The 46021-nt window shown below is 57.9% G+C and carries 51 protein-coding genes and 1 pseudogene (1 of these 52 only partly in view); 32 read left to right on the forward strand and 20 right to left on the reverse strand.

Annotated elements, in window-relative coordinates; all coding sequences use genetic code 11:
- From HGP17_RS32285 to repA, 6 genes are all read right to left on the reverse strand, one after another.
- Positions 1 to 152 carry the beginning of a hypothetical protein gene (locus HGP17_RS32285; RefSeq protein ID WP_168815911.1) on the reverse strand. 472 nt of this gene lie to the left of the window's left edge, so only the first 152 of its 624 coding nucleotides appear in the window; the start codon lies at positions 150 to 152; its stop codon lies beyond the left edge, outside the window.
- A gap of 166 nt (positions 153 to 318) precedes the next feature.
- Positions 319 to 1410 (reverse strand): bifunctional DNA-binding transcriptional regulator/O6-methylguanine-DNA methyltransferase Ada, encoded by a 1092-nt coding sequence (gene ada, locus HGP17_RS32290; protein ID WP_168816015.1) that lies wholly within the window; start codon positions 1408 to 1410, stop codon positions 319 to 321.
- 148 nt (positions 1411 to 1558) lie between these two features.
- Complete coding sequence (locus tag HGP17_RS32295; RefSeq protein ID WP_168815913.1) at positions 1559 to 2008, reverse strand: ester cyclase; 450 nt, start codon at positions 2006 to 2008, stop codon at positions 1559 to 1561.
- A gap of 157 nt (positions 2009 to 2165) precedes the next feature.
- Complete coding sequence (gene repC, locus HGP17_RS32300) at positions 2166 to 3389, reverse strand: plasmid replication protein RepC (RefSeq protein ID WP_168815915.1); 1224 nt, start codon at positions 3387 to 3389, stop codon at positions 2166 to 2168.
- Positions 3390 to 3587: 198 nt separating this feature from the next.
- Positions 3588 to 4631: a plasmid partitioning protein RepB gene (gene repB, locus HGP17_RS32305; protein WP_168815917.1), complete on the reverse strand. Its 1044-nt coding sequence runs from the start codon at positions 4629 to 4631 to the stop codon at positions 3588 to 3590.
- A complete protein-coding gene (repA, locus tag HGP17_RS32310; RefSeq protein WP_168816017.1) occupies positions 4628 to 5851 on the reverse strand; it encodes a plasmid partitioning protein RepA in 1224 nt (407 codons plus the stop codon). Before repA ends, repB begins: the two co-directional genes overlap by 4 nt.
- 462 nt (positions 5852 to 6313) lie before the next feature.
- Here repA and HGP17_RS32315 point away from each other — a divergent pair, with 462 nt between their 5' ends.
- On the forward strand, positions 6314 to 6493 hold the full coding sequence (locus tag HGP17_RS32315; protein ID WP_168815919.1) for a hypothetical protein: 180 nt from the start codon (positions 6314 to 6316) through the stop codon (positions 6491 to 6493).
- A gap of 64 nt (positions 6494 to 6557) precedes the next feature.
- Here HGP17_RS32315 and HGP17_RS32320 read toward each other — a convergent pair whose 3' ends face one another.
- Positions 6558 to 7247, reverse strand: coding sequence for a metalloregulator ArsR/SmtB family transcription factor (locus HGP17_RS32320; protein WP_168815921.1), 690 nt, complete (start codon positions 7245 to 7247; stop codon positions 6558 to 6560).
- 105 nt (positions 7248 to 7352) lie between these two features.
- Between HGP17_RS32320 and HGP17_RS32325 the strand changes: the two genes are divergently transcribed.
- Positions 7353 to 7673 (forward strand): tetratricopeptide repeat protein, encoded by a 321-nt coding sequence (locus tag HGP17_RS32325; protein WP_168815922.1) that lies wholly within the window; start codon positions 7353 to 7355, stop codon positions 7671 to 7673.
- Positions 7674 to 7755: 82 nt separating this feature from the next.
- On the opposite strand, the gene HGP17_RS32330 is transcribed toward HGP17_RS32325, so the two are convergent.
- A complete protein-coding gene (locus HGP17_RS32330) occupies positions 7756 to 8661 on the reverse strand; it encodes a LysR family transcriptional regulator (RefSeq protein ID WP_168815924.1) in 906 nt (301 codons plus the stop codon).
- A gap of 119 nt (positions 8662 to 8780) precedes the next feature.
- Between HGP17_RS32330 and HGP17_RS32335 the strand changes: the two genes are divergently transcribed.
- From HGP17_RS32335 to HGP17_RS32355, 5 genes are all read left to right on the forward strand, one after another.
- The gene (locus HGP17_RS32335; protein WP_168815926.1) at positions 8781 to 9269 is read left to right on the forward strand and encodes a DoxX family protein; all 489 of its coding nucleotides are present in this window, start codon (positions 8781 to 8783) and stop codon (positions 9267 to 9269) included.
- A 210-nt stretch (positions 9270 to 9479) separates the two neighbouring features.
- Complete coding sequence (locus HGP17_RS32340) at positions 9480 to 9887, forward strand: DUF2946 family protein (protein ID WP_205926229.1); 408 nt, start codon at positions 9480 to 9482, stop codon at positions 9885 to 9887.
- An 88-nt stretch (positions 9888 to 9975) separates the two neighbouring features.
- On the forward strand, positions 9976 to 10602 hold the full coding sequence (locus HGP17_RS32345; RefSeq protein ID WP_246704312.1) for a copper chaperone PCu(A)C: 627 nt from the start codon (positions 9976 to 9978) through the stop codon (positions 10600 to 10602).
- Positions 10599 to 11201, forward strand: a complete 603-nt coding sequence (locus tag HGP17_RS32350; protein WP_168815928.1) for an SCO family protein — start codon at positions 10599 to 10601, stop codon at positions 11199 to 11201. The genes HGP17_RS32345 and HGP17_RS32350 overlap by 4 nt, the downstream gene beginning before the upstream one ends.
- A gap of 2 nt (positions 11202 to 11203) precedes the next feature.
- Positions 11204 to 11971, forward strand: coding sequence for a DJ-1/PfpI family protein (locus HGP17_RS32355; RefSeq protein ID WP_246704313.1), 768 nt, complete (start codon positions 11204 to 11206; stop codon positions 11969 to 11971).
- A gap of 140 nt (positions 11972 to 12111) precedes the next feature.
- Here the strand turns inward: HGP17_RS32355 and HGP17_RS32360 are convergent, their stop codons facing one another.
- On the reverse strand, positions 12112 to 12693 hold the full coding sequence (locus HGP17_RS32360; RefSeq protein ID WP_168815932.1) for a protein-tyrosine-phosphatase: 582 nt from the start codon (positions 12691 to 12693) through the stop codon (positions 12112 to 12114).
- A 235-nt stretch (positions 12694 to 12928) separates the two neighbouring features.
- Positions 12929 to 13837 carry a LysR family transcriptional regulator gene (locus HGP17_RS32365; RefSeq protein WP_205926227.1) on the reverse strand — a complete coding sequence of 303 codons (909 nt, stop codon included), beginning with the start codon at positions 13835 to 13837 and terminating at the stop codon, positions 12929 to 12931.
- Between the two features lie 144 nt (positions 13838 to 13981).
- Here HGP17_RS32365 and HGP17_RS32370 point away from each other — a divergent pair, with 144 nt between their 5' ends.
- The 7 genes from HGP17_RS32370 to HGP17_RS32400 all read left to right on the forward strand — a co-directional run bounded on the left by HGP17_RS32370 (position 13982) and on the right by HGP17_RS32400 (position 19925).
- A complete protein-coding gene (locus HGP17_RS32370) occupies positions 13982 to 15070 on the forward strand; it encodes an NADH:flavin oxidoreductase (protein ID WP_168815933.1) in 1089 nt (362 codons plus the stop codon).
- 178 nt (positions 15071 to 15248) lie between these two features.
- On the forward strand, positions 15249 to 16115 hold the full coding sequence (gene yghU, locus HGP17_RS32375; protein ID WP_168815935.1) for a glutathione-dependent disulfide-bond oxidoreductase: 867 nt from the start codon (positions 15249 to 15251) through the stop codon (positions 16113 to 16115).
- An 83-nt stretch (positions 16116 to 16198) separates the two neighbouring features.
- Positions 16199 to 16810, forward strand: coding sequence for a glutathione transferase GstA (gene gstA / locus HGP17_RS32380; RefSeq protein ID WP_168815937.1), 612 nt, complete (start codon positions 16199 to 16201; stop codon positions 16808 to 16810).
- Between the two features lie 120 nt (positions 16811 to 16930).
- Positions 16931 to 17269, forward strand: a complete 339-nt coding sequence (locus HGP17_RS32385; RefSeq protein WP_168816025.1) for a carboxymuconolactone decarboxylase family protein — start codon at positions 16931 to 16933, stop codon at positions 17267 to 17269.
- A gap of 166 nt (positions 17270 to 17435) precedes the next feature.
- On the forward strand, positions 17436 to 17984 hold the full coding sequence (locus tag HGP17_RS32390) for a TetR/AcrR family transcriptional regulator (RefSeq protein ID WP_168815939.1): 549 nt from the start codon (positions 17436 to 17438) through the stop codon (positions 17982 to 17984).
- A 3-nt stretch (positions 17985 to 17987) separates the two neighbouring features.
- Positions 17988 to 19355 carry a nitrilase-related carbon-nitrogen hydrolase gene (locus HGP17_RS32395; protein ID WP_168815941.1) on the forward strand — a complete coding sequence of 456 codons (1368 nt, stop codon included), beginning with the start codon at positions 17988 to 17990 and terminating at the stop codon, positions 19353 to 19355.
- A gap of 78 nt (positions 19356 to 19433) precedes the next feature.
- Complete coding sequence (locus tag HGP17_RS32400) at positions 19434 to 19925, forward strand: copper chaperone PCu(A)C (RefSeq protein ID WP_168815943.1); 492 nt, start codon at positions 19434 to 19436, stop codon at positions 19923 to 19925.
- 90 nt (positions 19926 to 20015) lie between these two features.
- On the opposite strand, the gene HGP17_RS32405 is transcribed toward HGP17_RS32400, so the two are convergent.
- Together HGP17_RS32405 and HGP17_RS32410 are read right to left on the reverse strand one after the other, a co-directional pair.
- Positions 20016 to 20510 (reverse strand): hypothetical protein, encoded by a 495-nt coding sequence (locus HGP17_RS32405; protein ID WP_168815945.1) that lies wholly within the window; start codon positions 20508 to 20510, stop codon positions 20016 to 20018.
- Between the two features lie 162 nt (positions 20511 to 20672).
- Positions 20673 to 20915 carry a hypothetical protein gene (locus HGP17_RS32410; RefSeq protein ID WP_168815947.1) on the reverse strand — a complete coding sequence of 81 codons (243 nt, stop codon included), beginning with the start codon at positions 20913 to 20915 and terminating at the stop codon, positions 20673 to 20675.
- Positions 20916 to 21015: 100 nt separating this feature from the next.
- On the opposite strand from HGP17_RS32410, the gene HGP17_RS32415 reads away from it, so the two are divergent.
- From HGP17_RS32415 to HGP17_RS32450, 8 genes are read left to right on the forward strand one after another with little or no spacing between them, the layout of a single operon-like run.
- Positions 21016 to 22050 (forward strand): ABC transporter substrate-binding protein, encoded by a 1035-nt coding sequence (locus tag HGP17_RS32415; protein ID WP_168815949.1) that lies wholly within the window; start codon positions 21016 to 21018, stop codon positions 22048 to 22050.
- 5 nt (positions 22051 to 22055) lie between these two features.
- The gene (locus tag HGP17_RS32420) at positions 22056 to 22874 is read left to right on the forward strand and encodes an ABC transporter ATP-binding protein (protein WP_168815951.1); all 819 of its coding nucleotides are present in this window, start codon (positions 22056 to 22058) and stop codon (positions 22872 to 22874) included.
- Positions 22871 to 23704 (forward strand): ABC transporter permease, encoded by an 834-nt coding sequence (locus HGP17_RS32425; RefSeq protein WP_168815953.1) that lies wholly within the window; start codon positions 22871 to 22873, stop codon positions 23702 to 23704. The genes HGP17_RS32420 and HGP17_RS32425 overlap by 4 nt, the downstream gene beginning before the upstream one ends.
- A 27-nt stretch (positions 23705 to 23731) precedes the next feature.
- Positions 23732 to 25090, forward strand: a complete 1359-nt coding sequence (locus HGP17_RS32430) for an FAD-dependent oxidoreductase (RefSeq protein WP_168815955.1) — start codon at positions 23732 to 23734, stop codon at positions 25088 to 25090.
- On the forward strand, positions 25087 to 26244 hold the full coding sequence (locus HGP17_RS32435) for a CoA transferase (protein ID WP_168815958.1): 1158 nt from the start codon (positions 25087 to 25089) through the stop codon (positions 26242 to 26244). Before HGP17_RS32430 ends, HGP17_RS32435 begins: the two co-directional genes overlap by 4 nt.
- Positions 26241 to 27017 carry an enoyl-CoA hydratase-related protein gene (locus HGP17_RS32440; RefSeq protein ID WP_168815960.1) on the forward strand — a complete coding sequence of 259 codons (777 nt, stop codon included), beginning with the start codon at positions 26241 to 26243 and terminating at the stop codon, positions 27015 to 27017. The genes HGP17_RS32435 and HGP17_RS32440 overlap by 4 nt, the downstream gene beginning before the upstream one ends.
- A gap of 35 nt (positions 27018 to 27052) precedes the next feature.
- Positions 27053 to 27976 (forward strand): LysR family transcriptional regulator, encoded by a 924-nt coding sequence (locus HGP17_RS32445; protein WP_168815962.1) that lies wholly within the window; start codon positions 27053 to 27055, stop codon positions 27974 to 27976.
- Positions 27977 to 27983: 7 nt separating this feature from the next.
- Positions 27984 to 29381 carry an amidohydrolase family protein gene (locus tag HGP17_RS32450; RefSeq protein ID WP_168815971.1) on the forward strand — a complete coding sequence of 466 codons (1398 nt, stop codon included), beginning with the start codon at positions 27984 to 27986 and terminating at the stop codon, positions 29379 to 29381.
- A 17-nt stretch (positions 29382 to 29398) separates the two neighbouring features.
- Here the strand turns inward: HGP17_RS32450 and HGP17_RS32455 are convergent, their stop codons facing one another.
- The 3 genes from HGP17_RS32455 to HGP17_RS32465 all read right to left on the reverse strand — a co-directional run bounded on the left by HGP17_RS32455 (position 29399) and on the right by HGP17_RS32465 (position 32176).
- Positions 29399 to 30289, reverse strand: coding sequence for a dihydrodipicolinate synthase family protein (locus tag HGP17_RS32455; RefSeq protein WP_168815973.1), 891 nt, complete (start codon positions 30287 to 30289; stop codon positions 29399 to 29401).
- Between the two features lie 19 nt (positions 30290 to 30308).
- Complete coding sequence (gene fdxA / locus HGP17_RS32460) at positions 30309 to 30653, reverse strand: ferredoxin (protein ID WP_168815975.1); 345 nt, start codon at positions 30651 to 30653, stop codon at positions 30309 to 30311.
- A gap of 188 nt (positions 30654 to 30841) precedes the next feature.
- Positions 30842 to 32176: an O-antigen ligase family protein gene (locus HGP17_RS32465; protein ID WP_168815977.1), complete on the reverse strand. Its 1335-nt coding sequence runs from the start codon at positions 32174 to 32176 to the stop codon at positions 30842 to 30844.
- A 344-nt stretch (positions 32177 to 32520) separates the two neighbouring features.
- Here HGP17_RS32465 and HGP17_RS32470 point away from each other — a divergent pair, with 344 nt between their 5' ends.
- Both HGP17_RS32470 and HGP17_RS32475 read left to right on the forward strand, forming a co-directional pair.
- Positions 32521 to 32775 (forward strand): hypothetical protein, encoded by a 255-nt coding sequence (locus tag HGP17_RS32470; protein ID WP_168815979.1) that lies wholly within the window; start codon positions 32521 to 32523, stop codon positions 32773 to 32775.
- 36 nt (positions 32776 to 32811) lie between these two features.
- Positions 32812 to 33609 (forward strand): hypothetical protein, encoded by a 798-nt coding sequence (locus HGP17_RS32475; protein ID WP_168815981.1) that lies wholly within the window; start codon positions 32812 to 32814, stop codon positions 33607 to 33609.
- A 465-nt stretch (positions 33610 to 34074) separates the two neighbouring features.
- Here the strand turns inward: HGP17_RS32475 and HGP17_RS32480 are convergent, their stop codons facing one another.
- Together HGP17_RS32480 and HGP17_RS32485 are read right to left on the reverse strand one after the other, a co-directional pair.
- Complete coding sequence (locus HGP17_RS32480) at positions 34075 to 34452, reverse strand: hypothetical protein (RefSeq protein WP_168815983.1); 378 nt, start codon at positions 34450 to 34452, stop codon at positions 34075 to 34077.
- 174 nt (positions 34453 to 34626) lie between these two features.
- Complete coding sequence (locus HGP17_RS32485; RefSeq protein ID WP_168815985.1) at positions 34627 to 35169, reverse strand: phosphatase PAP2 family protein; 543 nt, start codon at positions 35167 to 35169, stop codon at positions 34627 to 34629.
- Positions 35170 to 35384: 215 nt separating this feature from the next.
- On the opposite strand from HGP17_RS32485, the gene HGP17_RS32490 reads away from it, so the two are divergent.
- From HGP17_RS32490 to HGP17_RS32520, 7 genes are all read left to right on the forward strand, one after another.
- A complete protein-coding gene (locus HGP17_RS32490) occupies positions 35385 to 35564 on the forward strand; it encodes a hypothetical protein (RefSeq protein WP_168815987.1) in 180 nt (59 codons plus the stop codon).
- A 492-nt stretch (positions 35565 to 36056) separates the two neighbouring features.
- Positions 36057 to 36716, forward strand: a complete 660-nt coding sequence (locus HGP17_RS32495; RefSeq protein ID WP_168815989.1) for a response regulator transcription factor — start codon at positions 36057 to 36059, stop codon at positions 36714 to 36716.
- Positions 36713 to 38014 (forward strand): ATP-binding protein, encoded by a 1302-nt coding sequence (locus HGP17_RS32500; RefSeq protein WP_168815991.1) that lies wholly within the window; start codon positions 36713 to 36715, stop codon positions 38012 to 38014. The genes HGP17_RS32495 and HGP17_RS32500 overlap by 4 nt, the downstream gene beginning before the upstream one ends.
- 105 nt (positions 38015 to 38119) lie before the next feature.
- Positions 38120 to 38509, forward strand: a complete 390-nt coding sequence (locus HGP17_RS32505) for a response regulator (protein WP_168815993.1) — start codon at positions 38120 to 38122, stop codon at positions 38507 to 38509.
- 103 nt (positions 38510 to 38612) lie between these two features.
- Entirely contained in the window at positions 38613 to 39218 is a 606-nt protein-coding gene (locus HGP17_RS32510; protein WP_168815995.1) for a dual specificity protein phosphatase family protein, read from the forward strand.
- Between the two features lie 588 nt (positions 39219 to 39806).
- Entirely contained in the window at positions 39807 to 41336 is a 1530-nt protein-coding gene (locus HGP17_RS32515; RefSeq protein WP_168815997.1) for a glycosyltransferase family 39 protein, read from the forward strand.
- A 197-nt stretch (positions 41337 to 41533) separates the two neighbouring features.
- On the forward strand, positions 41534 to 42754 hold the full coding sequence (locus tag HGP17_RS32520; RefSeq protein WP_348649015.1) for a glycosyltransferase family 2 protein: 1221 nt from the start codon (positions 41534 to 41536) through the stop codon (positions 42752 to 42754).
- A 79-nt stretch (positions 42755 to 42833) separates the two neighbouring features.
- Here the strand turns inward: HGP17_RS32520 and HGP17_RS32525 are convergent, their stop codons facing one another.
- Both HGP17_RS32525 and HGP17_RS32530 read right to left on the reverse strand, forming a co-directional pair.
- Positions 42834 to 44246, reverse strand: a complete 1413-nt coding sequence (locus tag HGP17_RS32525; RefSeq protein WP_168815999.1) for a HAMP domain-containing sensor histidine kinase — start codon at positions 44244 to 44246, stop codon at positions 42834 to 42836.
- Positions 44233 to 44910, reverse strand: coding sequence for a response regulator transcription factor (locus HGP17_RS32530; protein WP_168816001.1), 678 nt, complete (start codon positions 44908 to 44910; stop codon positions 44233 to 44235). Before HGP17_RS32530 ends, HGP17_RS32525 begins: the two co-directional genes overlap by 14 nt.
- Positions 44911 to 45200: 290 nt before the next feature.
- On the opposite strand from HGP17_RS32530, the gene HGP17_RS32535 reads away from it, so the two are divergent.
- The gene (locus HGP17_RS32535) at positions 45201 to 45794 is read left to right on the forward strand and encodes a YqaA family protein (RefSeq protein WP_168816003.1); all 594 of its coding nucleotides are present in this window, start codon (positions 45201 to 45203) and stop codon (positions 45792 to 45794) included.
- A gap of 72 nt (positions 45795 to 45866) precedes the next feature.
- Here HGP17_RS32535 and HGP17_RS33865 read toward each other — a convergent pair.
- Positions 45867 to 46021 (reverse strand): annotated as a pseudogene (locus tag HGP17_RS33865) (iron ABC transporter substrate-binding protein); the annotation flags it as partial.

Below are 46021 nucleotides of genomic sequence, written 5' to 3' on the forward strand. Positions count from 1 at the left end.
TCGCAGACAAGCCATGCCTTGGACGACCAGCGCCGCGTCAGCAGGGTTTTTGTTTTCGGATCGTGGATAATGCCGCGATTGCCGGTAAACAGGCCTCGCTGTGAAATGGAAACGATATCGCCGAACGGCGTGACGCGATTTTGCAGAGGCATGGTTCTTGTCCCTCGAGACAATGGGTCGATCGGCCTTTGCGCCGAACCGTCATTCGGGGATGACGCATGATCGCAATATCGCCGTCGGTTGGCCCTTGTGCAACAGGGGCGATGGTGTGCAAGATGATCGTAGAACTCGATGATGAGGCAAGTATCCGCCGCTCATCTAGGCGTTCCTTTTTGCTTCTCGATCGAGAAGCTCCTGTTTGCGATCGATACCCCACGCATAACCCGAAACCGCACCATCGTTGCGAACCACTCGGTGGCAGGGGATTGCCACGGCATGCCTGTTTGCGGCGCAGGCTCCGGCAACAGCTCTTGTGGCGGAGGGCAAACCGATCCTATGGGCAATTTTAGAATAGGACATGCGCTCGCCGGCCGGAATATTCTGTAATGCCAGCCATACGCGGCGCTGAAATACCGTGCCTCTGGCATCGAGAGGCAGATCAAGCCCGATGCCGGGATTTTCGACGAGGCCGACCACCCGCGATATGAGCGCCTCATAATCGCGATCGGCGCCGATAAGTCGAGCCTTTGGAAAGCGATCCTGAAGATCGCGCAGGAGGGTCTCCGGCTCGTCGCCAAGAAGGATCGCGGCGATGCCCTTTGCGCTCGAGGCGACCAGGATCGAACCCAGCGATGTTTGGCCGGCCGCAAATCGTATTTCCTCCTTGTCCCCGCCACGACGATACTGCGTTGGGGTCATGCCAAGCATCTCGGTCGATTTCTCATAGAAGCGGCTGCTTGAATTGAAGCCGGCATCATAGATCGCTGCCGTAACGCTGGTGCCGTCATCGAGATTTTGGCGCACCCTCCTGGCGCGATGGGCTGCCGCATAGGCTTTCGGCGTCAAACCAGTTGCGGCCTTGAACAGGCGATGAAAATAACTGGGGCTGCGGCCGATCGCGTCCGCCAAATCCTCCAGCGAGGGCGATGTTTCGCTTTCCTCGATGATCCGGCAGGCCTTTGCCGCCAGAGCTGCGTTTTCATGCTGCAGAGAAACCCTCTCAGGATGGCAGCGTCTGCATGATCGAAAGCCGGTGGCACGAGCGGTTTCCAACGTGTCATGTAGGGTCACATTCACCGGATTGGCCAATCGTGACGGACAGGACGGCCGGCAATAGACTCCCGTCGTCGAAACAGAATACCAAAAGTCACCATCTGCCGCTTTGTCTCGAGAGAGAAGGGCGATCCAGCGTGGATCTGTCGTGCCGAGATCCTGATACAGATCAGGAATGGAAGCGCGCTTTGATCTCATCATTCCAACCTTTCGGTTTTCCGGGTTATTCGAGCCTGCAACCAAAGCGGTTCGATGCCCACCCGGTTCTTGCCGCAGGACCTTCGAATGACGGATGAAGGGCTCGCGACGGTATTCGTCGCAAGCCCGTTTCTTCCGTTAGATCGGATCAGGCGACTTTGATCAGACCGAGTTGAGTGAGCGCGGTCACGCCGTCATCAAGACCGATTTCCTCGACGATTTTTCCATCGATCACTTTCAGGACGGTGGTTCCGGTGAAGTGCATCTTGCGACCCGTGCCGACTGGAAGACCACCGATCAGGAAGTCGTTGAAAGCCGGGCCTGTATGGGTTCCGCCGCCTTCCCATTGGCCGACGACGTAATCGCCTTCCGCCAGAAGGTCTGCGGTGCCCCAAAAACCGAGGTCCGGAAATGCAGCCCGGAAGTCGACCATGAAAGCCTTGATATCTTCGCGACCACGGCGTGGCTCATGGAGCGAATACTTCAGAAGCATATCAGGTGCCGCGATCTCGTCGATGACGGACAGATCTACTGTCTTGCCCCAGAACTCGGTGAACCAGCGACCGACTATCGCCTTGTTGTCGTCTTCTTTGCTCATTGAAACAATCCTCATATTCCATCTCAGGGATCATCGAACCGATCGATGTCCTGGAAATAGTCCTATTGGAGTGTTCCCTTGCTCAAACTCCGGTTCTTGCCTTCAAAACCGAGATTGGGTGCCAACCGATATCAGAGATTGCCAATATCGAAGACGCCTAGGATGCCTTTCTGACATTAAGGTTGTTTGGGCTGTTGGCTCGCAGCAGCGCCATCAAAACCGGGCCAAGCGAAAATTCGCCACGTGCTGCTTTCATTGTCAGATCTCGGAGATAACCGCCGGCTGAATTGATATGTCCAGCCCGCTCTAGGATGCAGGCAATAGTCGCGGCCGCATTTTCAGGCCCCATCACGTCACAGGCATCCTGATAGGCCGATGGGCTGACGTTCAAGATCGAGCGTACGACAATCGCCGCCGACATCATCTCGCGCCAATTGTCGATCGTGCCTTTCGGGCCATACGCCACGATGTCCGGGCAGGCCTTCAACACAAGCGCAAGTGGGAACACCCGCATGGTTTCCCCACGAGGGTCGTTCTTTTTCTCCGTAATTGCTCCCCGCTCTTTTTCAGAGCCTGGTTCAAGTTCATAGAAAGATTCGGATTCTGAACTCTGTTTGTGGTGCTCACTATGAGCATCATTGGTGCTCGAATTTTCGGTTTCATCCTGCATTTCCAACAGGTTGACGACTTCGCTGCGCAGGAGCTCCATTTCGTCCAAAATCAGGTCGATGGTTCTGATGGTCGGGCTACGGGGAATGCGGTCGACGAGGCTCTCATAAAGGCTTTCGATAATCGACCAGTTGCCTGGAATGCCGTCCTCGATTGCCGCGGCAACAAGCTTGCGGACGTCTCGACGGCAAATTGTCAGATTTTCCTTGGCCCGGCGGAGCGCAATCCGATCGGCTGCGACTTGCTGCGCCATGGCGGCAAGTTCTTCATAACGTGCCAGAAGCGGCGAAATGTCGAAACCGAAGGCATTCTCGATCTCGCCTGTCCTGTTCTTGCGGGCGTAACGCTTGCCGTTGGCGCTGTCCTTTCGAAGGATCAGGCCGGCGTCGACCAGCAAGGCCAGGTGCCGTCGCAAGGTAGCGCCCGCGATGCCATGGGCTCGCAAGCTCAATTGTGCGTTCGAAGGAAAGACGATGAGCTGCGCGTCCTGGCGTAGCTCGTTTTCAGGATAGAAGCTCAGCAGCGCATCGAGAACGGCAAGACTGCGGTCTTGAAGACCGAGCAATTCCCTTGCTTCCGATGCGTCCCTGAAGATTTTCCATTTATCAGCTGATTTGCCGGGCGCGATCTCGGCCGCAGCAACATGCTGCCGCACCAAGGCAAGCGAAGCCGGCCGGCGCCCAAATGGCGTCGTCACAGTTCCAATCTGCATTTTCCCTCACCTACAAGAGGGCAAAAAAAATCCGCTCACCAAAAACGGTGCCAAAAACTCTTGACTGGGATTCGTGAAAATGCGATTCTTCAGTTGCTACATTGAAGAGAAGGCTTCCACGACGGCAACGTTTGGGGGCCTTTTTTCTTTTGCCAGACTTCCTTTCTCTGAAATCTGCCGACAGTCCCCAAGGGACGATCATGCGTTCCTATTGTTTCTTTGACGTGTGAAACGCTCGACAAGGTCGGGCATTTCGTTCTCAACGAATTTCAAGAATTCAAGGCCGAGCGGCCCGTCGGCGGAAATGCGAACATCTCTTGCCGACTTCAAAAGAGTGACGAGCTTGTCTCCAGCCGCATCGGCGATCGATGTCAGGGAAACCTGCGGTTCGGATGCCGGCTTTACAGCACCAAGCGCCCGCTGGAATCGTTCGTTCGATGACGCAGGCGCCTTATCGGTTGTCTTCAATGCATTGCGCGCGGCCTCAAGCGCACCTGGCGTGGATGAAATCGTCTTGGCGAAATCAATCCAGCGAGGCCGCCCGATCTTCGGAGCGCGGCCAATCGCTTCAATCACATCGGCGGGAACCGAGCGATAGACACTGCGCATGCGGGCGAGTTCCGTGTGCTCGATGGAAAGCGCGGCATAGATATCCCGCGCCTTGATGCCGGCATCGTCCATGCGCGAGGCGAACAACACCCGCTCGATCCAGGTGAGATCCTGTCTGCTGGCATTTTCGATGCCCTGGGCCACGACCAGATCGAGATCCGATATCTCCACCTCGATGGAGCGTACCGGTCGGCCCAGTTCGAGTGCTGCCCGCCATCTGCGATGACCGTAAACGACTTGGTATCGGCCCTCTGCCGAAGGATGGCGCCGAACCTGAATTGGAACCTTCTGGCCTTCCGTCTCAATCGAGCGCTTGAAGCTGTCGAAGTCCTTCGGATCATCATCCGGCAGCCGATCGGGGTAGGGGGACGGATCGATCGTCTTCGGATCGAGATCGTGGATTGAGCCTTCACCGGATTCGATAATGGCTCGCAGACGATCGCGCTCAGCACGGATGTCGCCTATTGCGCGATGAGCGGCACCGATCACGCCGGCACCGACACGCGTTGTTTGAGGTGGCTGTGCTTGAGAAGGATCAGATGCAGCCGGAGCGACCTCGGCATCACTATTCTCGAGCGAAGCTGACAGCAGGCCGAAACTGGCAACGATAGATTTGCGAGGGTTTTTGCTCATCCGCGACCCCAACTCGTATTGATCAGTTCTATGATGGCCTCGTTGACGGCATCGACCGCTTCGCGCGCACGCTTGTGCGTATCGCGCCCGATCTGTCCCCATTCCAGTTCATAGACCGAACGCTTGGCGAGGCCAGCGGCTTCGACCGCCGTGCTCTCAATTGCCGTCGGCAGGAGAACGTCAGAGCCAAACAGATGGCGCAGCATCGCGACCACTTGGGACTGCGGCCCGTCATTCGGATCGTGACGGGTCACCAGATAGCGAATGAAATCCTGATCGAGCTGCGCACCGCTCTCATTCAGCACGCTGATAAGGTCGCCCATCATCAGCAGAAACTGGCTCATCGATGCGACATCGAGCATGGCCGGATGCACGGTGATGATCATGCTGGTTGCGGCGTAGATCGCGCTGAGAGTGAGGAAGCCGAGCGAAGGCGGCGTATCGAGAATGACCACGTCATAGTCATCGTCGACTTCGGCAAGCACCAGTTTGAGGCGCTCGAAGAAGATCGCGCCGGATCCGGATCTGTTGGCCAGGACCCGGGGTGTTTCGTGCTCGTATTCCATGACCTCCAGATTGCCGGGAATCAGATCCACGCCATCAAAGTAGGTCTTGCGAATGATATCGCGGATAGGCCGGCGTTCTGCTTCGTCGTAGCGCAGCGCGGCATAGATGGTTTCGTTGGCACCGACATCGATCTCCGGCTGTGCACCGAACATGGCGGACAACGATGCCTGCGGATCGAGATCGAGGGCAAGCACGCGATAACCCTGGAGAGCGAGATAATGCGCGAGATGGACGCATGTTGTCGTCTTGGCGCTGCCGCCCTTGAAATTGGCGATCGCCAGAATCTGCATGGGCTCGCCCGGCCGGCGACGCGGCAGAAAGCGCAAAGCCTCCGAAGGCTTTTGCTTGGCGAATAGTTCGCGCAGCTCATTGACCTGAGCCAAGGTATAGACCCGATGATTGTTCTCAAGGCGGCTTGGAACAGGGCCTCGGCCTTCACTCGACATCAGCTTCAGGGTCGAATCCGGAATCGAGGTCAGCTTGGATACTTCGTTGGTCAGGAATTGCCGCAGGGCCTTTTCAGACCTCGGCGGATACATGCGCGTTCTCAGCTGCTGAAGCTGGCTCGACAATAGGCTTGCATGGCGCGTAATCTTGCTGCCTGCATCTTCCTTGGACGGCATTGCCGTCTGTGTTTGTTGCGCTATCGCCATCTGTCCCTCTTGGCGGCTGATCACCGGCTTGCCGGCCTTTGCCCGCCAAAGATAGAACACGATTCTATCTTTGCGTCCAGAGAATAACGGTTAACGCCCCGTTAACGTTGAGAGAAAAAGAAGCCGACTAATATTCTCTAAGTCGTTATTTTTATGTCATATTTCGAACAGTGCGTAATCCTGGTGAATTGCGGTTTCCCACACCTTCTCCAACACTTCCGCCGTCCATGTGACCAGATGGTGCCCGCAAAATGCATGGGGAGAGGAGAATCACCGACTCACTTTTGACAAATTGAAGGCACCGCCGCTGGTTCGGCGCGACGTCGATGGGCGCTTTTATCATCTCTTGGTGAAGCGCTCTGGCCTGGCGCCCACGAGAACTGCAGGGTAAGCGTGTGCAGGCAGTTGCGTCCGCTTATCAACCGGCTATCGTCACACTGCGATTCGCTACCTGGAGGATTTATGCGTCAGCAGACAAAGCCGTTTATTGTCGAAATCAAGCAGTCTCGGAAATCGAAGCCGACGGATCGCAAGACGTCGATTTGGGGAAAGCTGGAGTTGACGCTCGATCAGGATATCGAGAGGGAAGCGCCTGCGGCGCCGACGGCTGCGGAAGACAATACGCAGCTCCAATCGCGCTAAATGATTTTGGCTTGAGTCTTTGACTGGCAGTCTGGGTCGTCCCAAGCGGTGTGATGACCTGCCGTTATTGTGACATCGACCGCTGAGAAGATCCGCTGTCATGCGCAGGTCTCACGCGATAGGCACAACGACGCGCTCCCGCGAGGATATGTTCATCGCGCTCGACGGAGACATCCTGACCCAGGATGTCTCGAAAGATGGATAGTTCGGCCCGGCAGAAACCTTGGCAGAGTTCTGCGGCAGCGCAGATCGGACAGTGGTTTTCCACGAAGAGCCAGCCATCGCCGTCTTCGGCCTTCGTCCATTCCGCCATATAGCCTTCACGAGACCGGATATCTCTCAGGCTCGACAGCCGTTCCTCGATGGACTGGGCACCTGATACCGCTTGTTCGTAGAGCTTGCGGGTTTCCGTCTCACGCGCGCCGATGACCCTGTCCAGCGCGTCTTCACCCAGCAGATCCCGAATGCCCTTGATCAGCCCGAGTGTCAGATCTGCATGGGCATCCGGAAAATGCGACCTCGATGCGGGCGTGAGATGCCAGACCTGCCTGGGCCGTCCGACACCCACCGAAACGCTTTGAGCCGTCACAAGGCCATCGTCGCCAAGCTTGAGCAGCAATTGGCGCGCATTTTCTCCGGTGGTGCCGAGGCGCTGCCCCAGTTGCGCCGCTGTCTGAGGGCCGCGCATCTTGATCTCAAGAAGCACCCGCTCACCTGCAAGGCCGCTTTGTTTCTCCAGGCTATGGCTTGACATCGTCTCCGCCGGTCATATTTTCAAAGTCATTGCTTTGTAAATAGCTCAGGAAAGCTATTCTAACAAGTATGAGATGCACATGTCGCTACTCTGGTTCCATCCGCTATGTCGCCTTTGATTGACAGACTAAACGAGCGACTTGATCAAGGGTTTGATGATGCGCTCCTGCGCTTTGCTCTCGGCAAGGCCCTTTTCGATGCAAAGGATGTGGAGCGCGCCGCCTCGCATCTGCGCGAAGCTGTTTTGAAAGCTCCTGATTTTTCTGCCGCATGGGCGCAGCTCGGCCGCTGCGAGTTGGCGCTTGGGCACGAAGCGGCCGCGCTCGATGCGTGGGAAAAGGGCTGCGTGGCTGCCCGATTGCGAGGCGAAATCCAGGCCGAGCGGCAGATGTCTGTCTGGCTGAAGCGCGCCCGAAAGGGAACGTGACTGCAAGGCGGCCAGGTTTGTGAGCAGGAACAGCATCGCAACGGATAGCGCTGCGCAGCCGCCGGTGGCGGGAGTGCGCGCGTCAGCTTTTGCTATCGGTTGCTTCCGACTGGAACACCTGGGTAAGCCAGTCGATGAAGACTCTGACGCGCGGCGCGAGCTGGCGGTTTTGTGTGTAAAGGACCGAGGCCTCCATCGGCGGCACCGTCCAATCGGCGAGTACGGGCAGGAAGTGCCCGGATGCCAGCTGATGGGCCACGCGATAACGGGGGACCTGGATCAATCCCAACCCCGCCAGCCCGGCAGCCGTATAGATCTCGGCGCCCCTTACCAGAACGTCACTCGGCAGGCTGACCTGTATTGATTGTCCATCGCGCTCGAACTCGAGCGGATAGGCTTGGCCGGTGGCCGACGCGCTGTAGCCGACCATCCGGTGTCCCTCCAAATGCTCCGCCGACGCGGGCAATCCGTAGCGCTCGATGTAGGAAGGGCTTGCCAGGGTGATTTGCTCGAACATGCCGATACGTCGACCAATCAGCGACGAGTCGGGCAGCGTGCCGGCGCGCACCACACAGTCGACGCCTTCCCTTATGAGGTCGACCATGCGGTCTCCCTCGCTCAGATTCAAACCGATCTGCGGGTAGCGCGCGACGAAGCTAGGCAAGGCCGGCATGATGAAAAATCGCGCCATCGTCCCCTGCATGTCAACGCGCAAAGGCCCTCGGGGCTCGCTGTCGCGAAACGCATTTTCGAGTTCGTCGAAATCGGCCAGCAATCGAATGCAGCGCTCACGATAGATGGCGCCGTCACGCGTCGGCTGCACGTTCCTGGTGGTGCGCTCGAGAAGCCGCACCCCCAATTCCGTCTCCAGCTTCTGAATGGCATGGGTAACCGTCGGGCGGGGGACGTTGAGATCCCTTGCCGCCTGGGCAAAGCTTCCCCGTTCGACAATTCGCACGAAGAGACGCATTGAGTCGATACGATCCATAGATCGGTCCTTTAGTCGATCGTTATGATTTTTGAAATGATGAAGTTGAAATCCGCTCTCTTCAGCGAAAAAGATGAACGACCTATCCTTCCAATCATCACGGATGGAAGGAACGCAGCATGTCGAAACCAGCAGACCACAGCTCTGTCGAGACTTCGCTTTTCATTCCGGGCCTCGCGGGATTTTACCGATGGGCCAGGCCGGTATCCTACGCGCTTCTGCGGCTTGCGTTCGGCCTGACGATCGTCACGCATGGACTGCCGAAAATCATGCGCGCAGCGCACGGCACCATGGCCGATCCGATGCAGGGATCGATCAACATCATCACCAACAGCCTGCATCTGCCTTTCGCCTCCGAGTTGGCGACGGTGGTCACTCTTCTCGAAACCTTTGGTGGCCTTGCGGTCGCAGTCGGCTTGTTCACCCGCCTGTTCGCGCCGATGCTGGCTGTCGAAATGGCCTTCATCAGCATCGCCATGGGGCCGACATGGCCCTGGATTGATCGCGGCATCGAGTATCCCGTCATGCTCGGATTTATGGCGCTACTCATCTCAATTCATGGCGGCGGCCCGGTATCGCTCGACGCGCGCATCGGGCGCGAGCTGTAACGGATATTCGACCTTTAAGTCCTCCAGACACGTGAAGCCGCCCAAAGCGCGTCGGCGCATTCCAGGGCCAGATCCACAGGGCCTAGAGGAATGGAGCCCGTGTGGCAAACACCGGCCAGAATGGCGCGTTTCGGGTGCGCGGATTGCCGCATTGAGGTCGAGGAGAAATGCCGATATCACACGCTGGACGCCTTTTCGGCGGGGGATCAATTGCAGCGTGTGAAAAACCAGATCGGGCAGTGGGCGGTGCGCATCTTGTGTGCGATCGCGCTGGTGTTCGTCGGTTACGCGCATCAGGTTCCTGCTTTGGCGGCAAGCGAGCTGTCACCGGCCGAGCTTGCGCAATATGTCCTGCCCGACGGCACTCTTCCCACCCTATGCGTCACCGTTGACGACGGCTCCGGCAAAGAGCACGGCAAGATAGCCCATCTGAACGGCTGTGAGGCATGCCGCATCAGTGCGTCGGTCGTCTTGCCGACGCCAGCCGACGTGGTTGGCGCTCGTGTTGGCTTCGTCACAACCGTCGAATTGCCGCTGCGTGCCGAGGTCTTCTACCGCCAGCTTTTTCCTCCAAACACAGGCCCCAGAGCGCCACCCTCCAATCCTATCCTTGCTTGAACCCGCGTTGCGGCAGGCGCCGTAGCGCGCCTTACAGCGTCGGCCCGACTGCCTTTGCACAGTTGGCCGCGGATCAGGATTGTTTTTCATGTTTATCATCACTGCCACAGAAGTTGCGGAGCGCAACGCAATGGGCGTCTCTTTTGTTCGTGCCAAACCTGAGGGCAAAGTCCTCGATGTGGTTCGATCTACCAACAAGTTCAGCCGCTCGGGATCGTGGGTTGCGGCGAGCATCTTCGCCGCCGTCTTTCTGCTGATTGCAACGGTTGCAGCGGCGCAGGACAAGCCTGCCGGCAACATCCGGATCGATCGCGCCGCGTCGCATTCCATGGTGCCCGGCGCCAAGGTCGGTGATGGCTACCTGACCATCACCAACACGGGCAGCGAGCCGGACCGGCTGATCGGTGCTCGTTCAGAGCGCGCAAAGACCGTGCAGCTGCATCAGATGAGCATGGACAACGGCATTATGACCATGCGCGAATTGAAGGGCGGTCTTACCATTCCGGCTGGCGAGACAATCCGGCTGGAGCCGAATTACCATCTGATGTTCCAGGATATCGCGAAGCCATTCAAGCAGGGTGAGACGGTCAAAACGGTGCTCGTCTTCGAAAAGGCCGGCGACGTCGAAGCCGATTTTGTCGTCGGCAAGATTGCCGGGCCGCTTGATGACGTCGGTGCTGCGATGCACGGCGGCCATGAGGGTCACGCACAATGAAGCAGAAGACCATTGCGATCGTGGCCATGTCTTCGGCCACGCTGTTCGTCGCTGCCCTCCTGGCGCTGATGTTCTCGATCTATGCCGAGACACGACGGGCCGTCCCGTTCGATGCCAATTTCTCCTTGATCGATGATCAGGGGCATCCCGTGGATCAGTCGATCTTCAAGGGGCATCCGGCGCTCGTCTACTTCGGCTATACACATTGCCCGGAGGCTTGCCCCACGACCCTTTTCGAGGTCGCCGATTGGATGAATGCCCTCGGAGACCAGGGCAAGGCCTTAAGGGCTTATTTCTTCTCCATCGATCCCGAGCGCGATACGCGAGAGGTCATGCACGAGTACGTCAATGCGTTCAGCAACCGTATCACCGGCATTACCGGCAAGCCCGAGGAAATGAAGAAGGTTTCGGATGGCTGGATCATCCATGCGGAAAAGCTGCCGAGCGTGGACGGCAATTATCACATGGACCACACCGTTTCGCTGCTGCTGATCGGCCCGGATGGGCGGCTGAAGGGGTTGATACCTTACGGTATGGATCGCGCCCAGGCGCTCGCCAAGATTCGCGATGTCCTCCTTAAGCCTTCCCAGGGAGCATGAAAATGGATCGCAGACAATTCAACTCTCTGGTTGCCCTGACTTCGCTTGGACTTGTTGCTGGCGCAACGAGTGCCTTCGGCGAAACCGAAAAGCGTCTCAGTGTCATTGCGCTGGTGCATCCAGGCATGATTCTGCTCGACCTTGCGGGACCATTGACATGCTTCAACATGATGATGGCTGACGTTCATCTTGTCTGGAAGACCATGGATCCGGTTAGGACGGACACCGGCATTACGATTGCGCCAACCAGTACGTTTGCGCAATGCCCCGAAGAGGCCGATGTGCTGTTCGTACCCGGTGGCCTCGGCGGTACGACGGCGATGATGGACGATGACGCGGTGGTCGGCTTCCTTCGTGATCGCAGCGGCCGTTCGCGTTTCGTCACCAGCGTCTGCACGGGATCTCTGCTGCTCGGCGCGGCCGGCCTGTTGAAAGGTAAACGTGCCACCTCGCACTGGTACACGCGCGATCTCCTGCCCCAGTTCGGAGCGACGCCGGACTCAAGGCGGGTTGTCGAGGACGGCAATGTGATTACCGGTGGCGGCGTCACTGCCGGGATCGACTTTGGCCTGACGCTTGCGGCACGGCTTCGTGACGAGAAGACCGCAAAGTTCATCCAATTGCTGCTTGAATACGACCCGCAGCCACCCTTCGATGCCGGATCACCCGCAAAGGGTGGCCCGGCGCTTGCCGCATCCGTTCTCAGCCGCCGTTCTTCCGCTCTCGAGGCGGCAAAGGCGGCTGTCGAACGTGCGGCAAGGAAGATATAAAAGGAGCGCGGGCTTGGTCTTTCCAATTCGGATGCACCGAGCCTGCGCTTTCCGATCCTTGCCTGAACCGTCCTTCCTCGAGCTGTGGCGGGCGTCAACGCAGGCGGCATTCAACGCTGAGCCGAGGACAGTGGCTGGATTTACAGGATGGCCATATCCACTTCGGCCTTGCGACCAAGTGATGTGATCCAGTCGCCATATTCCGGTTTGCTCTTCAGCTGTCGGCCATAGTGGCGCGCCAGCTCTCTGCGGAGAGTGCCCTTTCGGCCGAGCTGCTCGTCGGCAAAGGCGATCATTTGGGAATTGGGCCACGCCTGCGGCCGGATGATCGCCAAACGCTCGAACAAGGTCTCGGCCGAAGCGTCAGGGTTGGCCTGTGCCATCAGGGTCATCATCGCGGCCGTCGAGCGGGATACGCCCATGTGGCAGTGAACGAGGATATGGCTCGGCACGCCCAGATCCTTGCGATCATGGAAATACTGCCCGAAATTCAAGATTTTCTCGACATGCTCTGGCGTCGGCATAATCTGTCCCGGCACCGGACTGATGATGTCATGAAAGCGAAGAGTGGTGCGGACATGATCGCCATAGGTCGAAAAGGCGGTTAGCTCGGCGCGATCGGGGTCGATGATCGAAAGGACATGGGTGACCTGACGCGAGCTTTGAGCCGGCAGCTCCTCAATCCCACATATCGTCAATTCGGGGGCGAGCATCATTTCCATCTTGCTTCACTTCCATATGCGGTTTGCTGTCTCAAATCCGAGATCGACCGCCCGGTCCCGGATCGCCATCTTTCTGCGCCCACTTGTCCAGCAGGTCAACGCGCTCCGTCCCCAACGCCGACGAACCGTCGGAGCGATTGCCGTTCCTTTTGTTGTATAGCCGTGCAAGCGAGCAAACCGATATGACTGCCGCACGGCGTGGCACGTTGTGATTTCCCAGCCGATAGTCGCCTGTTCACTCACCATGGTCCTGCAAGACGCCTTTCACGGATTCCGTCATGAATTTCACGAAGGCCGAGAGCTTCGGTAGAGGGGCCTTGCTGCGGGGCCAAAGCAGGCGGAATGCGCGGCTTCGCTTCTCGGAATTTGGAAGCACTTCATAAAGCTTCCCGCTTCTGATCCGGTCGGCCACAGCGAAATAGGGTAGCCAAGCAATGCCGTGGCCTGCTTCTGCCAAGCGGATGAGTGGTTCCAGGGATGTCGCCGCCAGAGCCACCGGCAGGACCATGCCTTCGGGGACGATCGGGTCCCAGCTACCCAGCTTTCCGGTTTCGTAGAAGCGGTGATGCAGCAGGCGGTGCTTCATCAGATCCGAGGGGATGTGGGGCGCGCCCGCACGGGCCAGATAGCTGGGGGCGGCAACCAGAAGGTTCGAGAAATCGCCTAGCTTCACATGCATGAGACGGCTGTCGCTGACTTCGCCGGAACGGATCACGACGTCGAAGCCATCGTCGATGACGTCGACCATGCGGTCGTTGAAGTCGAGGTCAAGCTCGACCTCAGGATATTTTTCCATGAATTGACCGAACAATGGCGTGAGAAGGTCGAGCGTGAAGGGTACGCCGACGCGAAGCCGTCCGCGTGGAGCCGCCGTCGTGTGCGCCAGTTCCGCGTCGGCTGCCTCCAGCTCGGACAGGACGTTGCGGCAACGAGCCAGGAACATCTCGCCCTCGGCGGTCAGCCTGATGGCGCGCGTCGATCGGTGGAAAAGCCGGACACCCAATTGATCCTCCAGCTTGGCGATGATCTTGCCGACGGCTGACGAGGATATTCCGAATTGCTGCCCGGCAAGCTTGAAGCTTCGCAGCTCCGCTGCCTGCACAAAGGCCGACATCGCGCTAACACTTTCGATCCGAATGCCCATGAAGTCATTTTACTCCGCAATGTTCGGAAAAGCGGCCTGTTTATCGCTGGACGAAGCTCCTTTAGTCAAGAGGAAGCCATCCGGTTCGCCGCAGTCGTGATGGCGAGACCATCGTGCAACGTCCGGGCGATAGGAGATTTTCCCATGTCCATTTCAAGCCTGTTCGAGCCGCTCGCATTTCTGCATGGGCCGCCGATGCGGAATCGGTTCATGCTGGCGCCGCTGACCAATCAACAAAGTGAGCCTGATGGCGTCGCGAGCGAATTCGACCAGGATTGGATCCGCCAGGTCGCGCAATCCGGCTACGGGCTCGTTCACACCTGCGCAACGAATGTGGAGGCGAGCGGAATTGCCTTCGCACGGCAACTGGGCATTCATAGCGATGACCAGCTGCCCGGTTTGACCGAGATCGCCGCGTCGATCCGTGGAGGCGGCGCACTGTCATCCGTGCAGTTGCATCACGCCGGGCATCGCGCCAATCTTCGGCTCGGCGGCGTTCCATCCCCGGCCTCCGGCCGAACGATTCCCGGCATAGCTGCACTCACGACAGAGCAGGTGGAGCGGATCCGCGATAGCTTCATTGCTGCCGCCAAGCGGGCCGAGCGGGCGGGCTTCGATGGTGTCGCGCCTCATGGTGCTTTTGGATGGATACTCTCGGAATTCATGTCGCCGTTGTTGAACGACCGCACGGACAAATATGGCGGCAATCTCGAAAACCGCGCCCGTCTCACCATCGAGGTGATCGACGGTATTCGTCGGGCGTGCGGACCGGATTTTCAGATCGGGTGGCGCCTCTCCATCGAGCGCTATGGCTTGCTGCTGGAAGAGTTGCGCGAGATCGTGGCGGAGATTTTTCAGCGGGAGTTGATCGATTACCTCGATTTGGCGCTGTGGGATTCGGCGCAGATCGTGGGGACGGGAACGTTCCGCGGAAAAACCATGCTCAGTGTCTTTACCGATCTTCCGCGCCGCGGCGTGCGCGTCGGTACCGCGGGAAAGATCATGAGCGCTCAACGCTGCGCCCAGCTTTTGGAGGAGGGGTGCGACTTTGTGCTGATAGGCCGCGCTGGCATTCTCGAGCGGGATTTCCCGCTTAGGGTCAAGGCAAATCCGCTTCATGAAAGCCCGGCACTTCCGGTGACGGCGGATTTCCTGCGCCAAGGCGGCCTCAGCGAACGCTTCATCAATCATATGCGCGGTTGGGAAAGCTTCGTTCAACCCGGTAGCCCATGAAGTCGTTTTCGTCCGCAATGTTCGGAAATGCAGCCTATTTATCCCGATTAGCTCATCGACTACCTAATACGCATCGCCTCGCATCAAGGCAGGGATGACTGCCCAACGCGGCACGACACACCAGACAAACGCAACTTTTCAAGCACGCCCGATGAGCCCGGGATGCAAGGAGCAACTTATGAATAATCCTCAGGAAAACCAGCCGGCAGGCTACGTGCCACCGAAAGTCTGGGTTCAGAAGAACACATATGGCGGTGCTTTTGGCAGTAGCAATCGGCCAGTCTCGGGCGCCCGGTTCGAACGGGCTCTGCCGATCGGCGAACATCCGCTGCAACTCTATTCGCAGGGTACGCCGAATGGGCAGAAAGTTACCATCATGCTTGAGGAACTGCTGGCCGCCGGCCATGCGGGCGCCGAGTACGATGCCTGGCTGATCGACATCTTCAAGGGCGATCAGTTCGGAAGCGGCTTCACGGCCGTCAATCCGAACTCGAAGATCCCGGCTCTTGTCGACCGCTCGACCGGCACCGCCATCAATGTCTTCGAAAGTGGCTCCATCCTCGTCTATCTCGCCGAGAAATTCGGTGCATTCCTGCCGACGGAGCATCGCGCGCGGACGGAAACGTTCAACTGGCTGATGTGGCAGATGGGGACCGCACCATTCGTCGGTGGCGGCCTCGGTCACTTCTACGCCTACGCACCGATCAAGATCGAATACGCGATCGACCGCTATGCGATGGAGGTTAAGCGTCAGCTGCATGTGCTGGACACGCACCTCGCGCACCACGAATTCCTTGCCGGCGATCAATATACCATTGCGGACATGGCCGTCTGGCCGTGGCAGCCGGGCAGTCTCTACGGTGTCTACAATACGCATGAATTCGTCGGCGTCGAAGAATACACGCACCTCCTGCGCTGGTATCGCGCGATCGCCGCGCGGCCTGCGGTGGCTCGGGGGAGGATCGTCAATCGCACCTCGGGCGCGCCCGGTGAATTCCTGCCAGAACGCCATCATGCGTCCGATCTCGATGCCCTGCTTCGATAGTGCGATCTCACCCGCCCGCTAATTCGGGCTCTCTCCCAACCACGCGCGCATTGAAGTCGCGCAGGCTCAATCATGGAGTTGTTATGAAGCTTTACTATGCCATCGGTTCTTGCGGACTTGCACCGCAGATCGCCCTGCGCGAGGCCGAGCAGACGTTCGATCTTGTCAAGGTCGATTTCCAGACGAAAACAACTGTCGAGGGCGACTATTTCAAGGTGACGCCGAAAGGCTTCGTGCCCGCGCTCAAGCTCGCCGACGGTGACGTCATCACCGAGGGAGCGGTCGTTCTGCAATGGATCGCCGACAACAATCCAGAGCGCAAGCTCCTGCCTGCGCCGGGCTCACCGCAGCGTTATCGGGCCCTTGAGTGGTTGAACTATATCGCAACCGACATGCACAAGGGCTATGCGACATTGTTCTCGCCGTTCCTGGACGACGCTTCGAAGGCGAGGTTCATCGAGGGCAACCTGAGCACCCGTTTCGAGTATCTCGATGGCCATCTTTCCGGCAGCGACTACCTTCTGGAAACCGGTTTCTCGGTCGCGGATGCCTATCTCTACAATGTTCTCACCTGGTCCCCCCGGGTGAACATAGATCTGTCTCCCTATGCTGCGATCCAGCGGTTCATGATGCGCATGGGTAAGCGGCCCAGCGTGCTGGCCTCGCTTGAGGCCGAAGGAATTTCCCTGAGCTGAGCGGCTGGGGCGGATCGCCGGAGCCTCGGCTTCTTCATCGGAGCGGGGTGAGTGCTGCCCCATCTCAATATCAATCTCGATACGGCCCGCCATGCCGGCGGCCAAATGATGGAGTTCAAAATGGACTGGAATGAAAATCGCGCCCAGCTTCTCAGGAATGTCGGTGAGCTGCAGAAGCTGTCGCCCGACACTGTGAAAGGCTACCTCACCGTTTCAGGCGCAGGACGCAAGACAGCGCAACTGGACGAAAAGATGCGGCAACTGATCTCGCTTGCCGTTGCCGTGACCACGCGCTGTGACGGATGCATATCGATCCATAGCAGCGAGGCGCTGAAGGCCGGCGCCACGCGTGAAGAACTCGCCGAAGCACTCAGCGTGGCCGTTGCGATGAACGCCGGTGCCGCCCTGGTCTATTCGACCCGTGCGCTCGAGGCTTTCGATACCGCCACGGATGCGTGACATCACTCCCGCTTATCGATCATAAATCGAGCCGCGCTCAACAGATGCCGCGCCGCATCAGCGGCATCTGTCCGGATTTTCGACCGCCGTTCAGTGGGTCGAGTTTCAACAGCATCTTGACGCCATTCGTCTCCATGTATACGCCGTATACATGGAGACTCGTACCGTGATATTGTCGTGCGCGCTGGATGAGCTGCAGGCCGTCGGCCTCGATAAGCTCAGCCTGCGCGCGGTTGGCAAACGGGCCGGGATCACGCCGATGGCAGTCTATCGTCATTTTAACGACAAGGCGGATCTGCTGCATGCACTTGGCGATCATGCATTGGCCGAATGGCAGAGGCGCGTCCAGCAGATCCATGAGGATGAGCTGGGTCCCTGGATGGATGCGGTCACCCTTACCTTCATAGAGTTTGCCTTGGGCTCGCCGGCGCTATTCGACGCCGCATTCGTTCTGAAGACCCGCGCCGAGCGCATTTATCCGCAAGACTTTACGGCGGGACGTTCGCCCGTCATTGGCGCGCTTACGGCGCGCCTGGCAAAGGGCCAGCAAGAAGGGGCTATCCGGCAGGGAGACCCGCTCGAGATGGCCATCGCGTGTTGGGCGCTCGCGCAAGGCCTGATCGGAATGCATCGTTCCGGACGTTTCAATCTCTCTCGTGAAGATTTCAACAATATGTGTCTTCGTGCCGTAGCCGGGATTCTCAACAAGGAATAGCCAATGAAATTGGGGGGTATGATGGCAGCGCTGGTGTCCGGCGCCATTCTTGCGGTCAGCCGAGATACAGGACATTTCGGCTATCTCGCCTTGCTGGGGCCGGTGCCGCTTTTCATCTGGATTTTGCAACAGAAGCGCGCACTGAGCGCGTTCACACTTGCCTGTTTGACCGGTCTGATGGCCGAGGCAGGCCCACTTTACTTTTACGGCACCGTCATTCCGATGGTGTACTGGATTGTCGCGTTGCAAGCGTTGTTCTTTGCGCTGTCGGCTCTTTTCATGTGGGCTCTCTATCCGAAGAGCCCGACCCTGTCTGTTTTCGCCTATGCGGTCATGATCGCCGCAATCGAATTCCTCTACTCCTATGTCTCGCCGAATGGCAGCTTTGGCGCGCTCGGCTATACGTTGGTGGACGTGCTGCCGTTGCTGCAGATTGCATCGCTGGCAGGCATGCCGGGCCTTGGGTTTCTTGCCGCCATCATTCCTGCTGGCATTGCGGTCTTCATTCTCCGGCCAACCGATCACTTCGCCGCCTGCGCGTGGATCGTTCCGGTCGTTGCCGCGCTTCTGTTTGGTGCGTGGCGCTTGGCACAGCCGGAAGGCGAACCTGTTCGCATCGCGCTCGTCAGCAACGACGCCCTTGCCGGCGTGGCATCCGACGTGCCGGCTCGCAACGAGGCGATCGTTGCCGATTTCCGTCAGAAGATCGAGCAGCTTGCGAGCATGAAGCCAGCCTACGTCGTCATGCCGGAGAAAATGTTCCTGCCGACCGAAGCGTTCGCGGAACTGTCGAAGATCTTGTCCTTGAAGATCGTTGCGGGCATCGACCGCCCGATGAGCGATGGACAGCGCTCAAACAGTGCGGAGTTGACCGGCGTCGGACAATCACCGCTGACATACGACAAGCACCATCTCATTCCGGGCCTTGAAGCAGATTATGTGCCCGGCAAGCAACTGTTGAGCACCGATCGGATAGGGATCGCGATCTGCAAGGATATGGATTTTCCGCAGTATCTTCGGACCTATGGGCTACGGCATATCGGCATGTTGCTCGTACCGGCCTGGGATTTCGTCGCGGATGGAAGCCTGCACAGCAAGATGGCTGTTGTGAGAGGCGTTGAAAATGGCTTTGCCATTGCCCGCGTGGCCAGTCACGGCCGGCTCACGTTAAACGATGCCAAGGGCCGGCTTGTCGCCGATATCTCCTCAGCGGAAGATCAGGGCACTCTTGTCGGCATGATATCCATGGGTTCCGGCGAGACTTTTTATGCGCGAAACGGGGATGCGTTCGGCTGGTCGCTGGTCATGATATGGGGCGGGCTTTTGTTTGCGCTGGTCGCGGTCCGCGTCGAGGCGCACAGAGATTCGTGAAAGAGCTTTTCCCGGCTGGCTTCCAAGAGACAACGGAGCTATCACTCATGCTTTGAGGCCATGCACCCGCTTGATCAAATGACCAGATTCCTTCTCCTGCTTGTTGCCATTTTTTCCGTAACCTCGCCGGCAGCCCATGCGAAGAATGCCAGTGTCGGCCAGATCGCCGTGCAGCATGCGTGGGCTCCTGCGACACCAGATGGCTTCCAGCCCAAGAGATCCGAATGGGATCCTGACCTGCTTGGAGAGGTCTATCTGACCATCGCGAATGCCGGTGCGGAGGACCGATTGGTTGTTGTCGCAACTGATCCCGGGATCGCGGATTCGGTGGAGCTGCGCCGCCACAAGGTGGATCACGGCGTCATGCAGATCGACGCAATCGATGGGGGTATCGTGCTGCCAGGCGGCCAGACGCTCGATCTCCCCCATGAAGGCATTCACGTGATACTGACCGGCCTGAAGGCTCCGCTTGAAATCGGCGAGCATATGCCGCTGACGCTGACTTTTGAAAAAGCCGGTAGGCTGACGGTCGATCTCGTCGTTGCAGCTTCGAGCGCGGACAGGCCCTGATATCGCCTTCTCATCGTAAGGTGGGTAGGCGCACTTGCCCGTCGTCCTCGATCTTGTTGAGGGATCACGAATCTTGGCATCGCTTAGAAATCATCGTCTCTGAACGCCTATTGTCCACACGCCGTTCGGCGCAGCGTCAGGACTGTCGACTATGTAGGATAGCGTGAAATCAGTCTGCACCGGGTTCGCGCTGGAAGGCGCGATGTCGTGAATGGTCCCAGGGGCATATAAACCGGTCTGGACGTAGAATTTTACAACAGGCTGGCCGGCAGCATCTCGGTTTTCCTCTGCCTCTACTACGCTCGGCACCACAAACCCATTGGTCCCAATCGACATTGGACCCACATCGTAGACAGGCGACAAAGCGATGCTCGGGACATCCGTTGCTCCATTCCATGAAGGGGATTGAATCTGGAATCTCGAAGATGAATTCGGATCGTCCGTGCCGAAAGTACACACGGAAAGAGGGGCATCGAAATTGATCTGCTGGCGGTCCGGAATGAACGATACTTGCTGAAAGTTATCCCAATCCCACGCCTGATACGCCTGCTCTGCGAACTCTTTCCGTGAAGAAGACATGGTCATCGATCCCTTGTTTGAACGTAAGTTAGTCAGCAAGCTTTATCGACGGCTTTCAAGAAATAGATCTTGCGGTGGCCAACAGGAGAATATGGTATCCAGGTCGAGCTATCAACTTATAGTCGTTGAACGCCTTTACCTTCGGGATTGTGCGCTGTGAGTGGCGCGTCAGCACGCCAAGCCAAGCCATTGGCGGTGCCGGATGATGTTCTTTCTGCTGAAAACCATGCGAAATGGCACATATCGTGTTGCCCTAAAGAAAATTGTGGCGATCACCATGCCGATCGCCGCTTTTGTTGCCAGGGTCTTCGGTGCCGTTTTATTGTCCTTTTGCGCACGACGACGATCCCAAATGGCCTCCTCCGATACACAGCGCTGAGTGTTGCCTTTTAGGCAATCCATAGTGCGCATAATTGTTCTTTATTAGAACGCTGAATTCCCCCATCATCCCTGGATTGGTGGATAACGAGACGAAAAGTCCGATCGCCCAATCAACAGGGGAACTATCAGCATGTCTCAATTCATGATGAATCGTCGCCGTTTCCTGTCCAATGCTGCCTTGGTTGGCGGCCTCGCTGCAACCCAGACCTTCATCGGCATTCGCGCCGGCAAGGCGGCCGATGTCGCCGAGGTCCGCATGCAGCTCGGCTGGCTCGCCTCGAACGGCCTCATCGGCGAGGTCGCCGCCCAGAAGAAGGGCTTTTTCACCGAGCAGGGCATCAATCTCACCATCGTCCCCGGCGGCCCGAATGTCGATGGCGTCGCCGGTGTTGCGGCTGGTCAATCCACGATCGGCCAAATTTCCTCAAGCCCGTCCGTCATGCTCGCGCGCTCAGCCGGCATGCCGGTCAAGGCGTTTCTTGCCGGATATCGCAAGCATCCATTCACGTATTTCTCGCTGAAGAAGTCGCCGATCCGCGAGCCGAAGGACATGATCGGCAAGACGATCGCGACGCAACCGACAGCTTTCATCCTTTTGCGCGCGCTGCTGGCTCAGAACGGCATTCCCGAGGACAAGGTGAAGATGGTCAACATGGGTTCGGACATGAACCAGCTGATGACGGGGCAGGCCGATGCCGTCACCGGCTGGGTCACGAACACCAACGCCCTGAAAGTCCTCGGTGACGAGCGTGTCGACATGATGTTGTGGGACGCCGGGCTGAAGCTTTATGCCAATGTCTATTACACCACCGACGAACAGCTGGATAAACACGCCGACGTGCTGGTGCGCTTCACGACGGCTGCGGCCAAGGGCTGGGGCTATGTCCGCGACCATCCGGAAGAGGCAGTGGACATGCTGGTCGACGCCTATCCAAACCTCGATAAGGCAAGCGAGCTGGAGGCTATTCATCCCGTCATCGATTTCTCCTTTGGGGATAGCACCAAAGAGACCGGCTGGGGCGCGATGAGCAAGGACAATTGGGCGGCCCAGATCAAAGCCTATGCCGATCTCAAGCAATTTGCAGGAGCCACACCGACCGTGGACGACGTCGCCAGCATGGCGATCCTCGACGCAACCACCGAAATCCGCAAACAGATCGGGTGAACGTCATGATGAGCGCCGCCACCATCAAGCAGCCGCAGCCGCTGGCAACAGTCGAAACGGCAAGACTTGCCGTCTCCATTCACGATCTGGATATCCGTTTCGGCGACAAGGGCAATGAGTTCACTGCCCTTTCCAAAGTCTCAGTCGACATTCCAGAGGGATCGTTCGTCACGATGCTCGGCCCGTCCGGTTGCGGCAAGTCGACCTTGCTGCGCTGTATCGCCGATCTTGTCCATATCAGCGACGGTTCGGTCTCGGTGTTCGGCCGGCCGCCGCGCGAGGCGCGCCAGGGTCGTGACTTTGCCTTCGTCTTCCAGGAGGCAACGCTTCTGCCATGGCGGAGCGTCATCGACAATGTCCGGCTTCCGCTTGAGGTGGGCAAGCACGACAAGAGCTCCTATGCCGATCCCATGGAGCTTCTGGCGCTCGTCGGCCTGAAGGGTCGCGAAAATGCCCTGCCGCACGAGCTGTCCGGCGGCATGCGCCAGCGAGTCGCCATCGCCCGCGCCTTGGTGACCAAGCCGCGTATCCTGTTGATGGACGAGCCCTTCGGCGCTCTGGACGAGATCACCCGCGACAAGCTCAATGAAGAGCTTCTCCGCATCTGGCGGGAAACGGGAACGACGATCGTATTCGTCACCCATTCCATCCCGGAGGCTGTCTTCCTTGGTCAGCATGTGCTCATGCTGCAGGCCCATCCCGGCCGCGTGAAGGAGTTCATGAAGGTCGACCTTCCCTATCCGCGCTCGCTTGCGATGCGTGACACGGTCGACTTCATCAAGGTGACGGCGCATCTCCGCGCGCTGCTGGAGGAATGCATATGAGCAACGCCGTGCACTCCGACATTGGCCGCGTCGACAAAACACCGCGCACCGTCGCGGTTCTCGACGCAACCGTCGGCGTTCTCTCCTCGCACATGCCGGCGATCCTTGCCGCACTCGGCTGTATCGTGCTGTGGCAGGCGGTCATTTGGATCTTCAAGATCCCGACCTTCATGGCGCCGAGCCCGCTCGACGTGCTCTATGCCTTCCGCGACAACGCCGCGACGCTCACGCGAAACTTCCTGCCGACGGTGCTGGAAGCCGTCCTCGGTTTCGTCTTCGGCAATCTCATCGCCATTCTGCTGGCAATCTGGTTCGTCCACAGCGCAACTGCCGAAAAAGCGTTTTATCCGATCGCTGTCTTCGTCAAGGCGATCCCGATCATCGCGCTTGCGCCGATCCTCGTGTTGATCTTCGGCAACGGCGTTGCCCCGAAGATCATCATTGCCGGTCTGATCTGTTTCTTCCCGACGCTGGTCAACATGGTTCAGGGACTTCGCTCCGCAAGCCCCGCCATGCTGGACCTGATGCGGGTGCTCTCGGCCAGCAACTCGGAGATCCTCTGGAAGGTTCGCTTGCCAAGCTCGCTGCCATTCCTCTTCGCCGCCTTGAAGATCGCCGCCACCAGCAGCGTCATGGGGGCGATCGTCGCGGAGTGGATCGGCTCCAGCTTCGGGCTTGGCGCTCTCATCATCGAGGCGACCTATAATTTCCGCTCGCCGCTGCTTTACGCGACGGTCGTCATCGCCGCCCTGCTTGCCGTGATCCTCTTCTTTATCGTCTCGGTCGCAGAAGCAAGAATGATCCGCTGGAAACCGGCCGGCCAACACTAAAACCTAGAAAACATCGAGGGAACACCAATGGAACAGGTTATTCACCAGCCTGCACGGGATATCCGTGTCGTCGATCGCTCCGATGTCGTCGTGGTCGGCGGCGGCCCGGCGGGGATTGCTGCAGCCGTATCGGCAGCGCGCAATGGCGCCAGCGTCACGCTTGTCGAACGTTATCCCTATGTCGGCGGGCTTGCTGCCGGCGGCATGGTGCTGGTGCTCGACGATATGATCAACGAGCTCGAAATCACGGTGCGCGGCATCTGCATGGAGATGATCGAGCGCATGAAGCGCTGGGATCTATGCGTCACACCGACCGACCGCGACCGGCTGATCGAATTCCGCGATACGCCGGAGGCCTGGCAGCGCTGGGCGCGATGGGGGCTCTTCGACTTCCACACTCAAGCGATGCCGCATCCGATCTGCTTTTCCGCTGCCTTTGATCCCGACGCCTTCAAGCGCGCCGCCTATGACATGATCGCGGAGGCGAAGATCAAGCTTAGAACACACAGCTGGTTCTCCTCGGCAATCGTCGAGGACGGCACGATCAAGGGCGTGATCTGCCAGACCAAGGAAGGCATGCAGGCGATCCTCGGTGATGTCGTCATCGATACGACGGGCGATCTCGATGTCGCCGCAAGCGCCGGCGCGTCCCATGTCGACTCCAACTTCATTCTGACGACGGTGTCGCGCTGGGGCGGGGTCGATACGGAAGCGGCGGAACGTTTCGAACGGCAGGAGCCGGAAACCTTCAAGGCGCTCGATCACGAAGCCAAGCGGCTGATCGGCGGTTGCTGGTCCTTCTGGTGGCTGAAGACGCCGCTGCCCGGTGTCGTCTGGCTGAACTGCCCGCATATGCCGACCCTGAGTGGCCTCAAGGTCGAGGACCTGACAAAGGCGGAGATGGAAGGCCGTTCAAGGATCGCGAAACTGCTCGATTTCGCGCGGGAGAAGATGCCCGGTTTCGAAAACGCCTATGTGGTCGATTTCGCGCCGCAGACCGGCGTGCGCCAGACGCGGCTGCTGCAGGGAGACTATGTCGTGACGAAGGACGACGTCATGACGCGCCGTCATTTTGCCGACACGGTCTGCCGCGGCCGCGATTACTACACGCCCTACCGCGCGATGCTGCCGAGAGAGGTCGACCAGCTGATCGTTGCCGGCCGGCATTATTCCTCCACGCCACAAGCACAGAAATCCAGCCGCGAGATCCCGCCCTGCATGGCGATGGGCGAAGCGGCTGGTGTCGCCGCAACCGTCGCCCTCAACGCCGGGACGACCGTTCGGAAGGCCGATATCCGGACGATTCAGAAACAGATGCGGGCCCAGGGCGCTGACCCCGGCGATATCCCTTCGGAAAACGCGACATACTTGGAGGCTGCAGAATGACGACTTTGCCACTCGACGGAATTCGCGTGATCGACTTCACGCAGGTCATGCTTGGTCCCTCCTGCACGCAGGTGCTGGCCGACTATGGTGCGGAAGTCATCAAGATCGAAAAGGTGAAGATCGGCGATCTCTCGCGCTGGTCTCTGGGCTCCGATCCGGACGGCCTTAACAACCCGGTTTTCTGCTCCTTGAACCGCAACAAGAAGAGCCTGGCATTGGATCTGAAAGAGCCGAGCGCCCGCAAGACCGTCCAGGCGCTGCTTGAGACAGCCGACGTGGTCGTCAACAACTTCCGGCCTGGCGTCATGGAGCGCATGGGCTTCGGCTATGAGGATCTGAAGAAGATCAATCCGCGCCTGATCTATGCCGTCGGCACCGGCTTCGGGCTGACCGGTCCCTATCAGCACAAGGGTGGCCAGGATGTGCTGGCGCAGGCCGTGTCCGGCGTCATGCGCCGCAAGTCGGATAACAGTCATCCGACCTCGATCTACGCCACGCCGCTTGCTGATTATTCGGCCGGGATGCATCTCGTCCAGGGCATTCTCCTGGCGCTTCTGCAGCGCGACAAGACCGGCGAGGGGCAGCAGGTCGCCGTCAGCCTCTACAACTCCATGATCGCCATGCAGATGCAGGAAGGCACGACGCATCTGATGCGCCAGAAGGACCTGAACTGGGGCGCCTTCCCGCTGACGGGCGTCTTCGAGACGACGGACAGCGCGATCGTCATGGTCGGCGCTTTCAAGCCGAACCCTTTGCGCGATATCTGCGAGGCGCTTGAGATCGAAGACCTCTCGCAATATCCGCACTACAAGGATTTCGATGCGCAAATGGCGCGGCGGCCGGAACTGCAGGCGATCTTCCGCGAGAATTTCGCCAAAAACAGCACTGCGCATTGGATCGCACGACTGGAAGGCGTCGACATTCTCTGCGCGCCGGTCCGTTCGCTCCCCGAGGCGCTGAAGGACGAGCAGACGATCATCAACAAGATGATCCTGGAAGCAGGCGAGACGGCCGCCGGTCCGATCCGCCTGATCGGCTCGCCGATCGACATGTCGGCCGCCCACGTCACCGTACGGATCGCGCCGCCTCAGCTCGGCCAACACAATGAGGAAATTCTGGCCTCGCTTTCCGAGGTACAGGGAGACGCCGCATGAGCGTTTCCTTCACCGTAGAGGACCGCGTTGCCCGCGTGACGCTCGACCGGCCCGACCGGATGAACGCCGTCGACGCCGAGACCGAGGCGAGGTTGGACTCGGTCTGGACTGAGATCGAGGAGCGCGACGACATCAGCTGCGTCGTCCTGACCGGCTCCGGCGAAAAAGCCTTCTGCGCAGGTGCCGACCTCAAAGGCGGCAGCGGCAGTTCCGGTGTCGACTACTGGACCGTCGGGCGGGAAAATGGCTTTGGCGGTCTCGCCTTCCGCCGCTCGCTCGACGTGCCGGTGATTGCACGCGTCAACGGCTATGCGCTGGGCGGTGGCTTCGAGATGGTGCTTGGCTGCGATATCGTCATTGCCGTGGAGACGGCGCGTTTTGGCCTGCCGGAAGCCCGCGTTGGTCGCATGCCGCTTGATGGCGGCATGGTGCTCCTACAGCGCAAGATCCCGTTCAATCGTGCCATGGCCGTGATGCTGACCGGTCGGCAGTTCAGCGCGCAGGAGATGGCGAGCTACGGCGTCGTCAATGAAGTCGTATCCGCCGGAGGGCTGGATGCGGCTGTCGATCGTTGGGTCGCCGACATCGTTTCCTGTGCGCCGCTGTCACTGCGCGCCATCAAGCAGACCGTCAATCGCACGGCACATTTAAGCCCTGCCGAGGCGCAGGCTCTCAGAACGCCGGCGCTGATCAAGGCCTTGAAAAGCGAAGATGCCATGGAGGGTGTCGCGGCGTTTCGCGAGAAGCGGGCGCCCGTTTGGCGCGGCAGATAGGCATGCTATAGCTTCGAGATTGCCGAGGGCTTTTCATGCATGCCAGCATCCTGAAGTATTTCGCCGAGGTCGCGCGCTCCGGATCGATCCGCAAGGCATCCGAAGAATTGCACGTGGCAACCTCCGCCGTCAGCCGCCAGATCAAGAAGCTGGAAGACGAGTTGGGGACGCCGCTGTTCGAGCGCTTTTCCGACGGTTTGCGGCTGACGTCTGCCGGCGAGATCGTGCTGCGCCACGCGAAGGAGACGCTACAGGACTTCGAGGTCATGAAGTCCAATCTCGGCGACCTTCAAGGAAAGAATACGGGTCGCGTCCATATTGCCGCCCTAGACAGCCTGCTCGTCACGTTTTTTCCCGATTTCATCAAGAGGTTTCACAAGCTGCATCCCGCGGTGGACTTTCGCGTCCGAGCGGGAGCTTACAACAATATTTTCCATTTCATGGCGGCCGGCGACATCGATATCGGTATCAGCTTTGATCTTGCGACACCACATGACCTGAAGCTTGTCGGCTCGATCCGCACAGCCTTCATGGCCATGGTTGCTTCATCGCATCCGTTGGCACGGGCGAAATCGGTGACATTGCCGGAATGCGCCCAGTATAAGCTGCTTCTGGCGCTCGACAGCGAAGTCGTCAGTTCGGCGATAGCAGTCGAGCTTGCAGGGCTCAATCGGGTGGGACGAACCTTGGTCGCATCCAACAATCCAATCCTCCTCAAACCACTGATCATGTCGGGTGACGGCATTGGCTTTTTTACCCCGGTCGGACTCTGGCCGGAAATCCAGACGGGCGAAATCGTTGCCATCCCGATCCGGGACTTCAAGCTCAGCGCGGTGGATATCGGTATTTTCGTGCCGCGCGACCGGCATCTCACCCATGCCAGCCAGGCGGTCATCGAGTTGCTCAATACCGAGCTGCGCAGGTTCGGCGAGGATTTGAGAGCCATCGTCAGCAGATGAGAAACGCATGAAAGAGATCCGGCTGCTAAAATCTCCTGGCCATGGCCCGGCCGCGCGCTTCGACAGATTGACGGACCTGCCATCGCAGTTCGGTGCTGTGGCGGCGTTGCCCGGCGATCTGATCATGCCGTCACCTGTCAATGCCCACGATCACGGCTACGGCATCCGCACGCTTGATTTCGGCGCGGCGGATGACGCGCTGGAAGTGTGGATTCCGGGCCTTCGGCTGCGGCCGAGAACGGATGCCTATCTCGAAGCGCTCGTCGCCTTCGGCCGACTTGCCAGAACCGGCGTCGGCGCGACCATGCATTGCCACAACTCTCTGAACGTCGATCGTCTGGTCGATGAGGCAGGCGCGGTCATACGAGCGGCCGGTGATGTCGGCATTCGACTTGGCCTCTCCTGTCCACTGCTGGACCACGATGCCTGGGCTTACGATGGCGGCCCGCAGCGATTGCGACCGTTTCTGGCCGAAGAGGATTGGGATGCGCTCGCCGGCACGATTCCGCGCTACGTGCCCATTCAAACACAGCTTGACGCCGTCGAGGCTGTCGCCGCCGCAAATACCAATCCCTTGATCGACGTGCAGTACGGCCCGATCGGGCCGCAATGGTGTTCGAACGCGCTTCTGGAGGCGATTGCCGAGGCTTCCGCGCACCATGATCGGCGCATTCATATGCATCTGCTCGAGAGCCCGCGCCAGCGCACCTGGCTCGACCGGCGCTTTCCCGAAGGTGTGGTTACCTATCTCGACAAGATCGGCTTCCTATCGCCAAGGCTTGCCGTTGCTCATGGCGTCCAGCTGCGCGCCGATGAGCTGGAGCTCCTTGCCGACCGCGGCGTGCAGGTCGTCAGCAATCCCACAGCCAATCTGCGTCTGCGCTCGGGGGTCGCGCCCATCGCATCGACGATCGCGCGCGGCGGCCCCGCCTTTGCGATCGGCCTTGATGGCACGGGACTGGACGACGATCAGGATCTCTGGCGCGAGATGCGGCTTCTCTATCTTCTGCATGGCGGTCGCGGCCTGAGCAGACAGTTTACCGCGCATATGATCTTCGACGCCGCAATCAAGGTCGGCCGTCAGGTCATCAATGCGTCGGAAGTACAGGATTTCACCATCGTCGATTACCAGGCGCTGATTGCCGATGCACTGTTCGACGATGTCGATGAGGCGGAAGTCCTGTTGACTCGCATGCGTGCTGGATTTGCCAGAGGGCTATTCGTTGCTGGTCGGGAGGTCATGCGGGACGGGAAACTGACGGGCTTGGATTTCGATGCCGCGCTGTCGGAACTGGTAGCCCAGGCGAAAGCCGATTTGCCGAGGCTTGAAAGGCAGCGCCCTCTCGTCAGTGCCTTGGCCGCTGCCACCCGTGCTTATTATGCGACCTGGCCCGGCATCGACTGAAGCCGGGCCAAGGCGGGTCATGCGTCGACCAGCGCGCCAATCCGCAAAGCACCGAGACCTTCGAGCTTCTTTGCGTCGGTTATCGGCAATTGTGGAAGGAGGACGTGGTTCCACACCGCATTTCCGGTGCGTTTGCCGACGAGATGTTTGACTGCCGGAATGAGGGGATTGGCGGCAATCGCTTGCCGCAAGCTGCGGACATGGTCGAGAAGGCCGGCATTTTCCTGGTCGTGCCAGAGATGCTGCGACGAACGTGGATCGATATTGACTGTCGCGGAGATGCAGCCGGCGTAACCGTCACGTCCGGCATCGGCAAGCGCCGTTTCGCTGCTTGGAAAGACACGAAAGCCGGGGATCTTGGCGAGTTCCCGCGCATAGGCGAGGTTTCCGGAGCTGTCCTTAGACCCATGGATTCGCTCCGGAAAGGCTTGAGCAAGCCGGGTCGCCAGGGCCGGGGAGAACTCGATGCCCGTCAATTGCGGGAAATTATAGAGGTAGATCGGGATCGGCGTTTCGGCAGTCATCCTCACCAGTTCGGCAAACCATGCGAAGAGACCATCTTCTTCGAGAGGTTTGTAATAATAGGGCGGCAGCACGAGCGCGGCCGCAAAACCGAGATCGAACGCCCGGCGCGTCAGGGCGACCGTCGTTTCAAGGTCCGGCGTGCCGGTGCCGACCATAAGTCTGCTACCATCCAGCCCTTGCGCCGCCGTCGTCATCAAGGCGCTGCGTTTGGCGGCGGAAAGCGAGTTTGCTTCGCCGGTCGTCCCAAGCACATTCAGAAAGTCACAGCCATTGCTCAAGCACCAGCGCGCATGCTCGAGGAAAGCGTCACCATCGATATCACCATGGCTATCGACTGGTGTCGGCACGGCGGCGATCACGCCGGCAATCCGGGTTTGCGTCACGAGAAATCTCCTCCCATTTTCAAGATATTAGGGCTTCGGACGGGCTCTGATAGGCCGTGACGAAGGGGTGATCGAGTGTCGTCGTACGGCTCTTGTCCCAACCACCGGGCGCGCCCCAGCCGGTAACGCCGTCAGCGAAAAAGTCGCGGTTGACGTCACGCAGGAACAGTCTCTCGGCCGGCATTTCCTCATCCCACAGGATAGCATCGACCGGACAGACGGAAAGACAGAGACCGCAATTGATGCATTCTTCCGGCTGAATGTAGAACATCCGGCCGCCCTCATAGATGCAGTCGACCGGGCAGGCGACGGTACAGGCGCCATCCTTGGTGTCGATGCAAGGCTCGGTGATTACGTAAGCCATGACGATCGCCTCTCAACGCCCTCAAGGGCGCTTTCGACAAACTATGACAAACAAGCGTGTTCTGAAGAAGCGCCGTTTTGCGGCTCAATCATTGCCGAAACGGCAACGCCTCGGGCTACTCCCAGGCGCAGTTCCTTGAGGCTCTGGGGCCATTTCCCGGCGACCGCCGAAGACAGGCAAAGCTCGATCTAAGGGCGTGCCACCAAATTCTTTCCGCTCTCGATCTTCAGTTGGCATGCCAAGGCAAATGCCGCCGTCAGGATCGACAGGCTTTCACCGCTGACGAGCCTGTTGTTCGAGTTGCTGAGCAGCGTCATGCCGAAGAAGAGCAGGACGGAGAGATATGTGAACAGCGCCTGCTTTGGGACGATTTTCAAAGAGGCCGCCTTGCGCACGCTGATGCAGAAGCTTGCGAGCATCGCGCTCAAGACGAAGGCGCCGAAGATGCCGTGTCGGATCAGGATCTCAAGATAACCGTTGTGCATGAACGTGTAGCCGACGTCGGGATAGCGGGTATGCGGCCAGCGCTTGAGCCACTCTGTGCCCAATCCGAAGACGGGTGCGTCGGAGAACAATTCCCAGGCATTCGACCAGAGTTGCAGTCGTGCACTCATGGAGAGCGGCGTGTCGCTGCTTGCGATGGATCGTGAAACGGCATCGCCGATCGGGCCGACCGTATCGACGCCCTTGAGCATGGCGAATGTCGCCATCATCGTCGGTCCGGCTGTTCGCTCGATATTTCCTCGGGCCACATAAATGCCGCCGGCAAGGACAACGCAAAACGCGATGATGGCGGGAAGCGCCAATCGTGGCTTGAGACACCGCAATATGAATATCGTCAGAAGCGGCAGCACAATGACAAGCGAAAGCCAGACCCCTTTCGACTTCGATCCATAGATCCCAAGCAGGCACAGCACGTAGATCGGTGGGGAAAGGAGCGTGGCGTAGAGGCGCAATGCGCGGTTGGCGCCCTTCTCGGTCAGATAGTAGAGCAGCCAGAAAATGGCGCCGATGAAGATCATTCCGCAACAGACGGCGCCATGAATCTGATTGTGCTGAATGAGCGGAATGATGGTGTCGCCCGCAAAGATCCGGCTGAACGGCGTCTTTGCCAGGAGAATGAGGAAGGCTGCACCAAAATAAACTGCGATGACCTTTTCGATGTGGGGCCAGATGAGAAAAAGGCCGTAGGCAAGGGGCGGAAAGATCAGGGGCATGAGAAATAGGACATCCCGATCACCGACGGGATGATCGCTTTGAGACGCAAACGGAATGATGAACCGAAGAAAGGCGTAAAGTCCCCATAGGAGGCAAAGCCAGCCCCGCCAATCGATCGCGGGCCTCGGTGTCGATCTGGCGTAGCAGAAAAGCGAGATCAGCAGCAGAGGCACGCCGGCATAGCGATAGGCGTAGCTCTCAATGAGGGACGCCGACATGATGACGAGCCAGAGGCCGCTGATCGCGATTGCCTGATATCCGTCGAGGAAGCGAAATGTGCCGCCGGGCGGGGTCTCTTCGATCATGTCTGCCCTTTCATATGTGCGTCGCCAGGATGAAAATTCGCGGCCGCACGGTCTCTTTGAGATCTCGTGCGGCTGTTGGTAGGCCATGAACTTGAAATGACGCTGAATTGGCGTCCGCATTCAACGATATCCGCCGACAGCCATCGAGGCGAACCAAGCGCCTTCCCGGCGGGCCACAGACCTGAGTCGCTGCTAGTCCTGTTGTCATGGGAAGCGGCGAGGTGGCTTCAGGCATCTTACAAAACGGTAAACTTCCGGACAGGTGAGGGCGAGAATTAGGGCTTAGCAGTGAGCTGGCCCTTGAATGAGGGCAAGGAAAAGTCCTCGATCAACAGGAAAAAGCGATGAAGAACTTCATTCCGGGAATGGCCGTACTTGCAGGCGGACTTTATGCGGCGACTTGGGCTCACGCAGCAAACGTGCCGTGTGAAGAGCTCTTGAAGCAACTGCGGGCGGCCGAGGCAGCCGGCAAGCCGAGCACTGGCGACAAGGTCAAGATTGCGGATCTTGAAGCAAAGGGCATCGAACGTTGCAATGCCGACGACGACAAGCGCGCCGACGAGTTCTTCACCGAGGCGCTCAAGATTCTTGGCAAGTGAGAATTGCGCACGGTCTCATCCAGGAAGGAAGATTCAATGTCGTCACTAAAATCATCTACCCCAGTTCCGAACCGCGTTCCCGAGGTCACGGTCGACTTTTGGATCATCAAGCTTTTGGCAGTCACAATGGGTGAGACTGCTGCCGACTATCTGGCTGTCAACCTGGGCCTTGGTCTGTCGATGACATCGGCGATCATGTGCGTGCTGTTGGCAATCGCGCTGGTCATACAATTCGCTCAAAAGCGCTATATCCCGTGGGCTTACTGGCTCGCCGTAGTCATGATCAGCGTTGTCGGCACGCTCGTAAGCGACAACCTGGTCGACAATTTCGGCGTCGCCCTGGAGACGACGACAATCGCCTTCAGTATCGCGCTCGCTGTGACGTTTGCGGCGTGGTACGCCAATGAAAAAACGCTGTCGATCCACACGATCTTCACAACGCGCCGCGAAATTTTTTACTGGTTTGCGATCCTCTTCACCTTCGCTCTCGGCACCTCCTCCGGCGATCTCGTGGCCGAACAATTCAGCCTGGGATATCTCACGACGGGATTTATCTTCGCGGGGATTATCGGCCTGATAGCGATTGCCTACTACTTGCTGAGGCTGAACGGCATCTTAGCGTTCTGGCTTGCCTATATCTTTACCCGCCCACTCGGCGCCTCCTTCGGAGATCTGCTTTCTCAACCGCGGGAGTATGGTGGATTGGGCTTTGGCACAACCGTCACCAGCCTGCTCTTCCTCGGCGCTATCGTCCTGATCGTTATCTACATGACCTTCAGCCGGCGCCGCGACGAAGAGGATCGGCTCATAACGGGTGTGGATCGGACGAGATAAGCGGAGATCGTTCGGTTCGGTCTCGAGCCTAGAGGGCGAGCACGACACGAGAACATCGAGTGGCCGAGCGGCTTTTCCCGGTCGGCCATTTTCGAGTTTCCCATGGCGTTCATCCGGGGTTCTCCTGTAACGCATCCGGGACAGGCTGTCGGTGGAATCATTCAGTGCAGCCAGCGTCGAACGACGGCATTCTCAGCCGGTCTATGAGATGCATTGCGTATCATGTGTGTAAGCCAGCGCTGCCGTTAAATTTCGTGCAATGGTGAATTTGATTTGCGTATTCATAAGGCATGGCTGCTGCTCTTCGGGCACGCTCCAAATACGACGGCCTCCGGACATTCGTTGGTCCGGAGGCCGTGAAGACAGACGAGAGCTTGTCGTGATCAGCAATTAGGTCGACGAAACAACGGAAGTCGCTCTATGACAACGCCCCGAACTCGACTGGCTTTTCCATGTTCGAGGAAGTCATTTCGTCGATGGATTTTCGATGGCTTTGATCAGTTGCTTGAGCGCCGAACTCGCTTTTGCCTGACTGGGCTTGGCGGCACGCAGCGATGAAATCGCGCCGTCGGCGGCGGTATCGATGACACCCCATTGATCCTTGTTGAGAGGATACAGCTTTGATTGTGCCTTATCCCATGCGGTCTCGAAATCGGTGATGCGCTTCTGCGCTCCCGTCATATCGCCGGCGTCCACGAGCTTGAGCGTGTCATTTGCAATCAGCTTGAATTCGCTGAGATCGCCAAGCTTCGGTGCTGGGGCGGCCAGTGACTGAGCGGGAGGCAAGAGCGGCGTCATGGCTGGGACAAGAGCCAGCGACGCGATGATAAGCGCCTTCTTCATGTGTGATCTCCGGTTGTCGACGCGGATGTTGCGCCACAGTCAGACTGCCAACCGTTTTTTTCCCGTCCCTTGCCGCAAACATACCGATTTGTAAGGTGGGATTGCTGCCAGCTATTCCATTCATCGATTTGAAACGAATGCCCAAAGTCGCCGTGTGCGATCCCGGTGTCATGCTCAAAGGATTGATGTCACGGCGCGATCGAGCTTTGTATCCTTTCTGTAAAGGAAGCGAACGACTACCGTGGCGATGGCTGCCATCGCTGCCCCACCCAGAAGGTCGGACACGTAATGCGTCCCGACATAAACTCGCGACAGACTGATCAGAATCGCCGCCGCTAAGGCGAACAACGCCCGTCGGTTCAAGCCGGCGGCAAGAAGGCAGAACGCGATTGCGAATGTCGCGGTGGCATGATCGGAGGGGAAAGACGCATCCGTGCTGCGATCGATGATGAGATGCGTCACGCCGAGCTCATAGGGTCTCAGCCGCTGAAAGAATGCAATGATGATCTGGTTGGCGCCAAGACCAAGCAAAAAGGTCAAGCCGCAGGCGACGCATGCATGCCTGACATGATCCCTGTCTTGACGGCTCCACCACTGCAAAGCGACAAAAAGAACAAGCAACGGTACGCCCGCCTGTGTGAGGGCAATCACGCAGGTGTCCAGGACAGAACTGAGCCCCGACCAGCTGTTAATCCAATGCGTCACGGCTACATCCATAGTCAGCTCCCAAGCTTAGTGCGGACCATATCCGCCATCAATTCGATCGCTGTCATGGGTGGCTGTATATCTCCGCTATCGACATTCAAGCCGTCTCGCTATGTGTGCATAGACTTAGAGGAAACTTAGCTTGCTCTGCTGCAGCTTGGCCATGTCCTTATAAGTCTGGGATAAGTTTACATGCGCATCCTCCTGTTGGATCGATGGAGGTTGCAATGGCGATTGACGATATGCAGCGCAGCCATGCCAACAAATACGGGCACGGCCGATCGGTTGTCCGCCAGGCGTCACGGCCAAGGCACACGCTTACCGGCATCGTTGTCTTGATGGCGCGGTATATTGCTCTGGCAATCGTCGGTATCGCCATCGCGCTTTATTTGGTCATGTACGCCTAGGGCCTACACGGCTATGACCGGAGCGCAGTTCATCGATGAGGAAATGTTCGGTCGATGGCGACGCGAAGCAAGGTGCCCGAAAACGTGCACTTCGTCCGCGCCGCCTGCTTATGCCCGATTCTGGGAGGCATCCGCGCATTTGCTTTCGGCGTTTCTGCCGATGCGCCGCCTTATCGATCCGTCGGTGTCCAGTCGCGGTCCGCCGCATGGCGTCGGCCATGAACCTGATGTCACCTCTCGACCTCAAGGCGTGCTGTTCACCGCGATGATCGCAGTGTTGCGCGTCTTCTACTCCTGGCTTTTGCCGCAGCAACACCATCAGCCGCTGCGGCGGGCGTCCGGATCGCTGTGGCTCAAGCTCCGAAGGGGTTTCAAGCCGCCGCAATCTTGCACTGGATTCTTAGATGTGACTTAGCAAGTTGGGCCTTCTCCATTTCCATACTAAATTCTCTGTCCGACGGGCCATCACAAAATCGCATAAGGTTAGCGCCGATGAGAATTCTCGTGGTCGAAGACGATCCCATGCTGGCGCTCGGGCTCCGCCGGGCTCTGACGGATGTCGGAATGACCGTCGATTGGGTTGCTGACGGGCGTCTGGCCGAAGAGGCGATGCGTGATGACACCCACGCGGCAGTGCTGCTGGATCTGTCACTTCCAGCTCCCGATGGTTTGACTTTGCTGAGAGAGGCGCGTCTGCGGGGTTCTGACGTTCCAATCGTCATCATTACCGCACGCGACGATCTCGATGTCCGATTGAAAGGACTTGATCTCGGCGCCGATGATTTCGTGCTGAAGCCGTTCGAGCCATCGGAGATCATTGCACGCCTTCGGGCTGTCATCCGGCGTCATGCCGGCCATGCCACCTCCAAGATCGGGACGGCGCAGGTGGCTCTCGATCTCGCAACACACGAGCTCTCCTATGCCGGCGTGACAGAGGTCCTTCCCTATCGCGAGTTTGCGCTGATGCGCGCTCTTGTCGAGCGTCCGGGCGTCATCCTGTCGCGTACGCAATTGGAGGAGAAGATTTACGGCTGGGGCGATGAGGTCGAAAGCAATGCCGTAGAGGTGTTGATCTTTTATATTCGAAGGCGCTTCGATAAAAATATCATCCGCAACGTGCGCGGCGCGGGATGGATGGTGCCGAAGTCATGATTTCTCTTCAAACCGCGACCGCCAGTTCTCTTTCGATCCTGTTTACGGTGATCGCCATCGTCGGTGGCGCGGCATCCTACGCCTTTACAATGAGTGAAAGTAGCGAGTTTCTCGATCTCCAGCAGCGCCAGATCGCGCGTTACGTGGGTGATCTCACCTTTACTGGCCCGGATCGCGCTGCCGTACCGCCACATGACAGCGAGGACGATTACCTGATAGAAGTCAGCTATTCGGACGGTCGCGCTGCCAAGTCGTCGGATAAATCAATTGTCATCCCCGATGAAATGGAAACCGGATTTTCCGAATTCTCGGACGGAAAGCGGGATTGGCGGGTGTTTTCAATGGTCACGCCTGAACGAACTGTCCAAGTGGCACAGCAAATGGTGGTGCGTAGAGAACTTGCCAGAGATGCGGCAGCGAGGGCCACCATTCCGTTTCTCCTGGCCATCCCGCTCTCGTGGCTACTCGTCGCTTTCGTGACGAGACGAATCTTTCGCGATCTCGAGAAGCTTGGAGGAGCGTTGTCACAGAGGGCGACTGCCGAGACCGTTCCTGTTGATCTCAGCACCATACCGCGGGAGATCTGGCCTTTTGCACGCTCCATGAATGGCCTGATTGACCGTCTCGGCCTCGCCTTTCGTCAACAGCAGATGTTTCTGTCCGATGCCGCGCATGAGCTAAGAACGCCTCTTTCCGCGCTTACGCTTCAGATCGGCAATCTCTCCAATCAAGACGGGTCAGACCTCGCTGAGCGCATTTCCGAACTCCGGGCCGGAGCCAGGCGCGTATCCGCGCTTACCGACAAGCTTCTGAAACTGAGCCGATATGAAGGCGGACAGCCATCCGCCGCGAGTGACGTCCTCAATTTGCCGGAGATCGTCAAAGATGCGATCTCCGGCCTGCTGATCGCAGCCGAAGAAAAGGCGCTCGATCTTGGCTTTACCGAGTTGGCCGAAGGCGCCTTGGTTCGCATCAACGCGGATGACTTGAAGACGCTGATAGAAACGATCGTCGACAATGCCATTCGATACACACCGAGCGGAGGCTCGGTTGATATCTCCGTCAAAGGTGACACGGAGACAGCCCTGGTCGTCTGCGACAGCGGCCCGGGCGTGGCCGAGCACGAATTGCCGCGGCTGGCCGAACGCTTCTACCGCGGTTCCGGTGTTGGCGAAGGGACCGGCCTCGGGCTTGCGATCGTCGAAGCCATTTGCGCCCGGTACGGCCTGGAACTGCGATTGAAGAACCGCACGGATAGCGCCGGATTCGTCGTTACCGTATTGTTTCCATCTCGATAGCGTTCAAACCCGAGGACGACATACTCTGTGATCGCTCTTAGCCGTTGAGTTCATGTGACTGTCAGCAAATAGGAGCAAGGGTATCCGCGCGATTGGAGACATGCTTTGCGGATACTTCTTGCAGAAGACAATATTCTGTTCGGCGATGCTGTCTGTGATCATCTGCGGTCGACCGGATGGCTGGTGACCTGGGTTACGGGCTATAAGGCCGCGCTCGAAGCGCTGCACGATGGAGAATTCGATATTCTCTGTCTGGACCGGCAGCTGGGTGATGGGGATGGATTTGATATCCTGCGCCGCAAAGCGCCGGCTTGCCCGACCATCGTCATGTCTGCGTTCGACCGACTGACTGATCGCCTGGAGGCGAAGCGGTTGGGAGCGGTAGACTATCTGGTCAAACCCTTTGGAATGCAGCAACTGACGCATCGGATTTGCTTGATCCTGCCGCAAGCTCGCGCCGGACGTCAGACATCGCCGAATGTTTCGCGCTCGTGAAGCATGAAAGAACTTTAATCGAAAATCGCCGCAGCCGTTCAGGCGCATGTCAGTTTATTCCGGCATTTCCTTGCGTCATCACGCAAGGAGTGGCTCGAGAGCAATGACCAGATTTCGCAAGGCAGTTCTGTCAATTCTTGGGGTTATCGGAATTGTCGGCGCCAGCTGCGGAGCCTATGCAGGTTTGCTCCAGTATACCGGTAACTTCCATCCTGTTATCGACGGTCAAATATATCGATCTGCCCAGCCTTCTGGCGCGGATCTCGCCGCTTATGTGCAGGCTCATGGAATCAAGACTGTCATCAACTTGAGAGGCTCTCATCCGGGATCCGCCTGGTATGACGAGGAGGTCAAATCCTCTCGAGAGCTTGGTTTGGTGCATATCGATTTCGGCATGTCATCGGCTCGACTCGTATCGCCGGCCAAGGCAGATCGCCTAGTGCAGTTGATGGAGAATGCACCAAAACCAATCCTTATTCACTGCCAGGCAGGCGCTGATCGGAGCGGTCTGGCATCCGCACTTTTCGTGAGAAAGATTGCGGGCCTCGATGAGGCAAAAGCAGAAGATCAGCTATCGTTCTATTACGGACATGTCGGCATTCCGGTCGTGTCCCGCGCCTACGCCATGGATCAAAGCTGGGAGAATATCGAAGCTCAAGATCGGCAACAGGCAAAGGCAGATCTATCGACCGGAGCAACGGTTCGATAGATTAAAACGGCTAATCATGTTCATGGCATAGATGATCGATCGCTATCGTTACTCGCGTCATATCTTTCGAGACCACGAACAAGCGATATGCATCGCCAGATGCACCGACCCTATTAGCATCATCAAGATATATAAAGACAATCCGTATAGTATGGATCGGAATGCACAGTGCTGCAGACTCAGGCAAATCAAACAAAATATAAGCCTGGCTCCAAAAGGCCATATGTAATCGCAGCTGTCGGCGTCGTTATTGACATTGTAAGTTTCATCGTCTTTGTCAGGTTTGGTATCAATCCCGCGCAAGCTCACGTTATCAGCTTTTTTTGCAGCTCCATTTTCTATTTGACCGCAATACATGCGGGCAGTTTTGCCTCCGATAGGCGGAAAGCACCGTTCAAGACACTTCTTGTGATCGCTTTTCTCTTCATTCTCATTCTTTGTATGAGAGGCGGAATTGTCGCGACGTGTCTTTTCACATTGAAACTTCCCGTGGTAGCCGTTGACGCTCTAGCATCATTTTCAACATTGGGAATGGTTGTCGTTGCAAGAAAGATCATTCTGAAGTTAGATGATTTTCATTCAGACGGTGTGCTGTTAGCCTCAGCTGGTGCAATTGCCTATCTGGTCGTTCTTCGGCTTCTGTATCTTGGGCAGTCCAATCTTCTGCCGGAGGAAGCCTATTATTGGAACTACGCGCAACATCTTGATATCGGATATCTTGATCATCCGCCGATGGTTGCATGGTTGATCTGGATCGGTACGAAGCTGTTCGGAGACCATGAGTTCGGTGTTCGCATCGGCGCTTTTCTTTGCTGGTTTGCCACCGCATCATTCTCGTATGCGTATGGGCGAAATCTCTTCGGAAAACCTGTTGCCGTTGGCTGCCTGTTGCTGGTTGCCGTCGCGCCGTTTTACTTCTCGACCGGCTTTTTTATGATGCCGGACGCACCTTTGACGGCGTCTTGGGCTGCCACGCTATATTTCCTCGAGCGCGCGCTGGTGGGCGGCAGACAAAAAGCATGGCTCGGCGCCGGGCTGGCGTTGGGGCTGGGATTGCTGTCAAAATACACCATCGTCTTGCTGGGACCGGCCGCCCTTCTGTTCATGTTGATCGATCCGAAATCGCGCCGCTGGTTCGGCCGGATGGAGCCGTATCTTGCCGCAGCCTTGTCGATCATCCTGTTTTCACCGGTTATTTACTGGAACGCCACCCATCAATGGATGTCCTTCGCGTTCCAGGGATCCCGGCGCGTCAGCGCAGCATTTCACTTTACGCTGCCATCGCTCATCATAAGCGCGGCCGTCCTCATAACGCCTCCCGGGCTTGTCGCCGCAATCATCGGGCTGAAATCCAATCTTGCTGCTCTGCGTCATCGGACAGGCGATCGGCGAATGCTTTTCGTGCTTCTCTTCACACTGGTTCCGCTTGCTGTTTTCGTCGTGTTCAGTCTGTCGCATGAAAACAAGCCAAACTGGACGGGTCCTTTATGGCTCGCGATTTTGCCATCCGTGGCCTCCGTGCTGGTCCGATCCTTGGAGCGAAGCACCGATACCGATCGCAAGCCGAGGCGCATCTGGCTTGCGACGATCGGCATTGCGATGTCGGTCTACGCCGTGTTGTTTCACTATGTTGCGTTGGGCTTTCCCGGCGTGGGCTACATTCACAACATTCGCACACTTCCGGTGGCCTGGAATGAGTTCGGCAAGGCAGTTGGCGACATCAAGGCGGAGATCGCAAAGGACAGCCCCAAGCCTGTCGTTCTGATCGGAACAGACAAGTATTTTCTCGCAAGCGAGATGGCCTTTTACGCGCGACAGGCAGCCTCTCTTCCGGCCAATTCCGTCGGACAAAGTGCCATCGGTAGCGACAGCCTCATGTACGATGTCTGGTATCCAGCGGATAGCCTTCGCGGGGATACGGCAATCCTTGTCTCCCTGAAGCGAAACGAGCTGCAGCAGGAGAACCTGGCGCAATATTTCTCTCGTCTCGACGATATCAACGAACAAGTGGTGCGCAAGAACGGCCGTACCGTCGGCACATTCTATTATCGCGTCGGCCACGATCTCGGCGCCTGCCAGGATGCGCCCGCCGGCTGCGCGCAGCCGGCGTCTCAATAGAGGCTTACTTTGCCGGCAACTCTTCAAGCGCAGGATTTGCCCGAAATTTCCTCACGAATTCAGAGTATTGTCAGGTGCCCATGGAATAGTGCCGGCATCGAAGTCGCTTCAGGCGTCATGGCGAGCCGACAAGCGATGAAGAGCAAAAGGATACTGACTGGCCACTTTGCCGCTGCGGCGGCCGAGCGAGCCGGAGCGTGTTTCTGCGCGACTTCGTCGATTTAACTCGCCCGTTCATGTTGGAACAATTTACGCCTATGAATTCTTCTCAATTAATCGCTCTCGACGCACGCGACGGGGATTCGGCCGTGTCATTTTCTCCCCCCGCACAACGGGCGGGGCTGGAATTGTCTGTCGTGGTCCCAACCTTCAATGAGCGGGAGAATGTCATCCCCTTGGTGGAGCGCCTGCGCAAGGCGCTTGCTGGAATTTCCTGGGAGGTCATCTTTGTCGACGACGATTCCACCGATAGAACCGTCGATGTGGTCAGAGATTTATCCATTAACGATCCGCGTATCCGCGCAATCAGACGCGTCCACAGACGAGGACTTGCAGGCGCGTGCCTTGAGGGCATCTTGTCGACGTCAGCGCCGATTGTCGCGGTGATGGACGCCGATTTGCAGCATGATGAAACACGGCTGGCGACGATGCTCTCCATGATGCGCGGCGGCCGGACCGATCTTGTGGTTGCGACACGATATTCCGGTGATGGCTCTTCCGGTCAGGGGTTCAACCGTATTCGCCAGGCCGGCAGTCATATGGCCATCGGTATGGCCAAGCGACTCTTGAAGGTGGAGACATCCGATCCGATGAGTGGCTTCTTCATGGTGCGGCGGACTTTGATCGATGAGCTTGCACCCAAGCTCTCGCAGCAAGGTTTCAAGATATTGCTCGACATCATCGCGTCGTCTCCCATGCCGCTCAGCATTGGCGAGATATCATACGTGTTCAGGCCGAGAATCCATGGCGAAAGCAAACTGGACGCATCCGTCGTGCTGGAATATCTCGGGCTGCTGGTCGCGAAATGGTCAAGGGATCTCATTTCTCCGCGAATGGTTCTGTTTGGTCTTGTCGGCCTGAGCGGTGTCGTCGTCCATTTGAGCATGCTTCGCCTGCTGCTGACGGCCGGCTTGCCATTTGCAGCTGGTCAAGCGGTTGCCATGCTGTTTGCCGTGGTTTCCAATTACACGTTGAACAATGCACTGACCTATCGAGATCGCCGTCGACGCGGCTTGCACTTCCTGACCGGCATGATGATGTTTGCTGCACTCTGCAGCCTGGGCGTTCTTGCTGGAACAGGCGTGTCGTCGCTCTTTTACTCGCAAGAACCACAATGGTGGTTGGCGGGCCTCGCGGGCGCTGTCATTGGCGCGGGATGGAACTATATCACCAGCTCTATGATTACCTGGAGACGGTGAAGCTGTCCGGATCACGGACGATGATATCCGTGGCGCGATCGTTGAGAAACGCAGTGACTAGAGGTAGGAAGCCCTCTTGCTAGCTTGACTCGTGTCTGGCACGGGAGTCGGGGAGCTGTGATGATCGCGCGGGCTCCAATCCCGGAAAGCAGAGACTTACCCTCAAGCCCGGTCCGTTGTCGTCTAGCGAGATGCGTGCAGCGTGCAGATCGGCGATTGCTTTGACCAGGCTCAATCCGAGACCGTTGCCCGGCGTGGTGCGGCTCTTGTCGAGCCGATAGAGCCGCCGAAAAACGAGCTCCCGCTCCGCCTCCGGTATGCCCGGGCCGCTGTCCGATATGCTGGCGCGGTACGACTGTGGATCAATGGAGAGCGACATGATGATGGTCGTTCCCGGCGGACAGTGCGTTATCGCGTTCTCGACAAGGTTGACGAAGAGCTGGGTCAACAACTCATTGTCGCCGTTGATGAGGCAAGGGCCGGAAACGGTCGGCAGCACCACGAGCTTTTGCAGATTGTCTTCAGCAACATCCGCATAGATCTCCGCGACCGAACTCATAATGTCCCAGAGATTGACGATCTTGAAGCGTGTCCTTCGCGCTCCCGCCTCGATTTGGGAAATCCGCAGCAATGCTTCGAACGTGGCGTTTATCCTGGCAATCTCGTCTTTCGCGTCGAACATCAGATCTTCGACATTTCCACCTTGTTCCAGTCTCTGCAGAGACTGCTCGATCGTCAGGCCAAGGCGATTGAGCGGCGTTTTCAGGTCGTGAGCAATATCGGCGCTTACCTGCCGCATTCCCTCAACGAGGCTGGATAACCGCGAAAGCGCCTCGTTCATATGCGACGAGACCACATCGATATCGTCGCCATTTCCGCGAATTGGTATCCGTCGCGCCAGATTTCCCGCGGAGACGTCGACCATCGTAGTCTCGATGGAATCGAGACGGCGTTGCGTGCGGCGCGCGAGAAACGTTCCTCCGAGCACCATCGTGGCGATAATGACGACGGATGCCCAGGCAAAGCTGACCAACGCGATCTTTTCGATACGGTCGATTTCGCGATAGCTCTGACCAACAATCAGTCCGTTACCGCCGACGACACCGGCCTTGATCCTGATCGGATCTTCCTCCTCCATTCCCAGCATGGCGGCGGGGAGGGTTGATAGCCCCTGATCGACGCGAGTGAGCTGAACGTTGCCGGCAAGTTTCTGACCGTTCGAATCGACCAGGAGAAAGATCTGGTCTTCTGGACGTTTCAAGGCGGAATAGGTCGAAACCGCCGCGACCAGATCTTCCAGGTCGTTCGAGGAAAAGGTCGAGGCGACGACTGAATACGTGTCTTGAATGGAAACGTCGAGCGATCGCGAAAGCTCGCGTTTCATCAGACCATAGGCAACCAGACCGGCAATCAAAAACGCGATGATGAAGAAGAGGCCAAAGGAGAGCGCTAGACGAAAAGGCGTGCTGCGCAGAAGCCTATCGCGGCGCATGAATGCAATATCCGGTGTTTCGAACGGTATGGAGAAGAGGGACGTCGAATGGCTTGTCGATCTTCGCACGCAACCTGCTGATATGGGTTTCGACGACACTGGTCTTCGGATCGAAATGGAAATCCCACACGCGTTCGAGCAGCATGGTTCGCGTCAGCACGCGACCTTCGCCACGCATGAGGACTTCCAATAGCGTAAATTCACGCGGTTGGAGTTCGATGGCAACCCCGCGCCTCTGAACCTGGCGTCTGGCTATGTCCAGTTCGAGATCGGCGACCTTTAGAACAATCTTTTCGTCTTGGACCGGTGGACGCCGCGCCAATGCATTGAGCCGCGCCATCAACTCGGAAAATGCGAAAGGCTTTGTGAGGTAGTCGTCGCCACCGGCCTCCAGCCCTTCCACCCGATCATCGACGCCGCTGATGGACGTGAGAAACGGCGCGGGCGTCTTGACCTTGGCTGCCCTTGCGGCCTTGACCAGCGAGAGACCATCCAAGCCAGGGATCATTCGATCGCCAACCAGGACGTCGTAGCTTTCGCGGGTAACTTGGAAAAGAGCGTCCGTTCCGTCCTTGAGCGTCTCACAGCTATGGCCGGCTTCGACAAGGCCTCGCGCGATATATTCCGCGGTTTTCGGATCGTCTTCTACGAGAAGAATCTTCATGTTCAGGACGGACGCCTCATCTGCGCAATCAACTTCACCACATATTTGCCTGAAGAAGTTGTCTCTCACCTGAACGTCCGCTTACAAATTCGTAAGGTCTTGGACACCACGCACTTGCATTCTTACGAAATGGTAAGACTGCAGCAAGTTTTGCGTAAAGCGGCTTGGGTAGCATTCATGTGTTTGCTTGAGGCACGGCAGTCCATTTCGTTTTTCGGTGCAGTTGTGCACCATTCAAGGTAGGCCGCCTCATCCCATGCGATTGGTTATGACACTAGAATGAAGGTAAGATGTTGCAGCGACTTTACGCATGGGTGGCCGCTTTAAGCAGCAGGCCATCGGCAGAAATCTGGTTGGCCGTCATCGCATTCGTCGAAAGTTCCGTTTTTCTGGTCCCAACCGATATTCTGTTCATTCCAATGGTGTTGGCAAGGCTCGACAAGGCGCTACGGCTAGCTATTGTTGCAACTGTCGCATCCGTTGCGGGTGGAGTTGCCGGTTGGTTGATCGGCTTTTATGCCTATGAGGCGATCGCTCGCCCGATATTGTCATTTTATGGCAAGCTCGATGCGTTTGAGCACCTCCGCTCCTATGTCGATCTACGTTGGATTGCTTTGCTTCTTGTAAGCTCTGGCTTCGCGCACTTTCCTCCCATCAAGGTTGTTACGATCCTTTCCGGCGTAGTTCATACCAATCTGCTCGTCTTCGTCGGCCTTTCGACATTGGCGCGGGGCGCGCGATTTCTGATTCTCGCTCTGCTGCTGCAGCGTTATGGGACCAGCATATTGGCGTTCCTTCGAGAGAAACGCTCCGTGATAATCTCCATTTCGGTGGTGGCGGTTGCGATTGCCCTTCTAGGATATGGATTGGCAAGGCAATTCTAGATGCTGCGGTTTCGGGCCTGGTGGTCGTAAAGCCGACCACCAGGCGAAGCTCGACCGCTCGTTTCAAACCGCTCAGATGAGCCCGGCTTCCGTCATGAGATCGGTGACCTTCTTGCTGTTCAGCTTCGAGGGTTCGACCTTCGGTGCCTGCAGATCCTTCAGCGGAACCAGCTTCGGATTGGACGCATCGCCATTGCCGACGGCATATTCAAAGGAATCGCCATCGC

The sequence above is a fragment of the Rhizobium sp. P38BS-XIX genome, from assembly GCF_012641435.1.
Lineage (GTDB): Bacteria > Pseudomonadota > Alphaproteobacteria > Rhizobiales > Rhizobiaceae > Rhizobium.

Coding starts and splice junctions, on each gene's coding strand:
- ada (WP_168816015.1), bottom strand. CDS start 1,410: ATGAGATCAAAGCGCGCTTCCATTCCTGATCTGTATCAGGATCTCGGC.
- HGP17_RS32295 (WP_168815913.1), bottom strand. CDS start 2,008: ATGAGCAAAGAAGACGACAACAAGGCGATAGTCGGTCGCTGGTTCACC.
- repC (WP_168815915.1), bottom strand. CDS start 3,389: ATGCAGATTGGAACTGTGACGACGCCATTTGGGCGCCGGCCGGCTTCG.
- repB (WP_168815917.1), bottom strand. CDS start 4,631: ATGAGCAAAAACCCTCGCAAATCTATCGTTGCCAGTTTCGGCCTGCTG.
- repA (WP_168816017.1), bottom strand. CDS start 5,851: ATGGCGATAGCGCAACAAACACAGACGGCAATGCCGTCCAAGGAAGAT.
- HGP17_RS32315 (WP_168815919.1), top strand. CDS start 6,314: ATGCGTCAGCAGACAAAGCCGTTTATTGTCGAAATCAAGCAGTCTCGG.
- HGP17_RS32320 (WP_168815921.1), bottom strand. CDS start 7,247: ATGTCAAGCCATAGCCTGGAGAAACAAAGCGGCCTTGCAGGTGAGCGG.
- HGP17_RS32325 (WP_168815922.1), top strand. CDS start 7,353: ATGTCGCCTTTGATTGACAGACTAAACGAGCGACTTGATCAAGGGTTT.
- HGP17_RS32330 (WP_168815924.1), bottom strand. CDS start 8,661: ATGGATCGTATCGACTCAATGCGTCTCTTCGTGCGAATTGTCGAACGG.
- HGP17_RS32335 (WP_168815926.1), top strand. CDS start 8,781: ATGTCGAAACCAGCAGACCACAGCTCTGTCGAGACTTCGCTTTTCATT.
- HGP17_RS32345 (WP_246704312.1), top strand. CDS start 9,976: ATGTTTATCATCACTGCCACAGAAGTTGCGGAGCGCAACGCAATGGGC.
- HGP17_RS32350 (WP_168815928.1), top strand. CDS start 10,599: ATGAAGCAGAAGACCATTGCGATCGTGGCCATGTCTTCGGCCACGCTG.
- HGP17_RS32355 (WP_246704313.1), top strand. CDS start 11,204: ATGGATCGCAGACAATTCAACTCTCTGGTTGCCCTGACTTCGCTTGGA.
- HGP17_RS32360 (WP_168815932.1), bottom strand. CDS start 12,693: ATGGAAATGATGCTCGCCCCCGAATTGACGATATGTGGGATTGAGGAG.
- HGP17_RS32365 (WP_205926227.1), bottom strand. CDS start 13,837: ATGGGCATTCGGATCGAAAGTGTTAGCGCGATGTCGGCCTTTGTGCAG.
- HGP17_RS32370 (WP_168815933.1), top strand. CDS start 13,982: ATGTCCATTTCAAGCCTGTTCGAGCCGCTCGCATTTCTGCATGGGCCG.
- yghU (WP_168815935.1), top strand. CDS start 15,249: ATGAATAATCCTCAGGAAAACCAGCCGGCAGGCTACGTGCCACCGAAA.
- gstA (WP_168815937.1), top strand. CDS start 16,199: ATGAAGCTTTACTATGCCATCGGTTCTTGCGGACTTGCACCGCAGATC.
- HGP17_RS32385 (WP_168816025.1), top strand. CDS start 16,931: ATGGACTGGAATGAAAATCGCGCCCAGCTTCTCAGGAATGTCGGTGAG.
- HGP17_RS32395 (WP_168815941.1), top strand. CDS start 17,988: ATGAAATTGGGGGGTATGATGGCAGCGCTGGTGTCCGGCGCCATTCTT.
- HGP17_RS32400 (WP_168815943.1), top strand. CDS start 19,434: ATGACCAGATTCCTTCTCCTGCTTGTTGCCATTTTTTCCGTAACCTCG.
- HGP17_RS32405 (WP_168815945.1), bottom strand. CDS start 20,510: ATGACCATGTCTTCTTCACGGAAAGAGTTCGCAGAGCAGGCGTATCAG.
- HGP17_RS32410 (WP_168815947.1), bottom strand. CDS start 20,915: ATGCGCACTATGGATTGCCTAAAAGGCAACACTCAGCGCTGTGTATCG.
- HGP17_RS32415 (WP_168815949.1), top strand. CDS start 21,016: ATGTCTCAATTCATGATGAATCGTCGCCGTTTCCTGTCCAATGCTGCC.
- HGP17_RS32420 (WP_168815951.1), top strand. CDS start 22,056: ATGATGAGCGCCGCCACCATCAAGCAGCCGCAGCCGCTGGCAACAGTC.
- HGP17_RS32425 (WP_168815953.1), top strand. CDS start 22,871: ATGAGCAACGCCGTGCACTCCGACATTGGCCGCGTCGACAAAACACCG.
- HGP17_RS32430 (WP_168815955.1), top strand. CDS start 23,732: ATGGAACAGGTTATTCACCAGCCTGCACGGGATATCCGTGTCGTCGAT.
- HGP17_RS32435 (WP_168815958.1), top strand. CDS start 25,087: ATGACGACTTTGCCACTCGACGGAATTCGCGTGATCGACTTCACGCAG.
- HGP17_RS32440 (WP_168815960.1), top strand. CDS start 26,241: ATGAGCGTTTCCTTCACCGTAGAGGACCGCGTTGCCCGCGTGACGCTC.
- HGP17_RS32445 (WP_168815962.1), top strand. CDS start 27,053: ATGCATGCCAGCATCCTGAAGTATTTCGCCGAGGTCGCGCGCTCCGGA.
- HGP17_RS32450 (WP_168815971.1), top strand. CDS start 27,984: ATGAAAGAGATCCGGCTGCTAAAATCTCCTGGCCATGGCCCGGCCGCG.
- fdxA (WP_168815975.1), bottom strand. CDS start 30,653: ATGGCTTACGTAATCACCGAGCCTTGCATCGACACCAAGGATGGCGCC.
- HGP17_RS32465 (WP_168815977.1), bottom strand. CDS start 32,176: ATGATCGAAGAGACCCCGCCCGGCGGCACATTTCGCTTCCTCGACGGA.
- HGP17_RS32470 (WP_168815979.1), top strand. CDS start 32,521: ATGAAGAACTTCATTCCGGGAATGGCCGTACTTGCAGGCGGACTTTAT.
- HGP17_RS32475 (WP_168815981.1), top strand. CDS start 32,812: ATGTCGTCACTAAAATCATCTACCCCAGTTCCGAACCGCGTTCCCGAG.
- HGP17_RS32480 (WP_168815983.1), bottom strand. CDS start 34,452: ATGAAGAAGGCGCTTATCATCGCGTCGCTGGCTCTTGTCCCAGCCATG.
- HGP17_RS32485 (WP_168815985.1), bottom strand. CDS start 35,169: ATGGATGTAGCCGTGACGCATTGGATTAACAGCTGGTCGGGGCTCAGT.
- HGP17_RS32490 (WP_168815987.1), top strand. CDS start 35,385: ATGGCGATTGACGATATGCAGCGCAGCCATGCCAACAAATACGGGCAC.
- HGP17_RS32495 (WP_168815989.1), top strand. CDS start 36,057: ATGAGAATTCTCGTGGTCGAAGACGATCCCATGCTGGCGCTCGGGCTC.
- HGP17_RS32500 (WP_168815991.1), top strand. CDS start 36,713: ATGATTTCTCTTCAAACCGCGACCGCCAGTTCTCTTTCGATCCTGTTT.
- HGP17_RS32510 (WP_168815995.1), top strand. CDS start 38,613: ATGACCAGATTTCGCAAGGCAGTTCTGTCAATTCTTGGGGTTATCGGA.
- HGP17_RS32525 (WP_168815999.1), bottom strand. CDS start 44,246: ATGCGCCGCGATAGGCTTCTGCGCAGCACGCCTTTTCGTCTAGCGCTC.
- HGP17_RS32530 (WP_168816001.1), bottom strand. CDS start 44,910: ATGAAGATTCTTCTCGTAGAAGACGATCCGAAAACCGCGGAATATATC.
- HGP17_RS32535 (WP_168816003.1), top strand. CDS start 45,201: ATGTTGCAGCGACTTTACGCATGGGTGGCCGCTTTAAGCAGCAGGCCA.